Consider the following 56,679-nt stretch of genomic DNA (forward strand, 5'->3'; position numbering starts at 1 on the left):
GTTTCGGCCAGGGCGGCGCAGATCCGGGCCGCTGCCGCTGCATCCGTCAGCGGGCCGGCACCGAGCCGCAGCTGCATGCTGGGGCCGCCACGGCCCTCCTTCAGCATGATGATCGGCTTCAGCGCTGCGAGGTCGGCATTGTTCTTCGCCAATCCCCGCCACAGCGCTCGCAGGCCGCCGATGGAGTTGGCGCCGCCGAGATCGACCGCGAATTCGGTCCTCTGGACCGCCATCACCGCGGGCTCCGCCGTGTCGGCGCCCTTGGCGGCGGGGGGCTCGGTCGGATCGGCCTTGGCGAGCCGTTCCGCTTCAGCCGGCTTCGCGGCCGGTTCCACGGCCTGCGGTTTGGAACCGGCCGCGGCGGCGGTCGCCGGTGCCGGCGCGCCCGCAGGAGCGGGCGGTGTCGTCGCCACCGCGCCGGGGGGACTGGCTCCAAGCGATCCGCCAGGGATGGGCATGAACGGCGACAGGTTGCCGAAGGCGGGCAGCGGACCCGGCGGTGGGGAACTCGGCGCTGCCGCCTGCGGCGCCTGCGAATCGACCGCCGCGATCTGCGGCTGCGGCGTCGATTTGGTTCCGGCTGCCTGATTCGCCGTGGGCTGGGGGCTCTGCTTGGCCAGCGCACCGGTGACGGAGTCCAGTCCCTGCTCCAGCACGGTCACACGCGCATAGAGCCGATCCCGATCGGTGTTGAGCGTCTCGATCGCCGCCCCGAGCTGGCGGGCCTCGCTCTGGGTGTCCCGCGCGAGCGACTGCAGCAGCTGGGCCTGACGCGAGAGGTCAGCCGCGGAAATACGGTCCTTGCGCCATCCCTGCGCCGTCTGATTGGCGAAAATGGCAAGCCCGACGGCACCGACCGCACCCGCACCCCACCAGCCGAGCCGCCACATCGCGCGCCGATCGAGTTCGTTCTCATCGGCAAACAGTCCGGACAGCGTTCCGCCGGTCTTTTCAGCTCCATGCACGCCGGCTGATTTGTGGGAGTCCTTAGCCATGAACCTGCCTTAATCGAATCACGAAGCGAACATTAACAGGAAAACCCGTATGGGTTTCAGGGGGGGCAGGTTTGCTGCGCGGGCAAAACGATTTATGACAGCGGCCCGTGTGCCACTCAGCCATTTCCAGGGTGCTTGATGACCGCTCGATCCAGTCTGACCATCGTGCTTGCGGCAGGCGAGGGCACGCGGATGCGCACGAGCCTGCCCAAGGTGCTGCATCCGATCGCCGGCGAATCGTTGCTCGCCCACGTGCTGGCGGCCGCCCCTAAAGGCGACGGTGCCCGCATCGCGGTCGTGGTCGGGCCGGAGCACAGCGCCGTCGAGAAGGAAGCGAGGCGTCTGCGTTCCGACGCCGACATCTTCGTGCAGCGCGAGCGGCTCGGCACCGCGCATGCGGTGCTGGCCGCGCGTGAGGCGATCGCGCGCGGCGCGGACGACCTGCTGGTTGTGTTCGGCGATACGCCGTTGATCACGGCCGAGACCTTCGCGCGGCTGCGCGCGCCGCTGGCCAAGGGCGCCGCGCTCGCGGTGCTCGGCTTTCGCGCCGCTGATCCGACCGGCTATGGGCGCCTGCTGCTGGAGGGATCCAAGCTCGTGGCGATCCGCGAGCAGGCCGATGCGTCGGAGGCCGAGCGGGCGATCACGCTGTGCAATGCCGGCGTGATGGCGATGGACGGCCATCGCGCGCTCGCCATCCTGGACAGGATCGGCAACGCCAACAGCAAGGGCGAATATTACCTCGTCGACGCCGTGGCGATCGCGCGCGAGCAGGGCCTCGACGCCGTCGTCATCGAGACCTCCGAGGACGAGGTGCGCGGCATCAATACCAAGGCGCAGCTCGCGCAGGCCGAGGCGGTGATGCAGACCCGGCTGCGCCGCGCGGCGATGGAGGCCGGCGTGACGCTGATCGCGCCGGAGACGGTCTATCTCGCCGCCGACACCACCTTCGGCAGGGACGTCACGATCGAGCCGTTCGTGGTGATCGGACCCGGCGTCTCGATCGGCGACGGCGCGGTGGTGCATTCGTTCTCGCACATCGTGCAATCGAAGCTGGGCCGCAACAGCCTGCTGGGACCGTTCGCGCGGCTGCGACCCGGGACGTCATTGGGCGACGGCGCCAAGATCGGCAATTTCGTCGAGGCCAAGGCCGCCGTGCTCGAGCCGGGCGTAAAGGTCAATCACCTGTCCTACATCGGCGACGCGCATGTCGGCGCCAACGCCAACATCGGCGCCGGCACCATCACCTGCAACTATGACGGCTTCAACAAGCACAAGACGAACATCGGTGAGGGCGCCTTCATCGGCACCAACACCTCGCTCGTGGCGCCGATCAACGTCGGCGCGCGCGCCTATATCGGCTCGGGATCGGTGATCACCCGCGACGTGCCCGATGATGCGCTGGCGCTCGAGCGCAGCCCGCAGACGACGCGGGAGGGGGCGGCGGCGCGTTTCCGGACCGCGAAGCAGCGCCAGAAGAAGTGAACGCGGGGAAGGGAAGGCGAGCTTGGAGCTCGGTCAGCTGGTATTTGATCTGGCCAGAGAGGTGCCGATCGCGACCGCGCGGCTGGGAACGTTCTCCGGCCGCATGCTTTACGGCGCGATCGGCCTCGCTCCGGCACGGGAGATCATGCTCCTCACCGGCATCGGTCTCTGGGCGTTGACCGGTGCGATCGCCTGGGCTTGGCTGCTTTGATGCCCGCGCTGCGCGAAGCTAGTCCTTCTCGTCCAGGAACTCGGCGAACATCTCGCGGGTCAGGCGCCAGCCGCGGCGGGTGGCGTGCTTGACGGGCTCGGTGGTGTGATGCCTGACCGGCATTGGTTTCAGCTCATGGCCCATGGTCGGCGGCGGCCAGTTCGCGAGATGGCTGCCGGACCTGGGATGCGACAGGCTCAGCGAGCTGGTGCCTTTGGGATCAGTTGGGCGACGGGTATAGGTCATGGCGTCCTCTCCGACGCGACAGTTTCACCGGGTAAGCGTTGAGCGGGCGTTAAGGCCGCGGTGAGCCGGACCTCCGCATCGAACCGGAGTTGCGCGCCGGCCGCGCGGTTAAGCCTTCCACTTAACCCTGTCGCAATCCGCAATAATTATTGAATCCTGAAAGCGCGCGGTTTTCGTTAAGACAATGCCACGCATTTGAATCTCTCTCGACGATTTGGGGACTAGCGCTGATGTGCGGAATCATCGGGATCCTGGGACGCGGGCCGGTTGCCGAGCATCTCGTCGATTCCCTGAAGCGTCTGGAGTATCGCGGCTACGACTCCGCTGGTGTTGCAACGCTCGAGGGCGATCACCTCGATCGCCGGCGCGCCGAGGGTAAGCTGAAGAATCTCGAGAAGCGGCTCGAGCGGGAGCCGCTGAAAGGGCACGCCGGCATCGGCCACACCCGCTGGGCGACGCACGGCAAGCCGACCGAAGGCAATGCCCATCCGCACGCAACCGACAACGTCGCAGTCGTTCATAACGGCATCATCGAGAATTTTCGCGAGCTACGTGCCGAGCTCGAGAAGCAGGGCGCCAGGTTCTCCTCGGAGACCGACACCGAGACGGTCGTCCACCTCGTCAATTCCTATCTCTTGCAGGGTCACACGCCGCAGCAGGCCGTGGCGGCGTCGCTGCCGCAGCTGAAGGGCGCGTTCGCGCTGGCCTTCCTGTTCAAGGGCCACGGCAACCTGCTGATCGGCGCCCGCAAGGGCTCGCCGCTGGCGCTTGGCTATGGCGACGGCGAGATGTTCCTCGGCTCGGACGCGATCGCATTGGCGCCGTTCACCGATACGATCAGCTATCTCGACGATGGCGACTGGGTCGAGATCACCCGCGACTCCGGCATCATCCATGACGTCTCGGGCGCTGTTGTGAAGCGCGACGTGCTGAAGTCGGGCGCGTCGTCCTTCCTGGTCGACAAGGCCAACTACCGCCACTTCATGGCCAAGGAGATCCACGAGCAGCCGGAGGTCGTCGGCCATACGCTCGCGCGCTACGTCGACATGGGCACCGAGCGCGTGATGCTGCCGGCGCGGCTGCCGTTCGACTTCAAGGACATCCAGCGCATCTCGATCACCGCCTGCGGCACCGCGAGCTATGCCGGATTCGTCGCCAAATACTGGTTCGAGCGCTTCGCGCGCGTGCCCGTGGAGCTCGACGTCGCCTCCGAGTTCCGCTACCGCGAGGCGCCGCTGCGCAAGGGCGATCTCGCCATCTTCATCTCGCAATCCGGTGAGACCGCCGACACGCTGGCGGCCTTGCGCTATGCCAAGTCGCAGGGCGTGCACACGCTCTCGGTCGTGAACGTGCCGACCTCGACGATCGCGCGTGAGAGCGAGATCGTGATGCCGACGCTCGCCGGTCCCGAGATCGGCGTCGCCTCGACCAAGGCCTTCACCTGTCAGCTGATGGTGCTGGCGGCGCTGGCGATTGCCGCCGGCCGCGGCCGCGGCGAACTCTCCGAAGCCGATGAGACCAAGCTTGTGCATGGCCTCGTCGAGGTGCCGCGCCTGATCGCGGCGGCGCTGACCACTGAGCCGCAGATCGAGAAGCTGGCGCGCGAGATCGCCAAGTCGAAGGACGTGCTCTATCTCGGCCGCGGCACCTCCTATCCGCTGGCGCTCGAAGGCGCGCTGAAGCTGAAGGAGATCTCCTACATCCATGCCGAGGGCTATGCCGCCGGCGAGCTCAAGCACGGCCCGATCGCGCTGATCGACGAGACCATGCCGGTCGTCGTGATCGCGCCCTATGACAAGGTGTTCGAGAAGACGGTGTCGAACATGCAGGAGGTCGCCGCGCGCGGCGGCAACATCATCCTGATGACCGACGCCAAGGGGGCCGAGGAGGCGACCGTGGACTCGCTGGTGACGATCACCATGCCCGACATGGCCGCGACGTTCACGCCGATCGTGTACGCGATCCCGGTGCAGCTGCTGGCGTATCACACCGCCGTGGTGATGGGCACCGACGTCGACCAGCCGCGCAATCTCGCGAAGTCGGTGACGGTGGAGTAGCTAAGCCGCCGCTCCTACGAAGCGATGCTCTCGCATCGCCTTGAACCCGCAGGGCGTGAGGCGCGACGCCGCCTCCGCCCCTTCAGTGTCATCCCGGCGAACGCCGGGATCCAGAGCCACCGTGCTTTGTGGCTGGCACCTCTGGCAGATCCAGCCTGCCTCCAATCACCTTTTGGGAGTATGGTTCCCGGATCTGCGCCCGCCAACGCTGTCGCGTTGTCGGGCTTGTCCGGGACGACAGCGTTTTTTAATCGCGCTCACCCGTCATTCGGGCGCGAGCCTGCGATCGTTCTTCGAATGGCGCGGCAGTCGTGGCAAACTCGGTGGCGCTTGCCATCTGATCGGCAATCCGACATCAGCGTCGGACGATGCCGCGGCAGTGGTCGGCGTCTACTCCGTCACGGGACTCTCGATGGCTCTCGACACCTGGCTGCTGTTCCTGCTCACCAGCATCGGCATCTCGCTCACGCCGGGGCCGAATGGCCTATTGGCCCTGACGCACGGCGCGCTGCATGGCGGGCGCAAGACGCTGTTCACGATCGCCGGCGGCCTGATCGGCTTCGTCCTGATCATCGCGCTGTGCATGTTCGGCATCGGCGCGCTGGTGCAGTCGTCGATCACCTGGCTCGTGGTGCTGAAATGGATCGGCGGGCTCTATCTCGCCTGGCTCGGCATCAAGCTGTGGCGATCGCCACCGGTGGCGGTCGATATCGGCCATGCGACCGTCAAAGCCGGCGGGCATCAGCTCTTTCGTCAGGGCTTTCTGACCGCTGCGACCAATCCCAAATGCCTGCTGTTCTTCAGCGCCTTGTTGCCGCAGTTCATCGACCCCGATCGCAGCCTTCTCGGGCAGTTCGCGATCGTTGCCTTGACATACGCGGTCACGGAGTTCCTGACCGAGGTCGCGATCGCCAGCGCCGCCGCCCGGGTGCGTCCTTGGCTCGCCAGGGCCGGACGCCGCTTCAATCAGGTCTGCGGCGGCATCTTTGTGGCGGTCGGTCTGGCCCTGCCGCTGCGCAGCGCCTAGCGGGCTGATTTCCGACGTTTTTGGAGCCGGGGCAGGGGCGGCCAGCCCGCCACATGCGGGGGCAAAGCGTCCAGCTGTGTCTGAAAGAGGGCCTTGCCCTTCCAAAAATCTGCTAAGAGCCTAGCTGAGATCTGATCCGACCTGGAAGTTCGCATGAGTTCCCGCGACGACGTGCCGCCTGAGACCGATCCCTTGGCCGAAGCCCCGGCCGAGACGCCCCACCATGGGCTGATGTTTCGCTTTCGCAACTATTTCCTGACCGGCCTCGTGGTCGCCGGACCCGTCGCGATCACCCTCTATCTCACCTGGTGGTTCGTGACCTGGGTCGACGGCCTGGTGCGTCCGTTCGTGCCGCTGGCCTACCGCCCTGAGACCTATCTGCCGTTTGGCGTGCCTGGTTCGGGGCTGATCGTGGCCGTGATCGGCCTGACCCTGGTCGGCTTTCTCGCGGCCAACCTGATCGGTCGCACGCTGGTCGATCTGGGCGAGCGGCTGCTCGGCCGCATCCCGGCCGTACGGGCGATCTATCGCGGCCTGAAGCAGGTCTTCGAGACGCTGTTCTCCGGCAAGGGGTCGAGCCTGCGCCGCGTCGGCCTGGTCGAGTTTCCCTCGCCGGGCATGTGGTCGATCGTGCTGATCTCGCAGCCGCCGAGCCTGGAGATTGCGAACCGGTTGCCGGGCGAGGACGAGCAGATCTCGGTGTTCCTGCCATGCGCGCCGAACCCGACCACCGGCTTCTTCTTCTATCTGCCGAGGAGCAAGATCATCGAGGTCGACATGAGCGCCGAGGATGCAGCGACCTTGATCATGTCCTGCGGCGTGGTGCAGCCCGGCTCCGATCCGCAGAAGAAGGCCGCGGCGCTCGCCACCATGGCCAACGCCGCGCGCATCGCCAACAGCCCGGCCCAGCCATCGCCGCAGCTCGAGCCGGCCAAGGTCGACTGATCCTTCGCTCTCACCGTCTCCGGAGGATCGATGGAAGTCGAGCCCAGGGCCCGCTAGCCCGCATCCTGCGGAACGAATACGCGCAGCCGATGCCCATCCGGATCGAGCGCGACGAAGGTGGTGCCGAAATCCATCCGCGTCGGCGCCTGGATGATGGTCAGGCCGCGTGCCGCCCAATCATCGTGAAGGCGCTCGACCTCGCCGGAATCGGCGACCGTGAACGCGACCTCGCTGAATCCGGCCGCGCCGGTGGCGGCCGGCTCCACCGTGTGCCGCGACCACAAGCCGAGCATCACGCCCTCGCGCAGCGGCAGCATCGCGAAGGTCGGCGATTGCTCGATGACGGGCAGGCCGAGCAGGTCGGCGTAGAAGGCCGCGCTCGTCGCGGGGGCGTCGACATAGAGGAGCAGGAAGCTGAAGTCGGCGGGCATTGGCATTCTCCATGCGGCGCCGGCAGCGGCGCCTGCGCGAAGGCATTAGCCCAGCCTCCTGCCAGATCCTGTCAGCAGTCTTCGTCACCATGTTCAACGCCGTCTCGTGCGCCAGGCGCGCAGACGTCCGCATGACGGCGCCTTGCGCTGCATGATGATGCGCGAAAGGCACAGGCCCCGTTGACCTCGCCGCTACAACCGACAGGCGGTGGTGTTGCAATCCGTCGCCATGGAAACATCCGGCAAACAAAGATGTGGCGTTGGGGAGGCGCGTAATGAAGCCTGCAAGTCGGACGTCGTTGTGGTGCGTCGTTGCACTGTCGGGAGCGTGGTTGCAGCTCTCGGGGGCCGCATCGGCCCAGACAGCCTACACGCGAATCCAGGCCTTTGGCGACAGCTACGCCGACACGGGCAATCTCTGGACCTTCACCGGCGGGGCGGGCAAGCTGCCGCTCTATCCGACCGGGCGCTTCAGCGGCGGCACCAATTTCGTCGACACGACCTCGGCGCTGCTCGGCATCCCCCAGCTCAACTATGCCATCGGCGGCGCCATGGCCGGCAACACCAACGTGGTCGCGCCCGGCATTCCCGGCTTCTTCCAGGAGTGGAGCGGACTGACCGGATTCTCCGGCAAGATCTCGTCGACCGATCTGGTCGAGATTTCGATCGGCGGCAACGACGCGCGCGCCTACTACCGCGCGGGCGGATCGCTCGCCGGTGCGCCGGCTGCAGCAGCGGTCACGGCGCAGCAGGCCATGACCGGAATCAATGCTCTGGTCGGAGACGGCGCGCGCACCATCGTGTTCACGGTCGGCGACGTCAGCACCTTGCCGGAGGCCGTCGGCAACGCCAATGCGCCGGCCGGCAAGGCCTACAGCACGACCTATAACGGCCTGATGCAATCGTCGCTTGCGGCGGTGGCGCGCTCCGGCGTGCGTGTCGAATATGTCGATACCGGACTGGTCGGCACGCTGATCCAGGCCAATCCGCAGCGCTACGGCTTCAGCAATGTCGGCGCTTGTCCGGTGGCCTGCATCGGCAATCCGGCGCTGCAGAACCAGTATCTGTTCTATGTCGACGGCGTGCATCTGACCTCGCATGGTTTCGAGGTGCTCGGCCAGTACATCGTCAACCGCCTCAACGCACCGCTGACCTTCGCGCCGCAGGGCGAGGTGGCGTCGATCTCGGCGATGGGCTTCGCCTCGACTCTGTTCGGCAAGCTCGACATGTTCCGCGAGACGGCGGGCTTCGCGTCGTCGGCGATGAACTCCTATGCCGCATTGGGCCGGCCGGCTCACGTCAAGGCGCCGCCGCTCGCGCCGGTCAGCCCGTGGTCGTTCTACATGCAGGGCAATGGCAGTCTCAGCGACCGCCAGGGCAACGTCGCCTCGAACGGCTTCAATCTCGACAGCATCGGCGGCACCATCGGCGTCGAGTATCGGCTGTCGGCGAACGCCATGATCGGCACCGCGTTCGACTATTCCAATCCGCGGGCGCGGCTGTTCAACAACACCGGCACGACGGATGCCAATTCCTATCAGTTCGGCCTCTATGGCGCCTGGGCCAGCCGCAGCCTGTTTGCCGAAGGTCTCGCCACCATCGGCCACCAGGACTATCGCAACACCCGGCCGGGCGTGGTCGATACCATCACCTCCAATCCCGGCGGCACGACCTTCGTCGCGGCGGGCAAGATCGGCTATCTGTTCGATGCCGGCTCTGCGAAAATGGGACCGATCGGCGGGCTGACCTATGCCCGCGCCCGCGTCGACGGCTTCACCGAGGCAGGAGATCCCGCACTGACGCTCACGGTGGGCTCGCAGACCGCCGAGACCCTCATCGGCAGCGTCGGCGTGCAGCTGCGCACCCCGTTCCAGGTGCACGGTGCCACCATCCATCCCTATCTCAACCTGACGCTCGATGACGACATCGTCGGCAATGGTCGCCTGATCCAGTACAGCGCGACCTCGGCGCCCCTGATCGTCAACAACTGGACGGTCCCGAACGGCACCTCGCACAACGTCTATGGCCGGGTGAGCGCGGGCGTGGTGGCGCCGTTCTGGAGCAACGTGGCGCTGACCGCGAACGTCTCGCGCACCATCGGACGCACCGGCGGCGACGATTTCTACGGCAGCGGAGGCTTGAAGATCTCGTTCTGAAGGTCAGCCACGGCGGCCAGCGTTCTTTGGGGGCTCTGAGGGGGGCGGCGCTGACGTTGCGGCCAAGGCGAGGGCAGCCCGGAAGGGCTGCCCTTCGTTTTCGGGCCTTCAGTTCCGTCATGGGCTGCGGATATTCTTCGATGCGCATCGATCGACTCGGAGACCGCCATCATGCCCCCCAGCATTGCCGTCATCGCACCGGGCGCCATGGGCAGCGCCATCGCCGCCCGCCTGGTGGAGCACGGCTGCAAGGTGTTGACCTCGCTCGAAGGGCGCAGTCGCGCGACGCAGGCGAGGGCGGCCGCCTCCGGCATGAGCGCCGCGAACGATAGCGAGATCGTCAATGCCGACATCATCCTGTCGATCGTGCCGCCGGGCGAAGCCGTGGCGCTGGCCGAGCAGCTTGCGACGGCCATCAACCGCAATGCCAAGAAGCCCGTCGTCGTCGACTGCAATGCCGTCAACGTCGAGACCGTCAGGCGAATCCAGGATGTCGTGCTGTCGTCGGGCGCGCGCCTGGTCGACGCGGCCATCATCGGCCTGCCGCCGAAGCCCGGCACGAAGGGCCCGGCGTTCTATGTCAGCGGTGAGGCGGCCGCCGACATCGCCGTGCTGGGTGAGCTCGGGCTCGATGTGCGTGTGATCGACGGTCCGATCGGCGCCGCTTCGGCGCTGAAGATGTCCTATGCCGGCATCAACAAGGGCCTGACCGGGCTCGGTGCCGCGATGGTGCTGGCCGCAACGCGTGCCGGCGCCGCCGACGCATTGCGCGACGAGCTCGCGCTGAGCCTGCCCCACGTCCAGGCCCGGCTCGCCAACGCGCTGCCGGACATGCTGCCGAAAGCCTATCGCTGGGTCGCCGAAATGCGCGAGATCGCGGGCTTCCTGGGCGAGGATCATCCGGCGGCGCAGATCTACGAAGGTTTCGCACGGCTGTTCGAGCACATCGCGGCGGACGTGCAGGGCGAGGGGGCCGACGCGGCGCAATTGGTGGCGTTTGCCGAGAGCTGCAAGGCGAAGTGAGCCTTCATCTCAGCTCGTCGTCCCGGGCAAGCTGCGATGCGCAAAGCGCGTCGCGGCGCTGACCCGGGACCCATACTCCGCGGCGGCTGCGAGGCGCGAAAAAGCCAATGGCCCGCCTGCCTCAAACTGCTGCCTGGGGGTATGGGTCCCGGCTCGGAGGCCGGGACGACAGCGGAGTTCGTTGAGGCACCTTCGGCCAATCACCCCGCCGTCAGCAGCGGGATCGCCTCGTCGCGTTCGTAGAGGTACAGCAAACAGCGCAATGCCTCGCTGCGCGGGCCCTTCAGCTTCGGGTCTTCCTTGAGTATCCGCAGCGCTTCGTCGCGCGCCTGGGTGATCAGCTGCGCGTGCACCTCGGGGCGGGCGATGCGATAGCCGGGCAGGCCGCTCTGGCGGATGCCGAGCACGTCGCCTTCGCCGCGCAGCTTGAGGTCCTCCTCGGCGATGCGGAAGCCGTCGGTGGTCTCGCGGATGACGGCGAGCCGCGCCTTCGACATCGGCCCCAGCGGCTCGTGATAGAGCAGGATGCAGGTCGAGGCCTCCGCGCCGCGGCCGATGCGGCCGCGCAGCTGGTGCAGCTGGGCGAGGCCGAAGCGCTCGGCGTTCTCGATCACCATGATGCTCGCCGCGGGTACGTCGACGCCGACCTCGACGACCGTCGTGGCCACGAGCAGCCGCAGCTCATGGGCCGCGAAGCGGCCCATGACGTCGTCCTTCTCGCTGCCCTTCATCTTGCCGTGGACGAGGCCGACCTTGTCGCCGAAGCGCTCGCGCAGGCTCTCGAAGCGATCCGTCGCGTTGGTGAGATGATCGATGCCCTCGGCCTCGGATTCCTCGACCAGCGGGCAGATCCAGTACACCAGCTTGCCGGCGTCGAGCGCGCGGCCGACGGCGTCAATGACCTCGCCGAGCCTGACATCGGCGACGGCGCGGGTGTCGATCGGCTGGCGGCCGGCGGGCTTCTCGCGCAGCTCGGAAATGTCCATGTCGCCGAAATAGGTCAGCACCAGCGTCCGCGGGATCGGCGTTGCCGACAGCACCAGCACGTCGACGGCCTCGCCTTTCGACGTCAGCGCCAGCCGTTCGCGCACGCCGAAGCGGTGCTGCTCGTCGACGATGGCGAGCGCCAGCGACTTGAAGACGACGTCGTCCTGGATCAGCGCGTGGGTGCCGATCAGCAGGTCGATCTCGCCGGCTTCGAGCCGGGCGAGAATGTCGCGGCGTTCCTTGCCCTTCTCGCGCCCCGTGAGAATGGCGATCGTCATGCCGGCGCGCTCGGCCAGCGGCGTGATGGTCTTGGCATGCTGGCGCGCCAAAATCTCGGTCGGCGCCATCAGCGCCGCCTGCTTGCCGGCTTCGGCCACGGCGGCCGCCGCGAGCAGCGCCACCACCGTCTTGCCGGAGCCGACGTCGCCCTGCAGCAGCCTGAGCATGCGCACCGGCTTTTCGAGATCGGCCGCAATGGCGTCCATCGCCAGGCCTTGCGAGTTCGTCAACGCATAGGGCAGGGCGTCGATGATCCTGCGGCGCAGGTGGCCGTCGCCGGCATGGCGGTTGCCCGCGGGGCGGCGCAATTGCGCCCGCACCAGCGCCAGCGCCAATTGGCCGGCGAGCAGCTCGTCGAAGGCGAGGCGCGACCAGAACGGATTTTCAGGCAGGATGTCCGTCAGCTCCTGCGGCACGTGCACCCGATGCAGCGCGTCCTTCAGCGACGGGAAGCCGCAGCGCCGGAGCACCTCGGGGCTGATCCATTCCGGCAAATCGGGCAGCTTCGTCAGCGCCAATGCGATGGCGCGCCGCAGGGAGCCCAGGGCGAGGCCTTCGGTCAGCGGATAGACCGGGTCGATCCCTGACAGCTTGGCAAACCCCGCTTCATCGAGGATGCGGTCGGGATGCACGATCTGCGGAATGCCGTCATACATCTGCACCGTGCCGGAGACGTAGCGCTTGGCGCCGACCGGCAGCATCTTCTCGATGTAGTCGCCCTTGGGCCGGAAGAAGGTCAGCACGACGTCGCCGGTCTCGTCGCTGGCATAGACCAGATAGGGCGCGCGGGCGTTGCGCGACGGCCGATGGCGGTCGACCGTCACCTCCAGCGTCACCACGGTGCCGACCTCGGCGTCGCGCACCTTCGGCCGGTTGCGGCGGTCGATGACGCTGGCAGGCAGGTGCAGCAAGAGGTCGACGACGCGCGGCGTCTCGCTGCAGCTGAGCAGATAGCGCAGCAGCTTGTCCTGCTTCGGCCCGACTCCCGACAGGGTGGTGACCGGCGCGAACAGGGGATTGAGGACGCTAGGGCGCATGGACCGAACACTTAAAGCCGTTTGACGGTCGGAATAGCCGTGAATGCCGAGACATCCACCTCTTTTTTCGCCGGTTTCCGGCAAAAGCGGCATGCCGGTTCTGCGGCGGGGAGGGCTGACATAAGCCCCGCGCACCGCTATATCGAGCCGCGCCCGGCACAGTCCGGGCTTTCGGCGTTGTACTGCAGGGATACCGCGATGACAGGGACCACCCGATCAAGCCAAGGCCTCGACGACCGCCGCAAGCGGCTCTTGTTCCGTTGCTGGCATCGCGGCACCCGTGAGATGGATCTCATCCTCGGGCGCTTTGCGGACGCCGAGATCGGCACGCTCAGCGAGAGCGAGCTGGCCGAGCTCGAACAGCTTCTTGAAGTCTCCGATCCGGATTTCTACGCCGCGATCACCGGCGCCCGGCCGCTGCCGCCGGAGCAGACCCCGGCGCTGTTCGAACGCATCAAGGCATTTCGCGCGGTGGACGCCGACTGATGAAAAGCCCGGTCAAGTCGCCTGCCGAGCACCTCGCGCCGGGGCGCGCGCTCACGCTTGCCAATGTCGCCGAGGGCGCCGAGGGCCTCGTCGTCTCCGATCTGGCGCGCGCGATCGCCGCCCGGCCGAAACCGCCGGCGGTCAGCCTGGCCGTGGTCTGCCGCGACGGCAACCGGATGCAGCAGCTGGCGCGGGCGCTCGACTTCTTCGCGCCGGACCTGCCGGTGATGCAGTTCCCGGCCTGGGACTGCCAGCCCTATGACCGCGTCTCGCCGCATGGCGGCATCCTGGCCCAGCGGGTGACCACGCTCGCCCGGCTGTCGCGCCTCGCCGGCAGCGACAAGCCGCTGATCGTGCTGACCACGGTCAATGCCATCGTTCAGCGCGTGCCGTCGCGTGACACCATGGCGGGGCAGGCGCTGTCAGTCGCGCCGGGCCATGTCGTGCCGATGGATTCCGTCGTCGCGTGGCTGGAGCACAATGGCTATGTCCGGGCCTCCACCGTGCGCGAGAGCGGCGAATATGCCGTGCGCGGCGGCATCCTCGATCTGTTTCCCGCCGGGCTCGATCAGCCCGTCCGGTTCGACTATTTCGGCGACAGCCTGGAATCGATCCGCACCTTCGACGCCGAGACGCAACGCACGCTGCTCGACATGCGTTCGCTCGATCTCGTGCCGGTCTCGGAATTCCAGCTGATCACCGACACCATCCGCCGCTTCCGCATGGGCTATGTCGCCGAGTTCGGCGCGCCGGAGCGCGACGATGCGCTGTATGAAGCCGTGAGCGAAGGCCGCCGCTATCCGGGCATGGAGCACTGGCTGCCGCTGTTCCACGACAAGATGGAGACATTGTTCGACTATCTGCCGAACACGCCCATCGTGATCGAGCCGCAGGGCGAGGACGCCGCGCGCGAGCGCTTCAAGCAGATCATCGACTATTACGACGCGCGCCGCGAGGCGATGGAGCATCCCGGCGGCGGCGCGATCTACAAGCCGCTGACGGTCGACCGTCTCTATCTGACGTCGACGGAGTGGGCTGAGAAGCTCGCCGCCGTGCCACTGGCGCGGGTGACGCCGTTCGCTGTGCCCGAAGGCACAGGAGTCGTCGACATCGGCGCGCGGGCCGGCCGCAACTTCGCGCCCGAGCGCAACGACGCCGCGGTCAACGTGTTCGAGGCCGTGGTCGCACATGTGCAGGCGCTGCAGTCGGTGCGCAAGAAGGTGGTGATCGCGCTGTGGAGCGAAGGCTCGCGCGACCGTATGGCCTCGATGTTGAAGGATCACAAGCTGATCCACGTCACCAGCGTCAACACCTGGCGCGTCGTGCAGGCGACGCCGCGCAACGAGACCATGCTTGCGCTGCTCGGGCTGGAATCCGGCTTCGAGACCGACCAGATCGCCGTCATCTCCGAGCAGGACATTCTCGGCGACCGCCTGGTGCGGCCGCGCCGAGCGAGCCGCAAGCTCGACAATTTCATCTCGGAGGTGACGAGCCTCGCGATCGGCGACATCGTCGTCCACGTCGATCACGGCATCGGCCGTTTCGTGGGCCTGCAGACGCTGGAGGTCGCCGGCGCGCCGCATGACTGTCTCGAATTGCGCTATGCCGGCGAGACCAAGCTGTATCTGCCGGTCGAGAATATCGAGCTGTTGTCGCGCTACGGCTCCGACCAGACCAGCGTCGAACTCGACAAGCTCGGCGGCTCGGGCTGGCAGACCCGCAAGGCCAAGCTGAAGAACCGCATCCGCGAGATGGCCGGCGAGCTGATCAAGATCGCCGCCGAGCGCATGTTGCATGAGGCGCCGAAGCTGCCGGTGCAGGCCGGCCTGTACGACGAGTTCTGCGCGCGCTTCCCCTATGACGAGACCGAGGATCAGCTCGCCGCGATCCAGGCGACGCTCGCCGATCTCGAAGCGGGCCGCCCGATGGATCGCCTCGTCTGCGGCGATGTCGGCTTCGGCAAGACCGAGGTGGCGCTGCGCGCGGCGTTCGCGGTCGCGCTCGACGGCAAGCAGGTCGCAGTCGTCGTGCCGACCACGCTGCTCGCGAGGCAGCACGCCAAAACTTTCACCGAGCGCTTCAAGGGCTTTCCGGTCAACGTCGCGCAGGCCTCGCGACTGGTCAGCACCAAGGAGCTCAACCAGGTCAAGAAGGGGCTCACCGACGGTTCGGTCGACATCGTCGTCGGCACCCATGCGCTGCTCGGCAAGTCGATCAAGTTCCGCGACCTCGGCCTCGTCATCGTCGACGAGGAGCAGCACTTCGGCGTCAGCCACAAGGAGCGGCTGAAGCAGCTGCGCGCCGAAGTGCACGTGCTGACGCTGTCGGCGACGCCGATCCCGCGCACGCTACAACTTGCTTTGACCGGCGTGCGCGAGCTGTCGATCATCGCCTCGCCGCCGGTCGATCGTCTCGCCGTGCGCACCTTCGTCGCGCCGCATGATCCCGTGATGATCCGCGAGGCACTGCTGCGCGAGCGCTATCGCGGCGGTCAGGCCTTCTACGTCGTGCCGCGGATCGACGATCTCGCCGAGGTCAAGGAGTTTCTCGACAAGACCGTGCCGGAGATGAAGGTCGCGGTCGCCCACGGCCAGATGGCGCCGACCGTGATCGAGGACATCATCTCGGCGTTCTACGACGGCAAGTTCGACATTCTCTTGTCGACCACCATCGTCGAATCCGGTCTCGACATCCCGCGCGCCAACACGCTGATCGTGCACCGCGCCGACATGTTCGGCTTGGCCCAGCTCTATCAGCTGCGCGGCCGCGTCGGCCGCTCCAAGCTGCGCGCCTACGCGCTGTTCACCTTGCCGTCGACGCACAAGATCAGCGCGCAGGCCGAGAAGCGGCTCGGCGTGCTGCAGTCGCTGGAGACGCTCGGCGCCGGCTTCCAGCTCGCCAGCCACGACCTCGACATCCGCGGCGCCGGCAATCTGCTCGGCGACGAGCAGTCCGGCCACATCAAGGAGGTCGGTTTCGAGCTCTATCAATCGATGCTGGAGGAGGCGATCGAGAACCTCAAGGCGGGGATCACCGAGCCGACCGTCGACCGCTGGTCGCCGCAGATCACCATCGGCATGCCCGTGCTGATTCCCGAGGACTACGTCTCCGATCTCTCGGTGCGGCTGTCGCTGTACCGTAGGCTCGCCGATCTCGAGACCGACGAGGAGATCGAGAATTTCGCCGCCGAACTGCGCGACCGCTTCGGCAAGCTGCCGGACGAGACCCGCTATCTGTTCAAGGTCGCCGCGATCAAGAACTACTGCCGCCGCGCCAATGTCGAGAAGGTCGACGCCGGCCCGAAGGGCGCCGTGATCGCCTTCCGCGACAACAGTTTTGCTTATCCCGAACGCCTGGTGGCCTTCATCAAGCGTCACGGCCAGGCCGCCAAGGTGCGGCCCGACATGAAGGTGGTGTTCCTGCAGGTGTGGGAGACGCCGGAGGAGCGGCTGGCGGGGACCACGGATATCCTCAAGGAGCTGGCTGAGCTCGCGGAGAAGAAGAAGGCGGCATGAGGCGCCGCCGGGTGAGCATCATCGAAGTTGCCAGCCGACATGTAGCGCGAAGCTCGCGATGAGAAACACCGAGACGATTGCAACGACGCTGACCCAATCGGTCTCGTCGCGGGATTGCCGGTTGTGCATGATGCCTGCTCCGCCTCGTCAGATGCCCTGAGCGATTGGCGGATTTCAGCAGACGAGTGGGGCGAATGCGCGATCTCAAGATGTACGCGGTTGGCTGAGACCGTGATCAATTCAAACAACGTCATTGCGGGCGCAGCCATCAATGAGCTGCGGTACGGGGGGCAAAGCGGCAGCCGTCAGGCGGCAGCGTGCCCACCGTCGCGCGTCGCGTCGTGCCGTCAGATGGCGGGCACGGCGCCATCTGATGGCTCGCATGCGGCAAGACCTTGCATGCGCCTTTGCCCGCCCTACGCAGCACAACGGCTCGACAATTCGGATCAAGCTTGTCTATCGTGAACCTGGGTAATCCCTGCACAGCTTGAGCGATGAAATGCTGTCTCTCGTCAAAGAACTCATGGCGTTCCTTGTGAGCACGGTCGAACAGCAGGGCCTCGCGGTGAGAGGGACCGTCGTGGAAGGCAGAAGGACACGCCGCCTCATCATCGAACTTTGCCGTGGCCCCGAGATCAGGCTAGAGGCGGAGTTCGGCTTTCACATCCAAAAACGCGGCGCGCTGCTCGTGACGTGGACGACGTGGTTTCGCTGGCCGAAGCCTGAGGAGATGCTTCGCGACCTCCGGCCGCCGTCGCCCTATGATGGTCCCGACGTGCCCGAGATCCGCAAGGCGCGAACCCAGCTGTATCCGATCGCTGTGCTACGGGTCGTAAATGATCACAAATCCAATCATGTATATTTTTTTCCTCCGGAGGCTGACGCCATCCGTCGTCATCTCGTAGACGTCGTCGATACCCTGCTGCAAAAGGTCTTGCCGGACTTTCAGCCATACTGCGACGTCGACATATTCAGCCGGGCGGCAACGGAGCCCATGGCAAAATCCCGGCTTGAAATGAGGGAGATCGTTGTCGCAGCAATCCTGGCTGCAGCTGGCAAGCGCCGCGAGTTTGAAGCTTGGCGCGAGGCCTGCAGAAACGGCTTTGTCGGACCGGGTCGGCGAAACGCGACAGGAACCCAGGCCTCTGCCGTCGCATATCAGGAGAAATACGTGCTGGCGCTGGAAAGCCGTCTGCTTGACTCGGGCTAACGCGAGATCGCCGCCGGGAATTCACCCAGCGGCTGCCCCGCCTCACGACGCCGCGCGCTGCGCCTCGCCATAGACGCGGGCCAGCAGCGTGCGCGCCGTGTCATTGGGCTGCAATGCGGCGACGGTGACCGACGGCTCGCTTCGCGTATCGCGCTTGCCGTGGGAGGTGTGGCGCATCACGCTGGAGAGGCGGCGGGCGATCGCGTGGGCGGAACGCAGATCCGTCTCGGCAAACACGACGACGACGGAGCCGTTGTCCTCATGGGTGCCGAAATCCATCCGCCGCATCAGGCGGCTGATGATGCGGGCGCCGTCATATTGCGCGCGCGGATTCACCGGATCGAAGGCGAAGCGGGCGACGGCCAGGCTGCCGCCGCTCCTCTGGGTTTGGCTGACGGCCGTGGCAAAGTCGCGCGCGAAGGCATTGCGGGTGAGCAGGCCGGTCTGCGGATCGAGCATGCCGCCGGCTTCGATCGCGCGCAGCGTGCGGTTGAGCCGGGTCTCGAAGGCGTGCTGGCGGATCAAAGGCAGCGCGTGGGCCGCGATGTGGGCGGGAGCGCCGGCGATGATCTCGAGATTGGCGAGCTCCTGGAGCGGGGCCGGCTGGTTGGCGGTGACGACGACGGCAAGGTTGCGGAAGCGGGTGTCCTCGGCAAGCACCGCGAGGAACGCATCGACCACGCGCGGCGAAAAACCCTCGCCCAGCACGATGCCGTCGATGTCGCGGTTCGATAGATGCTTCGCTGCGGCTTCGATGCTGAGCGCGCCGACCACCGCCATGCGCTCGCCGAGCGCGACCGAGAGGCCGGGCAGAGAGGTGCCGCGGCCGAGCAGCAGCACGGTCGCATCATCGAGCGGATCGGTGTCCGGCAGCGTCGCGTCGGGTGCCCTCTTCTCGTCGAGACGGCGCAACACCATGGCGTGCAGCGTGCGGACGCGCAACGCTGCGCGCAGCCGCGCCAGCAGCCGCTCGTGATTGTCGCTGCCATGCAAGGGAATGGCGTGGTCGGGAAGGGCCGTACCACCGGGCGTGATTGCGATCAGCGGCACATAGGGTTTTCGCGCACCGACGTGACGCGAGAGCGCCGCAACCTCGTTGGCATCAGCGTCCTCGACGACGGCAACGACCGCCGCCGGCTGAACCTTGGCCATCGTGCTGATCGCATCAGCCCAGCTCGTCTCGACCGAGGGGAGAATTTGCGCCACCGCGAGAGCCGCACTCAGCGAAGGCCGCGTGGACGAGGAGACGATGAGAAGCGGGCCTTGTTGGGACATCCAGGAAACTCAGGATACGCTGACGATACGTCGCGATCCTAGGTCTCTCGCGTTAACGCAGCGTCAACACTGTTCCAAACACGCCGGTTCCCCGTAGCCGTCAGGACGGCAGGATCAGCCGCCTGAGCTGGCCCGGTCGCGGAAGGCTTCGACCATCAGCGGATTGAGCCCGAGCTCGGCGAGGGCTTCGCGCGCACGGGCATTGTCCATCGCACGGCCCGCGAGGCGATGGCCGCTCAGCCGGTCGGGCAGGGCGGTCAGCAGCGCGCCCTGGCCAAGCCGGCGCGACCATTCGTGCAGGTCCTGCGCAAGGAAGCGATAGCCGCCGACGGCCATCACGCCGGCCGGCGGCGCGGTGATGGAGATGGTGTCGTGAGCACGGTCGAGCCGCACGGCATATTCGGTGTCGACGAAATCGCGCGGCGGCGCCGGCATCAGCGAGTCGCTGGGCGGAGGCGGCGGCGCATAGGCCGCGACCACCACCATGGGACCGCGCAGGCCCAGCGTGCCCTTCGGCGTCACCAGGATCTCGCCGGCGATCGACGATCCCGGCTGCTCGCGCGGCGCGCCCTGGCGGCCCGGCTTGACGAGGCCCGGACTGCCGTCCGCCGCGGTGCGGCGAAGGGCGAACAGGCCGGCCTCGCCGAACAGATAGACATCGGTCATCTCGATGTCGCGCGTCTTCCAGGACGGGCTCGAGGCCACCTGCTCGGGCGCGCGCCACAACCCGAGAACGTAGCGCAGGTTCGGTAGCCGGGCCGTGATGTCGACCTCGTCGAGACGCAACGCGAGCTGCGCCGGAGCGATCAGCGTGTCGCAACCAAGCTGCGCGAGCTGCTGCTCGAGCGCCTCGGCATCGAACGGGTGATGCAGCGCGAGGCTGCCGCCGGACAGCAGCCAGGTCACGACCGACGCGGCGAGACCGGCGAAGGACGACGGCACGAACGCCGACATCATGTTCACGCCCTGCGGCAGGTCGCTCTCGAGCGAGATCGCGAGCCCCCCGGCGATCAGGCTGAGATGGGTGCGCGGCACGGCGCGGAAGCCGTCGGCGGTGACGTCGAACGAGACGATCGCGGCCTTGCGGCCGTCCGGCATCAGCCCGCGCGTCGAGCGCGACGGCTTCGCGATCGATTGATCGAGCGAATACATGCCCTCGGGCAGGTCGGAGCCGAAGCCGCAGACATGGCGGATCGAGAAGGCCTCGGCCGCGGCATTCATGGCGAGATCGGCGTGAATGACGCCGTCGATCTTCGACATCGTCACGATCGCCCGCGCGCTGGTGCGGTTCAGCGCCGCCACCAGCTCGGACTGCCGCCAGAGCAGCGGGAAGACGGCGACGACCAGGCCGGCGCGATGCGCCGCCAGCACCGTCAGCACGAACTCGATCGTGTTGGGCAGCTGCACCGCGATCACCGAATGCGCGGGCAGGCCGGCATCGATGAAATGCGCCGCCAGCGCCGAGATCACACGGTCGGCCTCGGCGTAGGTCAGGCGCATCGGCGCACGGCCGGTGATGCGTTGCTTGTTGATCGGATCGACCAGCGCAACCGCGTCCGGCTTGCGCGCCAGGATGCGTTGAAACAACGCGTCGAGCGTCGGCGACGTATTGGCCTGATTCACCTGTTGCCCCGTACTTTCACGGACCCGGTCACGACCAACTGCCCCGGTTGGTCATTTGGTTGCCGGCTCCGGCCGCTGCCACCAGCTCTCCGGGAGCGCTCCCGTCAAAGCTGTCCTCTTGGGCCGTTCTATACGATTCCACCGAGCGATCCATTCCTCGGCGGCATTGAGCACTGGAATAGCGTAGAACCCCGCCATCAGGGTACGGTCCAATGCGCGAACGGTCGAGATAAATTCGGTCCTGTCGCGGGCCCGCAACAGCGCGGCGATCATGGCATCGATGGCGGGATCCTTGGCGCCCATGTAGTTCCGGGTTCCGGTCCGGTCCGCCGCCTCGCTGCCCCAGTAGAAGGCCTGCTCGTTGCCCGGGGACAGCGACTGGTCCCAGCGGTTCTGGATCATGTCGAACTCGAAGCTCAGGCGACGCTGGTCGAACTGCACGGGATCGACCACCCGGATCGATGCGTCGATGCCGGCGCGCTTGAGACTGCCGGCATAGGCCAGTGCGATGCGCTCCTGATCGCGCGTCGTGACCAGGATTTCGAACGCGAGTGGGGCCTGCGTGGTCCGGTGCCGCAGCACCGTCCCGTCGAGATGGTAGCCGGCCTCGGCAAGCAGATCGAGCGCGGCCTTCAGCGCATTGCGATCGCGTCCCGAGCCGTCGGTGACGGGGAGGCGATAGCTGCCATCCATGATGTCGGCCGGGATCTGCGCCGCGTAGGGCCTCAGAAGCGCGCGCTCGGTGGCGTCGGCAGCGCGTCCATAGGCAGACAGCTCGGAGCCGGCGAAATAGCCGCCGCTGCGACGGTACAGGCCGAAGAAGTAGTTGCGGTTGATCCATTCGAAATCGAACAGCAAGGTCAGGGCACGGCGCACCCTGACGTCGGCGAACACCGCGCGCCTGGTGTTGAACACCAGGAACTGCGACGGCTGCGGCATGCCCGAGGTGAAGCTGTCGCGGATGACCTCGCCATTGCGCGCCGCCGGGAAGTCGTAGCCGTCGTGCCAGCGCAGCGGTTCGGTCTCGACGCGGAAGTCGTAGAGCCCGCGTTTGAAAGCTTCGAACTGGCCATTGGCCTCGCGATAATAATCGAGCCTGATCTCGTCGAAGTTCCACAATCCGCGGTTGACCGGCAGGTCGCGGCCCCAATAGTCGGGATTGCGGGTCAGGGTGACGCTCGCTCCCGGCCGCACCGTGGTGACACGGTAGGGTCCGGACCCCAGCGGCGGCGCCATCGTGGTGTCCTCGAAGGTCGCGACGTCGACGGCATGCTTCGGCAGGATCGGCATCAGCCCGAGGATCAGCGGCAGCTCGCGATCCTCCGTGCCGCCGAAATCGAACCGGATTGTCAGCGGATCGAGCACCTCGATCCTGGCGACCTTGCCGTAGAACTGCCGGTGGTTGGGACGGCCATGGTCACGCAACAGCGCGAAGGAGAAAGCCACGTCGTCGGCCAGCACCGGGCGGCCGTCCGAGAACCGCGCGCGGGAGTCGAGGTGGAACGTGACATAGGTCCGGCGGTCGTCGGTCTCGACACGACGGGCCAGCAGCCCATACAGCGTGAAAGCCTCGTCATTTCCGCGGGTGAGCAGGCTTTCCACCACATGGCCGCGGATTTGTTGCACCGCAACGCCGCGAACGATGAACGGATTCAGACTGTCGAACGTGCCGAGCAGGCCCCATACGAGGCGGCCGCCTTTGGGGGCGGCCGGGTTCACATAGGGCATATGGTCGAAATCGGCCGGCAAGGCCGGATCGCCGTGCATCGCGATTGCGGCGGTTTCGGCGGCGTTTGCGCGGCAAGTGTAGATCGGCTGCAACAGCGCCAGGATCACGCCGCTCCATCCCGCCGCCGCGCGCAACATCTGCTGCAGCATCAGCGTCGGGGTGCAAGCATTTGATTCGGAACGGGCCACGAAGGGCTTTTACCACAGGCTCGCCCGCGCTAGACCGCGGCTTCGACATGGTCTCGCGGCATTGATTCTTCCGCGCACCGCGTTATGAAAGCGGGCGATTAAGCATTGGCGGCAACGCCTGTCACTTAACCGCCTCATTTCCTGAGGAGACAGCCGCTTCAACGGCTTGGTGTGGCGCCTTTGGCGGTCTCGGGCGCTGCCGTTCAGAAAGGGTTTTCCGCAATGAATTTCCGTGACTTGGCCTCGTCGGTTGGGCCGCGTGGGCGGCTCGTCGCCCTGCTGGCGGTCACCGCGCTGGCCGTTTCCTTTGCTTCTGCTGCGCAAGCTCAGGCGCCTGCTGCACCGAAGGCAAAGGCTCCGGCTGCCGCTCCCAAAGCTCCCGCTCCGGCCGCCCAGGCCCCTGCCAGTCCGCCGGCCGGCGGCCAGCCGCAGCAGGCCCAGCAGGAGATGCCGCAGCTGATCTACGCGCCCTGGACCAAGTTCTGCCTCAAGGGGCAGGATGCCAACGCCAAGCAGGTCTGCTTCATCGGCAAGGACGGCCGCATCGAGTCCGGTCAACCCGTGGTGGCGGCCGTGATCATCGAGCCGGAAGGCGAGCCGAAGAAGATCCTGCGCGTGACCCTGCCGCTCGGCATGCAGCTGCAGCCCGGCACCCGCATCGTGGTCGACAACAACCAGCCGCTGCAGAGCGGCTACGTCATCTGCTTCCAGAACGGCTGCATGTCGGACTACGAGGCGACCCCGGATTTCGTGGCCAGCCTGAAGAAGGGCCAGAACCTGTTCGTCCAGGCCATCAACTCCAACGGCACCGCGCTGACGCTGCCCTTGCCGCTGCAGGAAGGCGGCAGCAGCTTCGCCAAGGCCTATGACGGTCCGCCGACCGATCCGAAGGAGTTCGAGAAGACCCAGCAGAAGCTGCAGGAAGAGCTGCAGAAGCGCGCCGAGGAACAGCGCAAGAAGCTGGAGCAGACCCAGGGCGGTCAGCCGCAGGCGAAGCAATAGCGCCGGCAACGCCCGAGACATTCACGAAGCAAAAGGCGCCCCGAAAGGAGCGCCTTTTTCGTCAGTCGCTGTGTTTGTCAGTCGCTATGTTTGTCAGCCGCTTTGTCTGTCAGTCGTTGTGTTGTTGGCGATCAGATCATGCCCGCCTCGGGTCCCGCTGGCGGCAAGCGCGAGACGGGCGGTAGCCGCCGTCAATTCAACAACGGGTTGCGCGGACGGTAGCCGCCGGACTTGTCCTTGATGAAGATCTCTGCAACCTGGGAGTGCCGGATCGGTTCACCCGTGTCGTCGGGAACGAGGTTCTGCTCGGAGACGTAGGCGACGTATTCGGACTCGGCGTTCTCGGCCAGCAGATGGTAGAACGGCTGGTCCTTGTGCGGCCGGACTTCCTCGGGGATCGAGAGCCACCATTCCTCGGTGTTGTTGAACTCGGGGTCGATGTCGAAGATCACGCCCCGGAACGAGAACACTCGATGCCGGACGATCTGGCCGATCTGAAACTTGGCAGTTCGCGCTTTGATCATTCTAGTCGAATAGACCAGGATTGAGGCCGATGCTAGTGCCCCGGCCGCGGATTTAATCTAGACATCGGCGATTCGCGCCGTGCCGCGACCTCCCGCGTCCCAGGCCCGCTTCGGGTCATCTGCAAAGACCGATGTTCGACATTCTCAACCTGGCCCTGCCATATTTCGGGGTCGTTTTCATAGGCTTCGCCTGCGGTAAATGGAAAGGGCTGCCCGAGGCCGGGCTGTCCTGGATGAACTTCTTTCTGCTCTACGTGTCGCTGCCGGCCCTGATGTTCAACCTCATCGCCCGCACGCCGTTTGCGGAGCTGAGCAACCCTCCCTTCCTGGTTGCAACGACGCTTGCGACGATGCTCACCTTCACCCTGGCGCTGCTGCTCGGCAAGGTGATCGGGCGCCTGTCGCTGCGCGAAGCGACCATGGCCGGGCTCGCGGGCGGCTATGGCAACATCGGCTACATGGGGCCGGGCCTTGCGCTGTCGGTGCTCGGGGCCAAGGCGGCGGCGCCGACGGCGCTGATCTTCTGCTGCGACAGCATCTTCCTGTTTTCGATCGTGCCGCTGCTGGTGGAACTCACCGAGCGCGATCATGCCTCGCTGGCGCATGCGCTGCGCACCGTGTTGCGTCAGATCGTGCTGAACCCGCTGCTCATGGCGACCGCGGCCGGCATCCTGGCGGCTGCGTTCCAGCTCCATCCCCCGACCGTCGTCGATCGCACCCTGCAGTTCCTGCAGAACGCCGCAGCGCCAACCGCTTTGTTCGCGCTCGGTGTCACCGTGGCGCTGCGGCCGTTCCAGCGGCTGCCCTGGGAGGTGCCGGTCCTGACCGTCGTGAAGCTCGTGATCCACCCGCTGATATCATTCGGACTGATGCTGCTGTTCGGCCCGTTCGCGCAGCCCTGGGCGGCGACGGCGGTGCTGATGGCGGCGCTGCCGCCGGCGCTCAACGTGTTCGTGATCGCGCGTCAGCACGACAGCTGGATCGAGCCGGCCTCATCAGCGGTGCTGATCGGCACCTTCGCGTCCGTGGTCACGCTCACCAGCGTGATGTGGCTGATCCAGAGTGGCCGGCTCGCGTTCCCGTGACATCCGGTCAGCCGGCCTTGCGGGTCATACGCCAGGAGGGCGCCAGGCCTTCACGCATCGCCAGCCGCCGCAGGGGTCCGAAGCCGCCGATCAGGTGCATGCCGACGGCGCGCAGCGATTGCATCGGCAGGAGGTCGCTGAGCAGCGAGCGGTTGGCCATGTCGATCGCGAAGGTGCGGCTGAGAATGTCGGCGCGACGGGCCGCGCCGTAGCGGGCGATGACCTGGGACGCGCCGAGATCCTCGCCGGCGGCCTTGGCCTTCTGCACGACGGCGGCAATGTCGATGCCATCGCGCAGGCCGAGATTCAGTCCCTGCGCGCCGATCGGCGGCACCACGTGCGCCGCCTCGCCGATCAGGGCGACGCGGTTCTGGGCGTAGCGCTGCGGCCGCTCGATCGCGAGCGGAAACACGTGGCGGCCGGGCTCGACACGGACGCGGCCGAAGATCGAATGCGATTGCCGCTCGGCGGCGGCGGACAGCGCGTCATCATCGAGAGCGAACAGCCGCTCGGCTTCCTTCGGCGCGGCGACCCAGACGACGCTGCAGCGGTCGCCGGGCAGCGGCACGAACACGCATGGTCCCTGCGGCGTATGGAATTCCGTCGACACGCCGTGATGGGGACGCGCGTGGGTGATGTTGAACGTCAGCGCCGATTGCTGCAGCGTCCTGCGGCTCACACCGATGCCGGCGGCCTCGCGGCACAACGAATGCCGGCCATCGGCGCCGACCACGAGCTGGGCGGTCAGCACCCGGCCGGATGCGCTGGTGACCGTGACGGCATCGGCGCCGCTGTGGACGCTCTCCGCATCCTCGGCAATCCGCGCCAATTCCCCGATCTCGCCGGCGCGCTGCTCCAGCGCCTCGACCAGCACGGCATTGGCGACGTTGTAGCCGAACAGTTCGAGCCCGATCTCGTCGGCGTCGAAGCGCACTTCGGGAGCCCGGATCAACCGGCCGGTGTCGTCGACCAGGCGCATCGTCTTCAGGCCGGCGGCGCGGTCGCGGCAGGCGGCCCAAACGCCGAGCTGATCGAGGAAGTCGACCGAGCCGCCGAGCAGGGCCGTGGTGCGATTATCGGCATACGGCGCCTTGCGTGCCACGAGCGCCGTCCGGGCGCCGGTCTGCGACAGGGCGATGGCGGCGGCGAGCCCCGCGGGGCCGCCGCCGACGACGATGACATCGAAGCTGGAGTCTGCGTGGGTCATGCCGGAACATTTGACGTTCCTTCCGACATTTTCAAGTGTGATCCGCACGCCTGCGCGGCGCATCGCCGCAATCGCCGATATGCAATTCGCTTCGATTCCTGATAGCACTGGACCGAAATGGATCAGCTCAGACCAGACAGCATCGTATCCGCCACGCCGCTGCGCCGCGCCGCTGCGTTCTCGGTGCACGTCTTTACGGCGCTCGGCGCCGGGGTCGCGCTGCTGGCGATGCTCGAGGCGGTACGCGAGCATTGGGCCGCGATGTTCTGGTGGCTCGGGGTGGCACTGGTCATCGACGGCGTCGACGGGCCGCTGGCGCGCTGGCTCGACGTCCTCAACGTGCAGCCGGACTGGTCCGGCGACGTGCTCGATCTCGTGGTGGACTTCACGACGTATGTGTTCGTGCCGGCCTATGCGATCACCGCGAGCGGCATGCTGCTGCCGCTGGCCGCGCCGGTGATCGGCATCGGCATCGCCGTGACCGGCGCGCTGTACTTCGCCGACCGCCGCATGAAGAGCGACGACAATCATTTCCGCGGCTTTCCCGGCCTGTGGAACATTGCCGCGTTCTATCTGTTCATGCTGCATCCGACGCCGCTGCTGGCGACGCTCGGCCTCGCGATCCTGATCGCGCTGACCTTCGTCCCGTTTCACGTCATCCATCCAGTCCGTGTCCAGCGGCTGCGCTGGCTGACGCTGCCACTCGTCGCGCTCTGGGGTGTGCTCGTCATCCACGTGCTCCGCCAGAATTTTGCAGTGGGCCCGATCGTCACAGCGCTGCTGTGCGCCATCGGCCTCTATATCGTCGCGAGCGACTCCGCGATCCGCCTGTTGAGATCCTTGAAATCATGATCGACCTTCTGACAAGTCCCGAAGCCTGGGCCGCGCTGCTGACCCTGACCGCGCTCGAAATCGTTCTCGGCATCGACAACGTCATCTTCCTGTCGGTGATCACGTCGCGCATCCCCGAGCCGCAGTCGACGCGCGCCCGGCAGATCGGGCTGGCGCTGGCGCTGATCTTCCGCATCATGCTGCTCAGCGTGCTGGTCTGGCTGATCGGGCTGACCCAGCCGGTGTTCTCGGTCGGCAAGCTCGGCTTCTCCTGGCGCGACATCATCCTGATCGCCGGCGGCCTGTTCCTGATCGCCAAGGCGACGCACGAGATTCACGCCGAGGTCGAGGCCCGCGAGGGGGATGGGCCGCAGGCCGGCGGCGGCGGCAGCAGCTTCTTCTGGGTGATCCTGCAGATCATCGTCATCGATCTCGTGTTCTCGCTGGACTCCATCATCACCGCGATCGGCATGGCGCAGGATCTGGAGATCATGATCGCCGCCGTGATCATTGCCGTGATCATCATGTACGTCTCATCCGGGCCGGTCGCGCGCTTCGTCGCCAACCATCCGACCACCAAGATGCTGGCGCTCGCCTTCCTGGTGCTGATCGGCGTCGCACTGGTGGCGGACGGCTTCGAGTTCCACATTCCGCGCGGCTACATCTACTTCGCGATCGTGTTTGCGCTGGCGGTCGAGGCCTTCAACGTGATGGCCTCGCGCAACCGCAGGAAGCGCGCGGGCTGAGTTGACAAGACCGTCGTGATCGCCTTGGCTTTTGCCAGGCCGCGCTTGCGGGAGTGATCCGCTGGTCCGGCGAAACCGGATGTCTGCCGAGAATCAGATAAGCGTCCGGATTGGATCGGATCGTCCGATCCGGTCACACAGGTTCTGCAGGGAGGGGGCCCCGATGGCCAAGGCGGTGCGCGTGCACAAGGTGGGAGGGCCGGAGGCGCTCGTCTACGAGCCGGTCGAAATCGTCGCGCCCGGACCCGGCGAGGTCCGTATCCGCCAGCACGCGATCGGCCTGAACTTCATCGACGTGTACTATCGCACCGGCCTGTACAAGGCGCCGGGGCTGCCGTTCATCGCCGGCAACGAGGCTGCCGGCGAGGTGATCGCCGTGGGGCCTGGCGTCACCCATTTTCATCCCGGCGACCGCGTGGCCTACTACGAGAATCTCGGTGGCTACGCCACCGAGCGCAACATCGGCTGGCAGCGCCTCGTCAAGCTGCCCGACCACATCACCTACGAGCAGGGCGCCGTGCTGATGCTCAAGGGACTGACGGTGTGGTACCTGCTGCACAAGACCTTCAAGGTCGAGCCGCATCACCGCGTGTTGATTCACGCGGCCGCCGGCGGCATCGGCCTGCTGGCCTGCCAGTGGGCGCGGGCGCTCGGGGCGCATGTCATCGGCACCGTCGGCTCGAAGGCCAAGGCCGACCTCGCGCTCGCCAATGGCTGCGACCACGTCATCATCTACAGCGAAGAGGACTTCGTCGCGCGTGTGAAGCAGATCAGTCGCGGCGAACTGTGCGACGTGGTTTATGACGGCGTCGGCAAGTCGACCTTCCCAGGCTCGCTGTCATGCCTGAAGCCGCGCGGCCTGTTCGTGAGCTTCGGCAACGCCTCGGGCCCGGTGCCGCCGTTCTCGATCGCCGAGTTGAACAGTCACGGCTCGCTGTTTGCGACCCGGCCGAAGCTCAACGACTATATCGGCAAGCGCTCGGAACTGCTCGAAGGCGCCGACACGCTGTTCTCGGCCGTGATCAGCGGCAAGCTGCACGTTCCGATCAATCACGCCTATGCGCTGAAGGATGCGGGCCGGGCGCACGCCGATCTCGAAAGTCGCGCCACCACCGGAGCCTCGATCCTCAAGCCGTGACGGTTCGCTAGCTTTGATCGTCGGCTGACGCCGTGCGATCGGCGGCGCGACTCCACAGCATCGCGTTGCTCTGGCCCGTCTTGGCTTGCTCGATCCTGGCAGGTGCCAGACTGTCCTGTCCCTCGAGCCAGGCGCGCTCGCGCTGCGGATCATCCAGCGCCAGCGCGAGCCCCTGGTTCAGCTCGTACAGGTCGGCGGCGAGACCGGACTCCGCGAGCGCCGACATCAGCGCGTCCTGGATCAATCCCCGCAGTGCGACATGAGGCCCAGAGATCGGGACCTCGACATCGCGTCCAGCCACCGCCTGGGTGCAGGCGCGCCGGTCGAAGGATGCGTGCCCGCGGCAGGCAAGGGGACGGGCAGGATGGATGATGCAGGCGCCGCGCACCACGAAGGGGCAGGGCTGGCGCAGCTTCATCCGCTCGGTCTCGCCCATGCCACGCGTCGCCCGGTTGGCGAGCTTGACCCGGCGCGACAGCAGGCCGAGCGCCGTCGACGGCATCCGCTGGTCGATCTGGCGGATATAGCGGGCGAGCAGAAATATCTCGGGTGCAGTTGCCGTGACACGGAGCGCGCAGCACGAGGGACAGCCCTTCTCGCAGGCGAGCGCCGGCAGATGCGCCGACTGGGCGCCGATATTGGCCTCGAACAAATCGAAGGCCTGTTCGGTGAGGCTCTCGACGGTCGCGCTTGATCGGGGCCAGTTGGCGAGCAGGGCGCGGAAACTCTGTTGCAACTCTCTGAACACCGATTGCGCCACTGCCGTTCTCCTGCGCGGCCCGTGAAATCACGATCGACCGCGGCGGACCCGGCCCACCGCGGTCGACGGGGATGAGGCAGAGAGGACGCTCACGGCCTCATCCAAACGGAGGCGAGATGTCAGGCTGCGACATCCTTCAGGATCGCGTCGAAGCAGGGGCGCGGGATGCGGAAGAAGCCACGGCCGCCCGCGAAGGTCTGGTAGTGCGGACGAGCCATATCGAGCAGCCGCTCGTACCATTGGTCGGCGGTCAGGCCGGCCGGCTTCTCGCCAATGGAGTTGATGGCCGAGTTCGGGAAGAAGCGGACATGGATCAACACCTCTTCCGTCGCGGCCGCGGCGGCGATGTGGCTCCTGGTGTCCTCCACGGGCAGCACCCGAGCCAGATTGTCTTTCGCCATTCGTGCGTCTCCTTGTGTCGTGCCGACCTCGTTGTCGGCGGAATGAACATCAGCTTGGTTCCGGCAAGCCTTGCCCCCTCCGAGCTGATCACATCCCGTGCAACGCTATATCCATACAAATATAACGTATGTCATCGGATCGCAGGCGTCTGGCCCCGACAGCATCGTTGCTCACGGGACGCGCTGTCTTTGATCCAGGTCAATCGACTGGAAAAGGCAGGACGATGCCGATAGATTTCGACATCATGACTACCCATCTCCGCGACGGCATCTTCTGCCCCTACGACAATCACGGTGACAGCCATCACGCGGCCATTCAGGCTGAAACCGACCTGGTGCTCAAAGCCGAGGCACTCGGCTTCGACGAGGCCTGGATCTCCGAGCATCATTTCGATGCCGGCAGTTCGAGCCCCTCGATCTTCGCGCTGCTCGGCTTTCTCGCGGCCCGCACGACGCGCATTCGTCTCGGCACTGCGGCCGTGCTGCTGCCGTTTCGCCCTCCGGTCGAAGTCGCCGAGGACATTGCCACCATCGACATCCTCAGCGGCGGCCGGCTCGATGTCGGCATCGCGCGGGGCGGGCCGTTCCCGGAGCAGAACCGGAATTTCGCTGTCTCGTCCGATGAAGCGCGGCCGCGGATGCTGGAGGCGCTGCATCTGATCCAGCGTCTCCTGACGGAGGATGAGGTGTCGCATCGGGGCAGTTACTACCACGTCGATCGCCTGCGGCTGACGCCACGGCCGCTGCAGCGGCCGATCCCGACCTGGATTGCATCGGCCAGCGCAGCCGCGCTCGACGACGCAGCCGCGCATGGCCATGGACTGATGGCCGGCCTGACCTCGACGCTCGACGACATCAAGCAGATGCTGCGGAGCTATTGGGAGCGCAACACGGAGGCAGACGCGCGGCTCGTGGTATCGCGGTTCTACTGCAGCGCGCCGACCCGGGAGGCGGCGATCGCCGAGGCGGCGCCATTCCTGCAGCAGTTCTTCGATCGCAGGCGGCAGCTGTCCGCGGGGCCTGATGCATGGGTGTCGCCGACCAATGTCGAGGGCTTCCTCGCACGGTCGCTGATCGGCAGCCATGACGAGGTCCGGTCCAAGCTGGCAGAGCTCGCGGAGGCCGGGCCGCGCAGCGTACTGCTGCTCCCGGCCAGCATCGACGCCGGCCGGCGCTGTGACCTGCTCGCAACGTTCCGGACGCACGTCTTGGCAGGCCGGCCCGGCGCATAGACACCGCGCCGGCCCTGGCGCGACCTCAGCCGCTACGCCACGCAGCGCGCGGCGCCGACCTTGGTGAGGAGACCATCCAGCACGTCGATCATCGCTGCGATCTCGTCCCGGGTCACGTTGAGTGCCGGCATGAAGCGCAGCGTGTCGGGCCGAGGCGCATTCAAGAGCAGGCCGAGCTCGAAGGCGTGCGCCACCAGCGCTGGTGCGATCGGTCTGACGACATCGAGTGCGAGCAGGAGCCCGCGTCCGCGCACATCGCCGAGCCCGTGCCGCGCCGAGATGCGTTGCAGCTCGCTCTCGAGATAGATCCCGTTGTCCACGACGGCCTTGAGAAACTCCGGCTTCTCGACGAGATCGAGCACGGCAAGCCCTGCCGCACACATCAGCGGATTGCCGTTGAACGTGCCGCCCTGATCGCCATGCTCGAAGCACGCAGCCTCGTCCGTTGCCAGCAGGGCCGCGAGCGGCACACCGCCGCCGATGCCCTTGCCGAGCGTCATGATGTCGGGGAGGACGTCGGCGTGCTCGTAGCCGAACAGCTTTCCAGTCCGTCCCATGCCGGTCTGGATCTCGTCGACGATCAGCAGCAGTCCGTGCCTGGTCGTCAGCGCCTGCAATTGCTGCAGGAAATTGTCCGTCGCGGGCCATACGCCAGCCTCGCCCTGGATCGGCTCCAGCATGATCGCAACCGTGTTGCCCGAGATCAGCGCCTCGACCGAGGCGATATCGTTCAGCCGCGCCTTGGGGAAACCCGTCACCTTCGGCTCGAACAGCGGCTCGAACGCCTTCTTGCCGGAGGCTGACATGGTCGCCAGCGTGCGGCCATGGAAGCCACCCTCGAAGGTGATGATCTCATGGGCGCCGTTCTTGCGCAGCGCGCCGTATTTGCGCGCCAGCTTGATCGCGCCTTCATTGGCCTCTGCGCCGGAGTTGGTGAAGAACACCTGGTCGAAGCAGGAGCGATCGACCAGCGCCTTGGCGAGTTTCAGGCTGGTGTCGTTGAAATAGGCCGGACTCGGCGTGATCAGCCGCGTGGCCTGGTCGGCGAGCGCTTTGGCCAGCTCAGGCGGCGCGTGGCCGAGCGAGTTCACGGCCCAGCCCTGGATGAAATCCAGATAGCGCTTGCCGCTGTCGTCCCATAGCCAGGAGCCCTTGCCCTGGACGAAGACCGTGCGCGGACGCGCCGTGATGTCCATCAGAGCCTCATAAGGATGGGGGGCGGTCAGCATGTTCAATCTCCTATGCTCAGGGGGAAACCACGGGCCGAAAAGCGAGAAGGCCGCTCCTTTGCGGGAGCGGCCTTCTCGAAAACCTGGTGCTGATGAGCTTAGCTGATCAGCAACGTCTTCGGACATGGCGCGCCCCGGCATCGTCACGGCGGTGACGACGGCAAACGGCGGCGCGGCGGTTGGTCCGGTTGTGGATCATGCGCGGGCCATACAGGCAATTCGCAACAGATGTCAAGACGTCAGTCGGCTCGCAGCGAGGAGGGGAGACCACCCCCTCCGGAGGGGGACTGCGTGCGATGAACGCACGGGCTGGCCGCAGCTGTGCCCGGTTAGTTCAAACTTTACCAAACATTTAGCGGCAGGATTTACCGTGCTGCCCAGCTTGAAACGCAAGCGCTCAGGACGAGCGATGTCGAATCCCCACAACACGATTGCCGAAGACGTCCAGGCGGCGATCGCCACCGGCTCGGCGGAACGCTGCTCCAGCGTGGCCGAGCGGGTCGCCTCGCTGTTCATTGCCTCGGCTGGCAATCTGGATATCGAGCAGCACGCGCTGTTCACCGACGTCTTCGAGCGTCTCGTCAACACGATCGAGCTACGGGCGCTGGCCGATGTCGGCGCTCGCATCGCGCTCGCCGAACTCAGCGCACAGCTCGCTCCCATCCCTCAGACACCGGTCACGGTGATCCGGCGGCTCGCCCATCATGACGACATCGCGGTGGCCGGACCGGTGCTGTCGGAGTCGCCGCGACTGACCGCCGAGGATCTGATCGAGATCGCCAACACCCGGAGTGAGAAGCACCTGGTTGCCGTCGCCGGTCGCTGGTGGCTGCAGGAGGTCGTCACCGACGCGCTTCTGATCCGGCGCTTTCCCAGCGTCAGTCGCAAGTTGATGAAGAATCCCGGTGCGCGGATCTCGGCGGCCGGTTTTTCGATCATTCTGGCGCAAGCGTTGGGCGACCCGGAGCTGGCCATTGCCACAGGCATTCGCGCCGACCTGCCGTCCGCGCTGCGCCGGACGTTGCTGCAGAATGCAACCGAAGCGGTGAAGGCGAGGCTGCTCGCGTCAGCGCCGCCGCATCTCTACGAGGAGATCCGCAGCGCGATCGCGGCCGCGACGACCGATGCCGAGCAGGGCATGTCGCGTTGCCGTGACTTCGGCGGCGCGAAGCTGACGGTCGGGCAGTTGAAGCAGGCGGGCAAGCTCAACGAAGCCGCGCTGCTCGATTTTGCGCGTCAGCGGCGCTACACCGAAACCATCGCGGCCATCGCGGAGCTGGCAAAATGCAGCATCGAGCTGGTGCGGCCGCTGATGCAGAGCCTGCGCAGCGACGGCATTCTCGTGCCGTGCAAGGCTGCGGGTCTGAGCTGGACCACGGTTGCGGCGATCCTCGACAGCCGGTTCGTGACAGGCGCGACCAAGCCTGATGAGCTCACTAAGCTGAAGAACAGGTATCTCGAGCTGACGCTGGATGAGGCACAGCGCTTGATCAAGCTCTGGAACGTGAGGGCTGGCGCATCAGCCAACTGAGCCGATGTCCGGCTCAGAACCCCGAGACGACGCCGTGCAGGTCGTATTCGTCGGCGCGCTCGATCTTGGCCGTGACGATCTCGCCGACCCGCAGCGGACGGCGGCTGGACACATACACGGCCCCGTCGATCTCCGGCGCATCCGCCTTGGAGCGGCCCTTGGCAACCGTCGGGCCGACCTCGTCGATGATGATCTGCTGGCGCGTCCCGACCTTGCGCTTCAGCCGACGCGCCGAGATCTTCTGCTGCCGCGCCATCAGCGCATTCCAGCGCTCCTGCTTGACCTCGTCCGGCACCTGGTCGGGCAGGGCGTTGGAGGTCGCGCCAGCCACCGGCTCGTATTTGAAGCAGCCGAGCCGGTCGATCTCGGCCTCGTCCAGCCAGTCGAGGAGATAAGCGAAGTCCTCGTCGGTTTCGCCGGGGAAACCGACGATGAAGGTCGAGCGCAGCGCCAGGTCGGGGCAGGTCGCCCGCCATGCCTTGATCCGGTCCAGCGTCCTGTCCTGCGCGGCCGGCCGCCGCATCGCCTTGAGCACGTTCGGGCTGGCATGCTGGAACGGGATGTCGAGGTAGGGCAGCACCTTGCCTTCAGCCATGAGGCCGATCACTTCGTCGACATGGGGGTAGGGGTAGACGTAATGCAGCCGGACCCAGGCGCCGAGATCGCCGAGCTCCCGGGCGAGGTCGAGGAACCGGGCCCTGACGCTGCGGTCCTTCCAAGAACTCTCGGCATATTTCAGGTCGAGCCCGTAGGCGGACGTATCCTGGGAGATGACCAGGAGCTCCTTGACGCCGGCCGCGACCAGCCGCTCGGCCTCGCGCAGCACGTCGGCCGCCGGCCGCGACACCAGATCGCCGCGGAGCTTCGGAATGATGCAGAAGCTGCACCTGTTATTGCAGCCCTCGGAGATCTTCAGATAGGCGTAGTGCCGGGGCGTCAACTTGATGCCCTGGGGAGGGACGAGATCCAGATGCGGGTTGTGCACCGGCGGCGACGCCCGATGGACGGCGTCCAGCACGCTTTCATATTGCTGGGGCCCCGTGATCGACAGCACGCCGGGATAGGCCTGCTCGATCTGCTCGGGCTCGGCGCCCATGCAGCCGGTCACGATCACCTTGCCGTTCTCGGCCATCGCCGAGCCGATCGCCGACAGCGATTCCTGCTTGGCGCTGTCCAGGAAGCCGCAGGTGTTGACGATGACGAGGTCGGCGCCGTCATGCTGGCGGGCGAGCTCATAGCCCTCGGCGCGCAGCCGCGTGATGATGCGCTCGGAATCGACCAGCGCCTTCGGACATCCGAGCGAAACAAAGCTGATCTTGGGCGCGGAACCCTGCTGCATCTTGGAACTGCCTGATGGGATAAGCGTCAGCTAGTCCGAATTACTCAGAAAGACAAGGCTTTAAGGCGGTCGCGTCCATGCTATGGATGACCGCCCGGACACCCTGGTGATCGATGAGCGCCGAGCAATCGCCCAAAATCGTGATCGTCGACGAAAGCCCGATCCGCGCGGCCATCCTGGAGGAAGGCCTGCGGGAGGCGGGTTTTACCGGCGTGGTGCATGTCAGCGAGATGCAGGGCCTGCTGGCGCGAATCTATGCCCTGGACCCCGACGTCATCGTCATTGACCTGGAGAACCCGAGTCGCGACGTGCTCGAGCAGATGTTCCAGGTCAGCCGCGCCGTCCGCCGGCCGATTGCCATGTTCGTCGACCAGAGCGATGCCGCCTCGATCCAGGCCTCGGTCGAAGCCGGCGTGTCGGCCTATATCGTCGACGGTCTGAAGAAAGAGCGGATCAAGCCGATCCTCGACCTCTGCATCTCCCGCTTCAATGCGTTCTCCAAGCTGCAGGACGAGCTCGAGCGCACCAAATCGGCGCTGGAGGATCGCAAGGTGATCGACCGCGCCAAGGGAATTCTGATGAAGATGAAGGGCTTCACCGAAGAAGAAGCCTACGTGCTGTTGCGATCCACGGCGATGCGCGAAAAGAAGAAGATCGGCGAGATCGCGCAGTCGATCCTGACCGCCTCGGAGATGCTGAAATGAGCGGGCCGCTTCGCATTGGCTTCATTCCGCTGGTCGATGCTGCGGCGCTGATCGTCGCGGTCGACAAGGGCTTCACCGCCGCGGAGGGGCTCGACGTCACGCTGGTCCGCGAGGTCTCCTGGTCGAATGTGCGCGACAAGCTCAACATCGGGCTGTTCGATGCCGCGCATCTGCTGGCGCCGGTCGCGATCGCCTCCAGTCTCGGCATCGGCCACGTGAAGGTCCCGATCGTCGCGCCGTTCAATCTCGGCGTGAACGGCAACGCCATCACGGTCACGCCGGCCCTGCATGCCGAGCTCATGGCGAATCTGGAGGGCGACCGGTTCGACCCGATGGCGACGGCGCTGGCCTTGTCGCGCGTCGTCGCCGCCCGACGCAAGGCTGGCGCCGAGCCGCTGACCTTCGGCATGACGTTTCCGTTCTCCACCCACAATTACCAGCTCCGATTCTGGATGGCCGCGGGCGGCGTCGATCCCGATGAGGACGTTCGTCTCGTGGTGCTGCCGCCGCCTTACATGGTCGAGAGCATCGCCAGCGGGCATGTCGACGCCTTCTGCGTCGGCGCTCCCTGGAACTCGATCGCGGTCGACCTGGGCATCGGCCACATCCTGCACTTCGTGTCGGACGTCCTGGTGCGGGCGGCCGAGAAAGTGCTCGCGGTCCGGCAGAGCTGGGCCGACAAGCATCCGGATGCGCTGGCGGCACTGGTCAGGGCCTGCGGCCGGGGCGCCGATTTCATCGAGCAGAACCATGCCGAGGCGTCGCTGATCCTGGCGCAGCCCGAGCGGATCGGCGTCGATGCCGAAGTGCTCCAGCGTACGCTTGATGGGCGGCTCAAGATCTCGCCCGACGGCACGTTCCGCGAAAGCCCGCGCTATTTATTGGTGGGGCGGGAAGGGGCGGCGCGTCCCGAGCCGATCCAGGCGGCCTGGCTTTATGCGCAGATGGTGCGCTGGGGTCAGACGGCGCTCAGCGACGAGGCGCTGCGCACCGCAATCGGCGTGTTCAGGCCGGATATCTACGACGCCGCGCTCGGTGTGCCCGGGCAGGTCCAGGACGCCGCCATCGGCGCGTTCGCTGGCCCGCCATTCGCAGCCGACGACGTCATGGGTCACCTCAAGGCCTTCAAGATCGGCCGCTGGACCGCCTGATCCACCTCTCCCGATCATGATCTGGGCATCTCGGCCACCCGACCATTTTTTGGGCGGAGTGCCCGCATTTCAGGGCTTGAGCCGGCGAACGCGCTTTCGCCGATTCGCACATCCCATTGTTTTATCCTGCATTTCCTCTCCCTCGAAGCTGGCACGCAACTTGAATATTGCAGTGCAGTCGGCCGCCGCAGATGCCGCTGACTGCAATCCGTGCCGGATTTCCGCAGCAACGAAGCTGGTCGGACCGCTCATCTGAAACCAAGCCAATGCCGGCCGTTTCGGACGACGCGATCCTCATCCCATCCCCGAACGCCAATCGCCGTGGCCGCTGGAGCTTCGTCCGCCATCATGAAAATCGAACCTTTGTCAGTCGACTTCAACGACGAGCAGAAGCGCTACCTGGAAGGGTTGGCTGCCGGCCTCAAGGTCAATCTGGGCGGCCGTGTCCAGGCCGCAGCCGTCACGGCCTCCGAGCCGACCGGGCCGGACGCCATCCATATCAAGGCGCAGGACAAAGTCATCGCGGCAGGCCGCAAACTCGCCGACCAGGAGAAGGTCAAGCGCGAGCTGCATCCGTTCGACGCCTACGAGCGGCTGAAGCAGCAGGCCCGCAGCAACGCGGCGCCCTCGGCAGCCGACAATTTCCGCTGGCGCTATTTCGGCCTGTTCCACGTTGCACCGGCGCAGGACTCCTACATGTGCCGGCTGCGCATTCCCAACGGCATCATGAAGCATTGGCAGCTGAGCGGCCTGGCCGATCTCGCCGATCAACTCTGCGGTCCCTACAGCCACGTCACCACGCGCGCCAATCTGCAGCTGCGCGAGATCCCGCCCAAGCATGCCGTGCTGCTGCTGGAGGGACTTTCGGATCTCGGCCTGACCGCGCGCGGCTCCGGCGCCGACAACATCCGCAACGTGACGGGCACGCCGACCGCCGGCATCGATCCGCAGGAGCTCTTGGATACGCGGCCCTATGCGCGCGAATGGCACTTCCACATCCTCAACGACCGCTCGCTGTATGGCCTGCCGCGCAAGTTCAACGTCGCCTTCGACGGCGCCGGCCGGATCGCGGCGCTGGAGGACACCAATGACATCGCTTTCTCGGCGGTCGAGGTGAAGGACGGCTTCGGCGTGACGCCGGGCGTGTGGTTCAGACTCGGCCTCGGCGGCATCACCGGCCACAAGGATTTCGCAAAGCCGACGGGAATCATCGTCGAGCCGGAGCGCGCCACCGAAGTGGCGGACGCCATCGTGCGGCTGTTCATCGAGACCGGCGATCGCACCAATCGGCTGAAGTCGCGGCTCAAATACGTGCTCGACAGCATGGGCCATGACAAGTTCATGGAAGCGGTCGAGGCAAGGCTCGGCCGCAAGCTCGCGCGCGTGCCGGACGAGGCGCTTGCGCCGCGGCCGGAGTCCGATCGCATGGCGCATGTCGGGGTGCACCCGCAGAAGCAGCCGGGGCTGAACTGGATCGGCGTGGTGCTGCCGCTGGGCAAGCTGACGACCGATCAGATGCGGGCGCTCGCCAAGATCGCGGCCGATCTCGGCGACGGCGAGATCCGGCTGACCGTGTGGCAGAACTTGTTGTTGTCGGGTGTGAGCGACGACAAGGTCGCATTGGCCTGCGCGGCGATCGAGCAGATCGGGCTCTCGACGAAGGCTTCGCACATCCGCGCGGGCTTGATCGCGTGCACCGGCAATGCCGGGTGCAAGTTCGCGGCAGCGAACACCAAGAAGCATGCGGCGGAGATCGGCGATTGGTGCGAGAGCAGGGTCGACATCGACACGCCCCTCAACATCCATCTCACCGGCTGCCATCACTCCTGCGCCCAGCACTACATCAGCGACATCGGCATGATCGCGGCGAAGGTGCCCGTCGGCGAGGGCGACGACACTGTCGAGGGCTATCATCTGTTCGCCGGCGGCGGCTTCGGCCCGCAGGCCGATATCGGCCGCGAGGTCTATCGCGACCTCAAGGCGGCGGACGCGCCGCGCTTCGTCGAGAAACTGCTCAAGGCCTATCTCGCCCACCGCGCTTCGCCCGAAGAGACCTTCCTGTCCTTCGCCCGCCGCCACGATGGCGACGCGCTGCGCCAGCTCGCCGAAGCCCACACGACGTCCGAGGTGTCAGCATGAACCAGATCACCCCCATGTCGAAGATCGAGCCGAAGATCGAGATCATTCCCGCGACGGCGCCGTTCTCCGAGGCCCAGCGTTCCTGGCTCAACGGCTTCCTCGCCGGTGCACTCGGTCTTGATGGATCGACGGCATTGCCGCCTGCGCAGAACGGCGCGGTGCTGGCGCCCGCAGGCGATGCCGATGACGGCGAGGCGCCATGGCACGACCAGACCCTGCCGATCGCCGAGCGGATGAAGCTCGCCGAGGGGCGTCCGTTGCGCCGGCGCCTGATGGCGGCCATGGCACAGCAGGACTGCGGCCAGTGCGGCTACAATTGCAGCGACTATTCGGATGCGATCGCCGATCGCAGCGAGGCGCGGCTGAACCTGTGCGTGCCCGGCGGCAAGGAAACCGCGCGGATGGTGAAGGCGCTGTATGAGGAGATCGACAAGGCGCCTGCGGCCAAGCCCGCTGCCGTTGCCACGACCCCCACAGCCGTCTCCCTGGTCGTCAGCGCGCCCGGCCGATCGCGCGACAATCCGGTCGAGGCGACGTTCCTGTCGCGGCGTCTGCTCAACAAGTCGGGCTCCGAGAAGGAGACCTGGCACATCGAGTTCGATCTCGCCGAGGCGGGGCTCGATTATGTGGTCGGCGATTCCTTCGGCATCTTCGCCAAGAACGATCTTGGCCTCGTCGATCAGATCATCGCGCTGCTGGGCGCCTCGCACATGACCGAGGTCAACGGCAAGTCGCTGCGGCAATGCCTGCTCGAGGACGTCTCGCTGTCGCCCGCGCCGGATTCGCTGTTCGAGCTGATCTCCTTCATCACGGGCGGCGCGACGCGCGAGAAGGCGCGACGGCTGGCGCAGGGCGAGGATCCCGATGGCGATGCCGCGACGCTCGACGTCATGGCGGTGCTGCAGAAGTTCTCCGGCGTGCGGCCGCATCCTGAGGCCTTCGTCGAGGCGCTGGAGCCGCTGCAGCCGCGGCTGTACTCGATCTCCTCGTCGCACAACGCGACGCCCGGAAAACTGTCGCTGACCGTCGACTGCGTCCGCTACGTCATCGGCAAGCGCAAGCGTCTCGGCCTCGCATCGACGTTCCTGGCCGAGCGGATCAATCCCGGCGATAAGCTCCGCGTCTACGTCCAGAAGGCGCATGGCTTCGCGCTGCCGGCCGATCCGAAGACGCCGATCATCATGGTCGGCCCGGGCACCGGCATCGCGCCGTTCCGCGCCTTCCTGCACGACCGCAGGGCGACCGGGGCGCCGGGCAAGAACTGGCTGTTCTTCGGCCATCAGCGCAGCGACTGCGACTTCTTCTACGCCGACGAGCTCAACGCGATGAAGACCGCCGGCCTGCTGACGCGGTTGTCCCTGGCGTGGTCGCGCGACGGCGACAAGAAGTTCTACGTCCAGGACCGCATGCGCGAGGTCGGCCGCGAGGTGTGGACCTGGCTCGCCGATGGCGCGCATCTCTACATCTGTGGCGACGCCAAGCGCATGGCCAAGGACGTGGAGCGTGCCCTGGTGGACATCGTCGCCCAGTTCGGCGCGCGATCGACCGACGAGGCCGTCAGCTTCGTCGCCGACCTCAAGAAGAAGGGCCGGTTCCAGCTCGACGTTTATTGACGCGTTCACCGTGCATGGAACCCCGCGGATAAAATTCTCGGCCGGGACAGCGGCCGAGAATTTTTTGGTTCCAAGCGGACCCGAAACGCGGGGCTTGTCGTTATTTGCGCGGTTGCCTTGCATCGGCCCGTGAGAGCGCTTTTCTCATGGCCGGAACTTCAGGAGACCAGCCATGCGGACGCTTTCGACGCCCCTGCGACAGATGCCCCAGGCTCGCGCCATTCGCGAGCGCGGCGCCACGGCGGCACTGGTCGCCCTCTACGGCGCACTCGCGCTGATCGGGGCCATCACGCTGGGCATGCCCTTCACCCATCCGTTCTGATCAGGTTCCTTCGATCACGGCGCCGTCTTGAACGGCGCCACCCTGATGCCGGCCGCGTCGAGCGCCCTGCGCACCTCGCGGGCGATCTCGACGGCGCCGGCGGTGTCGCCGTGGATGCAGACGGTGTCGGTGCGCATCTTCATCACCTTGCCCGTCACTGAGACGACCGCTCCGTCCTGGACCATGCGCACGACGCGATCGGCAATCAGCTTGGGATCGTGCAGCACCGCGCCCGGCTTGCTGCGCGACACCAGGAGGCCGTTGTCGTCATAGGCGCGGTCGGCGAACACCTCGTGCGCCATCGACAGATTGGCTTTTTCTCCAGCGGTCACCAGCTTCGAGTTCGCGAGCACCACGAAGATCAGGCTGGGATCGACGGCCTTGATCGCGTTGGCGATCGCGTTGGCCGTCATGTCGTCCTCGCAGGCGACGTTGGACAGCGCGCCATGCGCCTTGACATGCGTGACCTTGTGGCCGGCCACGGTGGCGATCGCCTGCAACGCACCGATCTGATAGGCGACGAGGTTCTCGACCTCCGATGATGTCAGCCCCGGCACCGGGCGTCGGCCAAAGCCGTGGAGGTCGCGATAACCGGGATGCGCGCCGACGCTGACGCCTTTCGCTTTCGCCATCTCCACCGTCCGGCGCATGATGTCGGCATCGCCGGCGTGAAAGCCGCAGGCGACGTTGACGGAGGTCGCCAGATCGATCATCGCGGCGTCGTTGCCCATCTCCCAAGGGCCAAAGCTTTCTCCGAGGTCGCAGTTCAGATCGACGGTGCTGGTCATGTGATGGTCCGCTCGTTGATGAGATACGATCGTTAGTCGGGCGCCGCTCCGAGCCAGGTCGTGACGTCGGTCGCACTGACGGCATGCCCGGCCACATTGGCCGTGAACAGCGCATCGATGTTGAAATCACTGCTCACAAGCTCGGTGACGCGGCCGGGCAGGCTGCGCATCAGGTCCTTGTAGCGGCGCAGCTCGGCCTGTGCCTCGGCCATGCCGACCGCCTGGAAGCGGAACGGCGTGCCGGCCGGCGTCTGCGCCAGGCGACCGAAATCGGCCGTGATGACGGTCGCAATCTTCGGATAGCCGCCGCTGGTGCCGCGATCCGACATCAGCACGATCGGCGAACCGTTGCCGGGCACCTGGATGCTGCCCTCGACGGTGCCGTCCGAGACGATGTTGTGGCCGTGCAGATGGCTGATGACGGGGCCCTCGAGCCGATAACCCATGCGGTCGCTGGTCGCCGAGACCATCCAGTTGCTGCGGAGGAACAGCGCCTTCATCTCGTCGCTGAACTCGTCGTCCTGTGGACCCATCACCACCCTGATCGGGCCGCTCAGCTTCGGCACATCGATCTGCATCTCCGGCGTCTGGCCGGCTGGCGCGACGTCGAACACGTCGCCGGCCTGCAGCGGCCGCGGGTAGGGGCTGCCGAGGCCGGCACGGGCATTGACCGAGAGGCTGTTGAACATCGGCTCGCCCGGTAGGCCGCCTTCGATCGCGAGATAGCTGAACGAGCCGCCGCGCGCAAAACCGAGCGCGAGCTTCTCGCCCTCGTTCAGCGTCACCGACGTGTTCATGTCGACCTGGCGCTTGGCGACCTCAACCGGCCGCGGCGCGCCGCACAACGCGACGCGCACCGCGCCGCCCTTCGCCGTGAACGTCGCGCCGAACGGCCCGATCTCGATCGCAGCCGCCATCAGCGCATTGCCGACCAGGCTGTTCGCCGCGGCCAGCGACAGCTTGTCCATCGCGCCCGACGGCGTCAGCCCATAGCGTTGCGCACCGAAGCGTCCGCCATCCTGGACGGAACTTGCCGGGCCGATCTGCGAGACGATGAGCGTGCTCATGCGGCGATCCGCTCGGCGATCAGCTCGCCGTGTTCCGCCGCACGCTCCTGCTCGGCAAACGTCTTCTCATCCACGGCGTAGAAGCTGACCTCGTCGCCGGGCTCGAGCAGAAAAGTCGGCTCGCGATGCAGCTGGAAGGTTCGCATCGCGGTGCGGCCGAGCAGGTGCCAGCCGCAGGGACCGGCGAGGCACTGGATGCCGGTCTGGATGCCGCCGATCGCGACGATGCCCGCCGGGGTCGCCAGACGCGGGTTTTGCCGGCGCGACATCTGTAGCGACGGATCGAGGCCGGAGAGATAGGACCAGCCCGGCGTGAAGCCGATCATCGCGACGCGATAGGTGCCGGCGACGTGGCGCGCGACGACATCGTCCGGCGTGATGCCGAGCGCCTTGGCGACGTCCTCGAGGTCGATGCCATTCTCGCCGCCATAGCAGACCGGAACCCGCCAGCGCCTGACCTCGGTGTCCGGTGCGAGCGACCCGGCCGACAGCGCAAGCAGCCTTGCGCTGAGCGCCTCGTAGTCGATGACGCCGGGATCGTAATGCACCAGCAGCGAGCGATAGGTCGGCACGGTCTCGGTGATGCCGTCGATCGCAGCCGCCGCCAGTGCGTGATCGAGCGCGAGGACGCGCCGGTTCGCGGTCTCGTCGATGGTCCGGCTGAACTCGACGGTCAGAGCGCTGTCGCCGCTGGGCAGCAGGCGAGGAGGGAGAAAAGGGTCGGCCATTGGTCCGAAGTGATCCGCGTTGCTGGTCCCTGATCTAGCCGTTTTCAGTTGCGAGTGGAATTGGGTGAAAGGCAAAAAGTCTCGAAAATTCAATAAATTAATCGGATGTTCTGCGATAAGAGAACTTTATCGGGCCGCGCAACCCCGCATGCAGCGGGCGCACGCCGCGAGGCCTTGACGCGGCGACCGCCGCTCGCAAGATGCGCCTGCCGTTTTAGCCAGCCTGTTGGAGCGCCAGTCTCAAGATGTCCCTCACTCCCGAAGCCATCGCCACCCTCTCTCAAGTCACCACTGCGACCATCACGACGGTCCTGCTGAAGAAGGGGTTGCGCAATGTCTGGCTGCGCGGCGCCAAGCCGCTGCGCCCGGGACAGAAGCGGCTGGTCGGTCCCGCCTTCACCTTGCGCTTCGTGCCGGCGCGCGAGGATCTGGCGACGCCGGAATCCTGGTCGTCGCCGATCTCCACCCGCACCGCGATCGAGGCCATGCCCGAGGGCTGCATCGCGGTGGTCGATGCGATGGGCGTCAAGGACGCCGGCATCTTCGGCGACATCCTCTGCGCCCGCATGGTCAAGCGCGGCGTGACCGCGCTGATCACCGACGGCGTGGTGCGTGACCTCGAAGGCGTGATGGGCACCGGGCTTCCGGTGTGGTGCGACGGCTATGCCGCGCCGCCGTCGGTCGCGGGCCTGACCTTCGTCGGCTGGGGCGAGGCGATCGGCTGCGGCGGCGTCGCCGTGTTCCCGAACGACGTCATCGTGGCCGACCAGGACGGCGCCGTGCTGATCCCGCAAGCGATGCTCGATCACGTGCTGGCCGAAGGTCCCGAGCAGGAGCGCATGGAGGCCTGGATCGTCGACGAGGTGAACAAGGGAGCCGTGCTGCCGGGCCTCTATCCGATGAATGCCGAGACCAAGGCGCGCTACGCGGCGTCGAAGAAGTAAGCTCACACGCGAGCGACAGCTCCAGAAAGGCACATCATGGACTTCCATCCCGCCGGCTCGCGCGCCACGCGCAAGGCCCCCGCCGAGTACTTCACCGGCAACGTGCTGCAGGACCCGCTGATCATGGCGCCGGCGCCTGCGCGCCTCAACGCCTCGCGCGTCTCGTTCGCGCCGGGCGCGCGCACGGCTTGGCACACCCATCCGCTCGGACAGACGCTCTATGTGGTCTCCGGCATCGGCCGCATCCAGGCCAAGGGTGGTCCGGTGCGCGAGATCCGGCCGGGCGACGTCATCTTCATCCCGCCGGGCGAGAAGCACTGGCACGGCGCTTCGCCTGACAACGAGATGACCCACATCGCCATGCAGGAGGCGCTCGACGGCGTCTACTCGAACTGGATGGAGCACGTCACCGACGAGGAATACGCGACGCCGGTCGGCTGATCCTCGACTGATGAAACGTGCAGCGCGCGGTCGAGAGGCCGCGCGCTTTTGTCTTGAAGCCGCAACGCTCAGTTCACCCGCGTCCAGGTCTGGCCGCCGCAGAACATGCCGCCGAAGGCGCAGCCCTGCACGCGCAAACTGTCCGATCCCTTCAGTGCGATGGTCGAGTCGTAGGTGCTGCCGCTGTTCGGATCGAAGATGCGGCCGCTCCACTTCTTCTCCTGCGTCTTGTCGCTCGGACGCATGTTGATCAGGATCTGCTCGCCGTTCTGGTTGGTCTTGGCGTCGACCGCGTAGCCGCACAGATTGGTCCCGCACGGCTCGATGCGGATCTTGCCTTCCTTCTCCTCGGTCAGCCAGATCCCGACGGGAGAGTTCGGATCGCGCGCAGCGGGCGGTGGTGCCGTCGGCGGCGCTGCTGCGGTCGTCACGGCGGGCGGGGCCTGGGCCGGTCGCGGTGAGGCCGCGACGGGTGCTGGAGCCGCGGCAGGAGCGGCCGCGGCCGATGCAGCGGCGGGAGGCGCAGCGGGGGCTGCCGTCTTGGCAGCTGGTTCGGCTGGTGCGACGGGGGCCGCTGCAGGTGGCGGCGTCGGCGGCGCAGCCGCCTGGACGGGAGCAGGCGCAACCGGAGCAGGAGCAGGCGGCGGGCTCGTGGGGGCGACGGCCGTCGGGGCCGGGGCCATCGGCGCCGGAGCCACCACTGCCGGAGCCTGCGCTGGCGGAGCCGGCGTGACGGCCGCCTCGGCTGGCGCCTGCTTGTCCGAACCGGGCTGCGGCTTGGCCGCGCTGTCCTGATCGCGCTTGGTGCGCTTGGTCTTCTTCTGCTCGGTATTGTCGTAGACGCCCGGGATCTGCACGGTGCCGCGGTCGGGATCGATGCGGATCGTCTTGCCGCCGTACTCGATGACGTATTGCGCATGGGCGGCACTGCTGGCCAGAACCACGGCAGCAACGGCCAACAGCCTCTTCATCAGGATCTCCGCAATGTCGGTTGCTGATGTGAGCGAGCTCACGCGCAGTTAAGTCGCTGATGCAGCGAGGTCGGTTCAATGGACGGCCTGCTCAGAAATCGAGCGGCGCATTGTCGACAACCTCCTTCATCACGAAGAAGGTGCGCGTTTGTCGCACGCCGGGCAGCGAGATCAACTGGTCGCCATGCATGCGGTTGAAGTCCTGCATGTCTCTGACGCGGATCTTGAGGAAGAAGTCGAAATCGCCCGCGACCAGATGGCAATCGAGCACGAATTTCAGCTTGCGGATCGCGGCCTCGAAGGTGCGGAAGCTCTCAGGCGTGGAGCGATCGAGTACGACGCCGACCAGCACCAGCGCGCTGCGCTCGACCTTCTCGGGCGCGATCTGCGCGCGCACGCTCTTGATGTAGCCCGCCTCGAACAGCCGCTGGGTGCGGCGATGGCAGGTCGCAGGGCTGACATGGACGGCTGCGGCCAGCTCGGCATTGCTCATGCGGCCGTCCTTCTGCAGCAGCTGCAGAATGCGACGGTCGACGCGGTCGAGATCGGCTTCGGAAGTTTCTTTCATCGATTGCTGATCCAGTGATGGAATATACCGCCATATCGGCTCGTCCTCGACGTAAGCACGAAAGAACGGACCAATAAAGAGAGCACCTTTCGTCGGCTTTCTCGTATGTTTCGCTTGATCCATTTCACCACCCACGGAGAGATCCCGTGCTTCGGCTCGACAAGTTCAAGAAGTATCCGCTGACCTTCGGTGCCACGCCCATCGAGCATCTGCCGCGCCTGACCGCAGCGCTCGGCGGCAAGGTGCAGATCTATGCCAAGCGCGACGATTGCAATTCCGGCCTCGCTATGGGCGGCAACAAGCTGCGCAAGCTCGAATACATCGTGCCCGACGCGATCGAATCCAATGCCGACACGCTGGTCTCGATCGGCGGCGTGCAGTCCAACCACACCCGCATGGTGGCGGCGACCGCGGCCAAGATCGGCATGAAGTGCGTCGTGGTGCAGGAGAGCTGGGTGCCGCACGAGGACGCCGTCTATGACCGCGTCGGCAACATCCTGATGACCCGCCTGATGGGCGCCGACAGCCGCATCGTCGAGGACGGCTTCGACATCGGCATCCGCAAGAGCTGGGAGAACGCGATCCAGTCGGTGAAGGATGCCGGCGGCAAGCCCTACGGCATTCCGGCCGGCGCCTCCGTGCACAAGTTCGGCGGTCTCGGCTATGTCGGCTTCGCCGAGGAGGTGAGGGCGCAGGAAGCCGAGATGGGCATCAAGTTCGACTACATCATCGTCTGCGTCGTCACCGGCTCGACCCAGGCCGGCATGATCGTCGGCTTCGCCGCCGACGGCCGCGCCGACCGCGTCATCGGCATCGACGCCTCCGGCACGCCGGAGCAGACCCGCAGCCAGGTGCGGCAGATCGTCGACAACACCGCGGAACTGGTCGAGCTCGGCCGCAAGGTGCGCGACGACGAGATCGTCATCCTCAACGACTACGCCTATCCGGCCTATGGCGTGCCGAGCGCCGAAACCAACGAGGCCATCCGCTTGGCCGCCCGCACCGAGGCGATGATCACCGACCCGGTCTACGAGGGCAAGTCGATGCAGGGCATGATCGACCTCGTCAAGAAGGGCTACTTCCCGGAGGGCTCGAAGGTGCTCTACGCCCATCTCGGCGGCGCTCCCGCGATCAACGGCTACAGCTACACCTATCGCAACGGCTGAGGGCGGCCCAGGCTGCCGCTGCCTCGTCGCGATGAGCCGAGGTGCAGCAACACACGCGACTGTCGTCCCGGCCTCCGAGCCGGGACCCATAACCACCGGCTGTGGTGTTGTCGTCCACTGCCTCTCCGCGCCTGCTACAAACTTCGGCCTGTGAGTCTGGGTCCCGGCTCGGAGGCCGGGACGACACCATTTGTGTGGCACGAGCGATCCAAACATGACGGCGAGTGTGTTGAGAGAGCGTCCAAAACGAGACACCGCGTTCTCGCGACGCATGACGTCCGAGTGATCCATCAGTCGGCTCCCTCTGTAGAAGAAGAGGGCGCAGGGAATGCCGGGTGAGGGCCTCACCCATGGCCCGCCTGCGTAAAAAATGCAGGCGGCAGGTACCACAGGTGCTGCCGATCAACCGGCATTCCCTGCGCGACGGTCTTAACGCTTATACGCAGTCTCCCTGGTGCGCCGGGCTTGTTGGCCACCATGCCGCGACAATGCTTGCGCATTGCGCGGGTGATACCAGCGTCGGGGTATCAGGACCCTGCGACTTCACGTCCGCAAGCTGCCGTCCGTCCGCGTGCAAGCACGCTTTCGGCATCTCGCGGCCATCGCCTCCCCACCTCGCGTGTCGTGACGATCGCGCGCAACGCCCCTCTCGATGAGGCGGGATGCGCGCAGTGAACCATGGATTTCGGAAAAACGCAAGAGAAAATTTCTTGCATCTCACCTGACAACGATCTCCTTGTTGGAATTGCTGACGTAACTGCCCAGATGTGTCGACCGCGACGAAGGCGCGGGTCGTCCAGCTTCGGGGCGGGACGGCAAATGGCTCCCGTGAAGGGTTGCAACGGCTTTTGATCAGCTGCTGACCGCGAGCGGCGGCCGATGATGACGTCCGAAAACGGCACCTTCGCCCGCGGCCCTCGCCTCAGTCGAACCAGGCCTTGTAGATCGCCTGATAGCTGCCATTCTCGGTCGAGATGTGCAGCCACTGGTCGACGAACGCCTTGAGCGCCACGTCGCGCTGCAGCCAATAGGCTTTCTCGGAGAAGTCGAACGGCTTGTCGGGATGGACGGCGCAGAGCACGCCGGGGTGCAGCTTCTGCTGGTAGCGCGTCTCGGAGGCGTCGGTCATCATCAGGTCGGCGTCGCCCTTGGCGATCTCCTCGAAGATCGTGGTGTTGTCGTTGTGGACGCGGATGTCGGCGGCCTTGATGTGGGCGCGAGCGAAACGCTCGTTGGTGCCGCCGGGATTGACGACCACGCGCGTGCCCGGCTTGTCGATGTCGGACAGCGTCTGATACTTGGAGGTGTCGGTGCAGCGGGCAATCGGGGTCTTGCCCTCGCGCATGATCGGCGTCGAGAAGTAGCCCTTCTTCTGGCGGTCGAGCGTGATCGACACACCGCCCATGGCGACGTCGAACTTGTCGGCCTCGAAATCCTTCATCAGCTGCGGCCAGCTGGTCGGCACGAACTCGACCTTGACGCCAAGCGCCTTGCCGAGCGACTCGGCCATGTCGACGTCGAAGCCGGAGAACTTGGCCGTGGCCTTGTCGAGATAGGTGAAGGGCTTGTAGTCGCCGGTCATGCCGACCCGCAGGCTGCCGCGCTGCACGATCTCGTCGAGGCGCGAGGCCTGGTCCGCGGCCGCGGGAGCGGCGAGGCTGCAGACGAGAACGAGCCCGGTCAGGACGGAGAGCGGACGATCGAAGAACCCCATGATGCGACACCTCGGCTTGGATTGGACGAGGCTATTCTTATACGAGGCGATATCGCCGGACGAGGGGAGAGAGCGTCGACCGCCGCCGGCCCACATGGCGCGATCGCCATGGTCCAAAGCTGCGCGTGTGGAGCGATGGAGACGCCTGGGTTTCCACCGCACCGAGGCAGCTTCGGCCGCGGGGGCTGAAACCAGCCGTGACGACAAAGGGGCCGGCGATCACCGGGCCGGTCTATATCTGGGGAGCCGCGGCTAGCTCCCGCCGGAGCCCGTCGGCGCGGTCGGGCCTTTGCCGGTCATCTCGTTCTTCAGCGCCTCGAAACGCTCGATCGCCTCACGCGCGCGGGTATCGACGGTCTTGACGGCGGCCTCGGCGCTCATCGGACCACTGCTCACAGCGATCGAGGTGGGCCCTACCGTCTCATCGACGTAGTAGCCGTCTTCGCCGCGCCGCGCCGTCCAGCGGAAACGGATCGCCGAGATCGGGCCCGGTCCAATCTTGGTATAGCCATCGGCCTGATCGAAGGACACGACCGTCGCGGCCGCCTTCTTCGAAGGCGAGCCCGCTCTGTCTGCCGGCCTCGCGGCTTCAGGCTGATCCAGAATGCTCGCTATCGTTGCGAGCGCGTGCTCGGTCGCAACACTCATGGCCGCCCCTGTTCCTACCGGCGCGCGCAAACATCCGCACCGATAGTCACAGTTGTAGCGGGATTTGGCCGGGTTGCAAGATTGCGTTGAAAATTGGGCAACAAAGCGGTGGAGAAAGATCCTGACATTCACGTGATGCAGCCCGGCACCTGCCTCATTGCCGATGAGGCAGGGCCATGGCCTGAACCGGACGACTACAGCACGTCCTGGTTGATCACGTTCTGCCGAATCGGCGTGCCGTCCAGCACGCTGAGAATGTTGCGCGCGGTCTGCTCGCTCATCCGGTCCACGGCCTCGCGGGTCACGCCGGCGACGTGCGGCGCCATGATCACATTGGGCAGCGCATGCAGCGCATGGCCGACCGGTGGCGGTTCCTGCTCGAACACGTCGAGGCCGGCGCCGGCCAGCCGGCCTGATACCAGTGCATCATAGAGCGCAGCCTCGTCGATCAGGCCACCGCGGGCGGTGTTGATCAGATACGCGGTCGGCTTCATCAGCCGCAGACGCGCGGCGTTGAACAGGCCGATGGTCTCGGGCGTCTTCGGGCAGTGGATGCTGACGAAGTCGGCGCGCGGCAGCGCGGCATCGAGGTCGGCGACCGGCTCGCAGCCGGCGGCGGTGATCTCGGCGGCGGGCTTGTAGGGGTCATGGACCAGCACCTGCATTTCCATCGCGAGGCAGCGCTTGGCGGTGCGGGTGCCGATGCGGCCGAAGCCGATGATCAGCACGGTCTTGCCGTAGAGATCGAACGGCAGCACGCCGAGGCGCGAGCCCCAGGTGCCGTCCCTGACCATCGCATGCATCTCGTTGGCGCGCTTGGCGAGCGTCAGCATCATGAACAGCGCCTGCTCGGCAACCGACGGCGAGTTCGCGGTGCCCGCGACCATCAGCGGCACCTTGTGCTTGCTCAGCGCAGGCACATCGACGGCGTCGAAGCCGACGCCGATCCGGGTCACCACCTTCATGTCGCCGGCGGCGACGAGCTCCGGCTCGCCGAAACGGGTGGCGCCGAGAGCCACGCCATGCACGGGCGCGTGGGAGGTGAGCAGCGCAGAAAAGTCGGCCGCCGAGATCATGTTGGGGAACTCGATCATCTCGACGTCGTCGCGCGCCGCGAGCAGCGCGCGTCCCTTGGCCGAGAACGATTCCGTGACGAGGATCTTGTTCTTGTTGGTTGCCGTCCTGGTGCTCATGTCCTGCCCTTGAACCACGTTTCTTGGTGGCCTCGTCAGATGACGAGGCCCGTGGTCTCGTTTAGCAGGTGCATGTTGTTGAGGTCCATTGCCATGCGCAGGGGGCTGCCATCCCGCGCGCCCGCATTGGGACTGACCCGACCGCAGACCGGCGTCTCGTTGAGGGTGAAGTAGACCAGGGTCTCCATCCCCATCGGTTCGGTGACCTCGAGCAGCGCTTCGAACGGCTCGATTCCGGGCTCGGCATGCGGCTTGGTTTCGGTGATGTGCTCCGGCCTGATGCCCAGCTGCAGCGGTTCATTCCGCGACACGGATTGATAGCGCGCCGCCCGCGCCGGCGGCAACGGAAACGAGATCCGGTCCGTGAGACGCAGATGGAGTCGGCCCTCGGCCTCCTCGAGACGGCACGGCACGAAGTTCATCGCGGGTGAGCCGATGAAGCCGGCGACGAAGCGCGTCGCAGGATTATGATACAGCTCGTTCGGCGTGCCGATCTGCTCGATGCGGCCCTTGTTCATGACCACGACGCGGTCGGCCAGGGTCATGGCCTCGACCTGATCGTGGGTGACGTACACCGTCGTGGTGCGGACCTTCTGATGCACCTTCTTGATCTCGATGCGCATCTGCACGCGCAGCTTGGCGTCGAGGTTGGACAGCGGCTCGTCGAACAGGAACACCTTGGGATTGCGCACGATGGCGCGGCCCATCGCCACGCGCTGGCGCTGGCCGCCGGACAGCTGCTTCGGCTTGCGGTCGACGAGGTCGGCGATGTCCAGCATGCGCGCGGCCTCGGCCACCCGGCTCCTGATCTCGGCCTTCGGATAGTGCTTCAGGCGCAGCCCGAACGACATGTTCTCCGCCACCGTCATGTGCGGATACAGGGCGTAGTTCTGGAACACCATCGCGATGTCGCGGTCCTTCGGCGGCACGTCGTTGACGACGTCGCCGCCGATCGAGATGTCGCCGTCGGAGATGTCCTCGAGCCCCGCGATCATCCGCAAGGTCGTCGACTTGCCGCAGCCGGAGGGGCCGACCAGCACGACGAACTCGTGGTCGGCGATGTCGAGGTCGATCCCCCGGACGGCCTCGACGTCGTCGTAACGCTTCACGACCTTGCGTAAGCTCACTTCAGCCATGTCAGATCAACCCCCGTCTCAGCCTTTGGTCGCGCCGGCGGTCAATCCGGCGATGTAATAGTCCATCAGGAATGCGTAGATGATCAGCGGTGGTGCCGCGCCGAGCAGCGCGCCGGTCATGATCTGTCCCCAGTTGAAGACGTCGCCCTTGATCAGGGTGGTGACGATGCCGACCGGCAGCACCAACTGGTCGGCCGAGGTCGTGAACACCAGCGGATACAGGAACTGCGCCCAGGAGACGGTGAAGGCGAAGATCGTCGCGGCGATCAGGCCGGGCAGGGCGACGGGAATGAAGATGCGCGTGAGCGTCTGCAGCCAGGACGCGCCGTCGATGATGGCGGCCTCGTCGAGCTCCTTTGGGATCGAGGCGAAATAGCCGATCATGATCCAGGTGCAGAACGGCACCGTCAGCGTCGGATAGATGAACAGCAGCACATACCAGCGGTTGATCAGCTGGATTCCCGTGACGTCGCCGATCAGGGCGAACATCTTGAACAGCGGGATGAACAGCAGGCTGTCCGGAATGAGGTAGGTGAGAAACACGCCGGTGGCGAGCGTCGCCGAGCCCCAGAACTTCATCCGCGACAGCGCGAAGGCGGCGGGAATGCTGATCAGCATGGTGATGATCACGACCACGATCGAGACCATGGCGGAGTTGAAGAAGAAGCGCTGGAACTGGTTCGAGGTCAGCAACCCGATGTAGTTCTCCAGCGTCGGGTGGAACACCCACCACGGATTGGTCGCCGCCGAGATTTCCGCGCTGCCCTTCAGCGAGGTGATCAGCATGTAGAGCGGCGGCACCAGCGAGAAGATCGCGAACAGGGTCAGGAAGAAGTACGACCAGCGCAGCGCCCAGGCGCGGTCGCGGCTCATCGAGCCGTATTTGACGTTGCGGGACGGGCCGGCCTTGTCGACGGTGAGCGTGCTCATCAGGATTCGTTCCCCCGCTTGTTGACGTCGCGCAGGATGAAGATCGCGGCGACCGCCAGGATCGGCACCATGAACAGCGAGACGCTGGCGCCGAGCGGGATGTCGCTGCCCTCGATGCCGACGCGGAACGCCCAGGTCGCGAAGATGTGCGTCTTGTCGAGCGGGCCGCCGGCGGTGAGGATGCGGACGATGTCGAAATTGGCGAAGGTGACGATCAGCGAGAACAGCGTCGTGATCGCGATGATGTTGCGCATCATCGGCAAGGTCACGTACCAGATCCGCTGCCACCAATTGGCGCCGTCGATGGCGGCCGCCTCGTAGAGCTGGTCGGGCACCGATTTCAGCGACGCCAGATACATGATCATGAAGAACGGCGCGCCGTACCAGATGTTGACCAGGATCACGGAGAAACGCGCCCAGCCCGCATCGCCGGTCCACGGGATCGGCCCGATGCCGAAGAATGCGAGCGTGTAGTTGAAGGCGCTGTAGGACGGATCGAACAGCCACAGCCAGGCGAGCGTGCTCATCGCCGGCGGGATGACCCAGGGCACGAGCAGCATGCCGCGCCATTTGCGCTGGCCCTTGGCCGGGATGTTGTGGACGAAATGCGCGACGATGAAGCCGATCAGCGCCTTGAACACGACGGCCGTGATCGCGAAGATGCAGGACTGCTTGACGACCAGCCAGAACGTGTCGCGCTTGAACAGGAACTCGAAATTGCCGAAGCCGACGAAGCGCTGCATCGACTTGTTCAGCGTCGCCAGATGCACCGAATAGATGGCGGGATAGACCACCAGCAGCGCGATCAGCAGGATCAGCGGCAGGGTCAGAAGAAAAGCGACGGTCGACTTGCGCTTCAGCGCATGACGCAGGCCCTTGCGGCCGGCGGCCCTGCGCGGGCGGACGACGGAATCTTCGCCGATGGCGGCATCAACCATGAGAAAGGGCTCCTCGTGATGGTCCCGGCTGCGGCCGGGTTTCACTGGGCGGGCACGGAGACGGCGCCAAGGAGACGGCGCAGAGAGGACGGCCCGCGGGATGCGGACCGTCCATGTTCGAACGAAGCCGGCTCAACTGCGCATGAAGCCTTCGCACTCGCCCTCGGCCCAGGCCAGGGTTGCGTCCATCTTCTCGCCCTGGGCGTAGCGCAGGCACATCTTGGTCATGGTCGCCTGCGCGTAGATCTGCTGCGCGATCTTCGGCGGAGCAGGGGATGCCGCGATCGACAGCGTCTGGTGATTATAGGGATTGGGATAGTGATAGAGCGTGCCCTTGGGCGGTCCCTGCTCCTGCCAGACCTTGAGCGTGGTCAGCTTTTCGTAGGCGGGCAGGTCGTAGCCGCCGCTCGCCACCACCATCTTCTCGATCGAGGCCGGCTTCGACAGATGCACGATCAGGCTCTTGGCCGCCTCCTTGTTCTTGGAGAACGACCAGATGCTCCAGAAATAGGGCAGGAACGGTGCGAAGCGGCCCTTCGGCCCGGCCGGGAAGCCGTGGGTCCAGCACTGCTCGGCGATCTGCGGCGCGTCGCGCTTGGCCACCGCCCAGGCGCTCGGCGGATTCATGATCATCGCGCCCTTGCCGGACACCAGCCATTTGTTGTTCGAGGCGTCGTCCCACGAGGCGACATCCGGCGGCAGCGCCGCGATCAGCCGCTTGTAGAACTCCAGCGCCTGGCGCACCGCGTCGGTCTTCACAGTGACGTCGCCCTTGGCATTCACGAGCTCGGCGCCGAACGCCTGGAAGAAGGCGCCGGCGGAGTCGACGCTGTCGGTGGTCTCACCGAGTCCGATACCGAAGGGAACGCCGGCCTTCTGGCAGGCTTCCGCCGCCTTCAGGAACGTCTCCGTCGTCCAGCTGTCGGCCTTCGGCGGGCCGCCGGCGGGATACAGTTCCTGCACGTCGATGCCGGCATGCTTCTTCATCAGGTCGATGCGCGTGCAGGGGCCCTTGATCTGGCTGCCCACGCAGGCAGGCACCGCGAGCCATTTGCCTCCCGATTGTCCGAGATATTTGACGGTGCCGTTGACCTCGCCGTTCTCCTTGATGATCGGCTCCATGATGTCGTTGACCGGCTCCAGCAGCTCGGCATTCGCATGCGGCCACCAGGTCGGCATCGCCATCAGGTCGTGTCCGGATTTGGCGGCCCCTTCGGCGGCGATCGTCAGCTCGATCTTCTTGCCCTGGCTGGTGATGTAGTCGATCTGGACTTCGACCTTCTCCTTGGCGGCCCATTCGTTGACGAGATCGGTCGAAGCCTGATTGGCGCCGGGAACCCAATGGTCCCAGAACCCCATCGAGAGCTTGCCGGCGGCATAGGCACCGCGCACATAGGGCGCGGCGATCATGACCGCCGAAGTGGCAGCGGTCGCAGCAACAAATTGTCGGCGGTTCAGCTTCCTCCGTGACATGGCGTTCCCTCCCTGGTGGGCCAAGCATTCTGTTGATGCGAATCCAGCTTGTTAGTTATTGCGTCGCGTCATGCGACGCATGGATTTCGCTTGAGTGCAATCAGAGCAGAATTGC

50 protein-coding genes (1 of these 50 only partly in view) are annotated in these 56,679 nt (G+C 66.1%); 25 read left to right on the top strand and 25 right to left on the bottom strand.

All coding sequences use genetic code 11. From position 1 onward, the window contains the following. Positions 1–995 carry the 5' portion of a hypothetical protein gene (locus tag QXZ94_RS08605; protein WP_315720050.1) on the bottom strand. It extends 277 nt beyond the left edge of the window, so 995 of the gene's 1,272 nt are visible here — the first part of the coding sequence; its start codon is at positions 993–995; its stop codon lies off the left edge, out of view. 138 nt (positions 996–1,133) lie between these two features. Between QXZ94_RS08605 and glmU the strand changes: the two genes are divergently transcribed. Both glmU and QXZ94_RS08615 read left to right on the top strand, forming a co-directional pair. Continuing rightward, on the top strand, positions 1,134–2,480 hold the full coding sequence (gene glmU, locus QXZ94_RS08610) for a bifunctional UDP-N-acetylglucosamine diphosphorylase/glucosamine-1-phosphate N-acetyltransferase GlmU (protein ID WP_315720051.1): 1,347 nt from the start codon (positions 1,134–1,136) through the stop codon (positions 2,478–2,480). Between the two features lie 22 nt (positions 2,481–2,502). Continuing rightward, the gene (locus QXZ94_RS08615) at positions 2,503–2,691 is read left to right on the top strand and encodes a hypothetical protein (RefSeq protein ID WP_315720052.1); all 189 of its coding nucleotides are present in this window, start codon (positions 2,503–2,505) and stop codon (positions 2,689–2,691) included. Positions 2,692–2,709: 18 nt separating this feature from the next. On the opposite strand, the gene QXZ94_RS08620 is transcribed toward QXZ94_RS08615, so the two are convergent. Then, positions 2,710–2,937 carry a hypothetical protein gene (locus QXZ94_RS08620; protein WP_315720053.1) on the bottom strand — a complete coding sequence of 76 codons (228 nt, stop codon included), beginning with the start codon at positions 2,935–2,937 and terminating at the stop codon, positions 2,710–2,712. Between the two features lie 230 nt (positions 2,938–3,167). Between QXZ94_RS08620 and glmS the strand changes: the two genes are divergently transcribed. From glmS to QXZ94_RS08635, 3 genes are all read left to right on the top strand, one after another. After that, complete coding sequence (gene glmS, locus QXZ94_RS08625; RefSeq protein WP_315720054.1) at positions 3,168–4,994, top strand: glutamine--fructose-6-phosphate transaminase (isomerizing); 1,827 nt, start codon at positions 3,168–3,170, stop codon at positions 4,992–4,994. Positions 4,995–5,115: 121 nt separating this feature from the next. Next, on the top strand, positions 5,116–6,021 hold the full coding sequence (locus QXZ94_RS08630) for a LysE family translocator (protein WP_315720055.1): 906 nt from the start codon (positions 5,116–5,118) through the stop codon (positions 6,019–6,021). Positions 6,022–6,174: 153 nt separating this feature from the next. Continuing rightward, positions 6,175–6,966, top strand: coding sequence for a DUF502 domain-containing protein (locus QXZ94_RS08635; RefSeq protein ID WP_315720056.1), 792 nt, complete (start codon positions 6,175–6,177; stop codon positions 6,964–6,966). Positions 6,967–7,019: 53 nt separating this feature from the next. Here QXZ94_RS08635 and QXZ94_RS08640 read toward each other — a convergent pair whose 3' ends face one another. Continuing rightward, on the bottom strand, positions 7,020–7,397 hold the full coding sequence (locus tag QXZ94_RS08640) for a VOC family protein (RefSeq protein WP_315720057.1): 378 nt from the start codon (positions 7,395–7,397) through the stop codon (positions 7,020–7,022). 275 nt (positions 7,398–7,672) lie between these two features. Between QXZ94_RS08640 and QXZ94_RS08645 the strand changes: the two genes are divergently transcribed. Both QXZ94_RS08645 and QXZ94_RS08650 read left to right on the top strand, forming a co-directional pair. Then, complete coding sequence (locus QXZ94_RS08645) at positions 7,673–9,553, top strand: autotransporter domain-containing protein (protein WP_315720058.1); 1,881 nt, start codon at positions 7,673–7,675, stop codon at positions 9,551–9,553. A gap of 171 nt (positions 9,554–9,724) precedes the next feature. Then, positions 9,725–10,576 (top strand): NAD(P)-dependent oxidoreductase, encoded by an 852-nt coding sequence (locus tag QXZ94_RS08650; RefSeq protein WP_315720059.1) that lies wholly within the window; start codon positions 9,725–9,727, stop codon positions 10,574–10,576. A 200-nt stretch (positions 10,577–10,776) separates the two neighbouring features. Here QXZ94_RS08650 and recG read toward each other — a convergent pair whose 3' ends face one another. Continuing rightward, positions 10,777–12,879 carry an ATP-dependent DNA helicase RecG gene (gene recG / locus QXZ94_RS08655; protein WP_315720060.1) on the bottom strand — a complete coding sequence of 701 codons (2,103 nt, stop codon included), beginning with the start codon at positions 12,877–12,879 and terminating at the stop codon, positions 10,777–10,779. Between the two features lie 198 nt (positions 12,880–13,077). On the opposite strand from recG, the gene QXZ94_RS08660 reads away from it, so the two are divergent. From QXZ94_RS08660 to QXZ94_RS08670, 3 genes are all read left to right on the top strand, one after another. Next, entirely contained in the window at positions 13,078–13,365 is a 288-nt protein-coding gene (locus QXZ94_RS08660) for a succinate dehydrogenase assembly factor 2 (protein WP_315726155.1), read from the top strand. Then, positions 13,365–16,880, top strand: coding sequence for a transcription-repair coupling factor (gene mfd / locus QXZ94_RS08665; protein ID WP_315720061.1), 3,516 nt, complete (start codon positions 13,365–13,367; stop codon positions 16,878–16,880). The genes QXZ94_RS08660 and mfd overlap by 1 nt, the downstream gene beginning before the upstream one ends. Positions 16,881–17,379: 499 nt before the next feature. After that, the gene (locus QXZ94_RS08670; RefSeq protein WP_315720062.1) at positions 17,380–18,090 is read left to right on the top strand and encodes a hypothetical protein; all 711 of its coding nucleotides are present in this window, start codon (positions 17,380–17,382) and stop codon (positions 18,088–18,090) included. Positions 18,091–18,132: 42 nt separating this feature from the next. On the opposite strand, the gene QXZ94_RS08675 is transcribed toward QXZ94_RS08670, so the two are convergent. The 3 genes from QXZ94_RS08675 to QXZ94_RS08685 all read right to left on the bottom strand — a co-directional run bounded on the left by QXZ94_RS08675 (position 18,133) and on the right by QXZ94_RS08685 (position 22,866). Next, positions 18,133–19,365, bottom strand: a complete 1,233-nt coding sequence (locus tag QXZ94_RS08675; RefSeq protein WP_315720063.1) for a GGDEF domain-containing protein — start codon at positions 19,363–19,365, stop codon at positions 18,133–18,135. Between the two features lie 114 nt (positions 19,366–19,479). Beyond that, the gene (locus QXZ94_RS08680; RefSeq protein WP_315720064.1) at positions 19,480–20,988 is read right to left on the bottom strand and encodes a class I adenylate-forming enzyme family protein; all 1,509 of its coding nucleotides are present in this window, start codon (positions 20,986–20,988) and stop codon (positions 19,480–19,482) included. Positions 20,989–21,039: 51 nt separating this feature from the next. After that, positions 21,040–22,866, bottom strand: a complete 1,827-nt coding sequence (locus QXZ94_RS08685) for an extracellular solute-binding protein (RefSeq protein ID WP_315726158.1) — start codon at positions 22,864–22,866, stop codon at positions 21,040–21,042. A gap of 261 nt (positions 22,867–23,127) precedes the next feature. Between QXZ94_RS08685 and QXZ94_RS08690 the strand changes: the two genes are divergently transcribed. Further along, positions 23,128–23,907, top strand: a complete 780-nt coding sequence (locus QXZ94_RS08690) for an invasion associated locus B family protein (protein WP_172108972.1) — start codon at positions 23,128–23,130, stop codon at positions 23,905–23,907. Positions 23,908–24,098: 191 nt separating this feature from the next. Here QXZ94_RS08690 and hspQ read toward each other — a convergent pair whose 3' ends face one another. Further along, complete coding sequence (gene hspQ, locus QXZ94_RS08695; RefSeq protein ID WP_172108970.1) at positions 24,099–24,431, bottom strand: heat shock protein HspQ; 333 nt, start codon at positions 24,429–24,431, stop codon at positions 24,099–24,101. Positions 24,432–24,562: 131 nt separating this feature from the next. On the opposite strand from hspQ, the gene QXZ94_RS08700 reads away from it, so the two are divergent. Continuing rightward, entirely contained in the window at positions 24,563–25,516 is a 954-nt protein-coding gene (locus QXZ94_RS08700) for an AEC family transporter (protein ID WP_315720065.1), read from the top strand. Between the two features lie 7 nt (positions 25,517–25,523). Here the strand turns inward: QXZ94_RS08700 and QXZ94_RS08705 are convergent, their stop codons facing one another. After that, entirely contained in the window at positions 25,524–26,723 is a 1,200-nt protein-coding gene (locus QXZ94_RS08705; RefSeq protein ID WP_315720066.1) for a UbiH/UbiF family hydroxylase, read from the bottom strand. A gap of 117 nt (positions 26,724–26,840) precedes the next feature. On the opposite strand from QXZ94_RS08705, the gene pcsA reads away from it, so the two are divergent. The 3 genes from pcsA (at position 26,841) to QXZ94_RS08720 (ending at position 29,438) form a co-directional block, all read left to right on the top strand. Beyond that, on the top strand, positions 26,841–27,575 hold the full coding sequence (gene pcsA / locus QXZ94_RS08710; RefSeq protein WP_315720067.1) for a phosphatidylcholine synthase: 735 nt from the start codon (positions 26,841–26,843) through the stop codon (positions 27,573–27,575). After that, entirely contained in the window at positions 27,572–28,300 is a 729-nt protein-coding gene (locus tag QXZ94_RS08715) for a TerC family protein (protein WP_315720068.1), read from the top strand. The genes pcsA and QXZ94_RS08715 overlap by 4 nt, the downstream gene beginning before the upstream one ends. Before the next feature lie 163 nt (positions 28,301–28,463). Next, entirely contained in the window at positions 28,464–29,438 is a 975-nt protein-coding gene (locus QXZ94_RS08720) for a quinone oxidoreductase (protein ID WP_315720069.1), read from the top strand. A gap of 7 nt (positions 29,439–29,445) precedes the next feature. Here the strand turns inward: QXZ94_RS08720 and QXZ94_RS08725 are convergent, their stop codons facing one another. Next, positions 29,446–30,198: a hypothetical protein gene (locus tag QXZ94_RS08725; RefSeq protein WP_315720070.1), complete on the bottom strand. Its 753-nt coding sequence runs from the start codon at positions 30,196–30,198 to the stop codon at positions 29,446–29,448. Between the two features lie 119 nt (positions 30,199–30,317). Next, on the bottom strand, positions 30,318–30,599 hold the full coding sequence (locus QXZ94_RS08730) for a hypothetical protein (protein WP_172182851.1): 282 nt from the start codon (positions 30,597–30,599) through the stop codon (positions 30,318–30,320). A 245-nt stretch (positions 30,600–30,844) separates the two neighbouring features. Here QXZ94_RS08730 and QXZ94_RS08735 point away from each other — a divergent pair, with 245 nt between their 5' ends. Next, on the top strand, positions 30,845–31,831 hold the full coding sequence (locus tag QXZ94_RS08735; protein ID WP_315720071.1) for an LLM class flavin-dependent oxidoreductase: 987 nt from the start codon (positions 30,845–30,847) through the stop codon (positions 31,829–31,831). A gap of 32 nt (positions 31,832–31,863) precedes the next feature. On the opposite strand, the gene QXZ94_RS08740 is transcribed toward QXZ94_RS08735, so the two are convergent. Next, a complete protein-coding gene (locus tag QXZ94_RS08740; protein WP_315720072.1) occupies positions 31,864–33,060 on the bottom strand; it encodes an acetylornithine transaminase in 1,197 nt (398 codons plus the stop codon). Positions 33,061–33,469: 409 nt separating this feature from the next. Here QXZ94_RS08740 and QXZ94_RS08745 point away from each other — a divergent pair, with 409 nt between their 5' ends. After that, entirely contained in the window at positions 33,470–34,591 is a 1,122-nt protein-coding gene (locus QXZ94_RS08745; RefSeq protein WP_315726160.1) for a DUF2336 domain-containing protein, read from the top strand. Positions 34,592–34,604: 13 nt separating this feature from the next. On the opposite strand, the gene rimO is transcribed toward QXZ94_RS08745, so the two are convergent. Further along, on the bottom strand, positions 34,605–35,930 hold the full coding sequence (gene rimO / locus QXZ94_RS08750) for a 30S ribosomal protein S12 methylthiotransferase RimO (RefSeq protein ID WP_315720073.1): 1,326 nt from the start codon (positions 35,928–35,930) through the stop codon (positions 34,605–34,607). Positions 35,931–36,043: 113 nt separating this feature from the next. Here rimO and QXZ94_RS08755 point away from each other — a divergent pair, with 113 nt between their 5' ends. The 5 genes from QXZ94_RS08755 to QXZ94_RS08775 all read left to right on the top strand — a co-directional run bounded on the left by QXZ94_RS08755 (position 36,044) and on the right by QXZ94_RS08775 (position 41,859). Continuing rightward, a complete protein-coding gene (locus QXZ94_RS08755) occupies positions 36,044–36,634 on the top strand; it encodes an ANTAR domain-containing response regulator (protein WP_008965342.1) in 591 nt (196 codons plus the stop codon). Next, positions 36,631–37,785, top strand: coding sequence for a CmpA/NrtA family ABC transporter substrate-binding protein (locus QXZ94_RS08760; RefSeq protein WP_315720074.1), 1,155 nt, complete (start codon positions 36,631–36,633; stop codon positions 37,783–37,785). The genes QXZ94_RS08755 and QXZ94_RS08760 overlap by 4 nt, the downstream gene beginning before the upstream one ends. Before the next feature lie 348 nt (positions 37,786–38,133). Beyond that, on the top strand, positions 38,134–39,924 hold the full coding sequence (locus tag QXZ94_RS08765; RefSeq protein WP_315720075.1) for a NirA family protein: 1,791 nt from the start codon (positions 38,134–38,136) through the stop codon (positions 39,922–39,924). Continuing rightward, the gene (locus QXZ94_RS08770) at positions 39,921–41,537 is read left to right on the top strand and encodes a sulfite reductase subunit alpha (protein WP_315720076.1); all 1,617 of its coding nucleotides are present in this window, start codon (positions 39,921–39,923) and stop codon (positions 41,535–41,537) included. The genes QXZ94_RS08765 and QXZ94_RS08770 overlap by 4 nt, the downstream gene beginning before the upstream one ends. Before the next feature lie 172 nt (positions 41,538–41,709). Further along, positions 41,710–41,859: a hypothetical protein gene (locus tag QXZ94_RS08775; RefSeq protein WP_315720077.1), complete on the top strand. Its 150-nt coding sequence runs from the start codon at positions 41,710–41,712 to the stop codon at positions 41,857–41,859. 14 nt (positions 41,860–41,873) lie between these two features. On the opposite strand, the gene QXZ94_RS08780 is transcribed toward QXZ94_RS08775, so the two are convergent. The 3 genes from QXZ94_RS08780 to pxpB are packed head-to-tail and all read right to left on the bottom strand — an operon-like array spanning position 41,874 to position 44,442. Further along, the gene (locus QXZ94_RS08780; protein ID WP_315720078.1) at positions 41,874–42,647 is read right to left on the bottom strand and encodes a 5-oxoprolinase subunit PxpA; all 774 of its coding nucleotides are present in this window, start codon (positions 42,645–42,647) and stop codon (positions 41,874–41,876) included. A gap of 32 nt (positions 42,648–42,679) precedes the next feature. Next, positions 42,680–43,714, bottom strand: coding sequence for a biotin-dependent carboxyltransferase family protein (locus QXZ94_RS08785; RefSeq protein ID WP_315720079.1), 1,035 nt, complete (start codon positions 43,712–43,714; stop codon positions 42,680–42,682). Continuing rightward, positions 43,711–44,442: a 5-oxoprolinase subunit PxpB gene (gene pxpB, locus QXZ94_RS08790; RefSeq protein WP_315720080.1), complete on the bottom strand. Its 732-nt coding sequence runs from the start codon at positions 44,440–44,442 to the stop codon at positions 43,711–43,713. The genes QXZ94_RS08785 and pxpB overlap by 4 nt, the downstream gene beginning before the upstream one ends. 245 nt (positions 44,443–44,687) lie before the next feature. Between pxpB and QXZ94_RS08795 the strand changes: the two genes are divergently transcribed. Next, entirely contained in the window at positions 44,688–45,386 is a 699-nt protein-coding gene (locus tag QXZ94_RS08795) for a ribonuclease activity regulator RraA (RefSeq protein ID WP_006613956.1), read from the top strand. 36 nt (positions 45,387–45,422) lie between these two features. Further along, entirely contained in the window at positions 45,423–45,827 is a 405-nt protein-coding gene (locus tag QXZ94_RS08800; protein ID WP_172131836.1) for a cupin domain-containing protein, read from the top strand. A gap of 68 nt (positions 45,828–45,895) precedes the next feature. On the opposite strand, the gene QXZ94_RS08805 is transcribed toward QXZ94_RS08800, so the two are convergent. Both QXZ94_RS08805 and QXZ94_RS08810 read right to left on the bottom strand, forming a co-directional pair. Beyond that, a complete protein-coding gene (locus QXZ94_RS08805; RefSeq protein ID WP_315720081.1) occupies positions 45,896–46,798 on the bottom strand; it encodes a DUF2147 domain-containing protein in 903 nt (300 codons plus the stop codon). 91 nt (positions 46,799–46,889) lie between these two features. Then, positions 46,890–47,366 carry an Lrp/AsnC family transcriptional regulator gene (locus QXZ94_RS08810; RefSeq protein WP_172131834.1) on the bottom strand — a complete coding sequence of 159 codons (477 nt, stop codon included), beginning with the start codon at positions 47,364–47,366 and terminating at the stop codon, positions 46,890–46,892. Between the two features lie 146 nt (positions 47,367–47,512). Here QXZ94_RS08810 and QXZ94_RS08815 point away from each other — a divergent pair, with 146 nt between their 5' ends. Continuing rightward, positions 47,513–48,532 carry a 1-aminocyclopropane-1-carboxylate deaminase gene (locus tag QXZ94_RS08815; protein ID WP_172108925.1) on the top strand — a complete coding sequence of 340 codons (1,020 nt, stop codon included), beginning with the start codon at positions 47,513–47,515 and terminating at the stop codon, positions 48,530–48,532. Positions 48,533–49,454: 922 nt separating this feature from the next. On the opposite strand, the gene QXZ94_RS08820 is transcribed toward QXZ94_RS08815, so the two are convergent. The 7 genes from QXZ94_RS08820 to QXZ94_RS08850 form a co-directional block, all read right to left on the bottom strand. Beyond that, positions 49,455–50,246 carry a transporter substrate-binding domain-containing protein gene (locus QXZ94_RS08820; protein ID WP_315720082.1) on the bottom strand — a complete coding sequence of 264 codons (792 nt, stop codon included), beginning with the start codon at positions 50,244–50,246 and terminating at the stop codon, positions 49,455–49,457. Positions 50,247–50,498: 252 nt separating this feature from the next. Next, entirely contained in the window at positions 50,499–50,894 is a 396-nt protein-coding gene (locus tag QXZ94_RS08825) for a hypothetical protein (RefSeq protein WP_315720083.1), read from the bottom strand. A gap of 194 nt (positions 50,895–51,088) precedes the next feature. After that, positions 51,089–52,087, bottom strand: coding sequence for a hydroxyacid dehydrogenase (locus QXZ94_RS08830; RefSeq protein ID WP_315720084.1), 999 nt, complete (start codon positions 52,085–52,087; stop codon positions 51,089–51,091). Between the two features lie 35 nt (positions 52,088–52,122). After that, positions 52,123–53,223 carry a sn-glycerol-3-phosphate ABC transporter ATP-binding protein UgpC gene (locus tag QXZ94_RS08835; protein ID WP_315720085.1) on the bottom strand — a complete coding sequence of 367 codons (1,101 nt, stop codon included), beginning with the start codon at positions 53,221–53,223 and terminating at the stop codon, positions 52,123–52,125. A gap of 18 nt (positions 53,224–53,241) precedes the next feature. Beyond that, complete coding sequence (locus QXZ94_RS08840; RefSeq protein ID WP_315720086.1) at positions 53,242–54,153, bottom strand: carbohydrate ABC transporter permease; 912 nt, start codon at positions 54,151–54,153, stop codon at positions 53,242–53,244. Further along, on the bottom strand, positions 54,153–55,091 hold the full coding sequence (locus QXZ94_RS08845) for a sugar ABC transporter permease (RefSeq protein WP_315720087.1): 939 nt from the start codon (positions 55,089–55,091) through the stop codon (positions 54,153–54,155). Before QXZ94_RS08845 ends, QXZ94_RS08840 begins: the two co-directional genes overlap by 1 nt. Before the next feature lie 132 nt (positions 55,092–55,223). After that, the gene (locus QXZ94_RS08850) at positions 55,224–56,564 is read right to left on the bottom strand and encodes an ABC transporter substrate-binding protein (protein ID WP_315720088.1); all 1,341 of its coding nucleotides are present in this window, start codon (positions 56,562–56,564) and stop codon (positions 55,224–55,226) included. Positions 56,565–56,679: the final 115 nt, after the last annotated feature.

The organism is Bradyrhizobium sp. SZCCHNS2022 (assembly GCF_032377575.1).
Taxonomy (GTDB): Bacteria; Pseudomonadota; Alphaproteobacteria; order Rhizobiales; family Xanthobacteraceae; genus Bradyrhizobium; species Bradyrhizobium aeschynomenes.

Coding starts and splice junctions, on each gene's coding strand:
- QXZ94_RS08795 (WP_006613956.1), top strand. CDS start 44,688: ATGTCCCTCACTCCCGAAGCCATCGCCACCCTCTCTCAAGTCACCACT.
- QXZ94_RS08845 (WP_315720087.1), bottom strand. CDS start 55,091: ATGGTTGATGCCGCCATCGGCGAAGATTCCGTCGTCCGCCCGCGCAGG.
- QXZ94_RS08785 (WP_315720079.1), bottom strand. CDS start 43,714: ATGAGCACGCTCATCGTCTCGCAGATCGGCCCGGCAAGTTCCGTCCAG.
- QXZ94_RS08645 (WP_315720058.1), top strand. CDS start 7,673: ATGAAGCCTGCAAGTCGGACGTCGTTGTGGTGCGTCGTTGCACTGTCG.
- QXZ94_RS08730 (WP_172182851.1), bottom strand. CDS start 30,599: ATGGCGAAAGACAATCTGGCTCGGGTGCTGCCCGTGGAGGACACCAGG.
- QXZ94_RS08770 (WP_315720076.1), top strand. CDS start 39,921: ATGAACCAGATCACCCCCATGTCGAAGATCGAGCCGAAGATCGAGATC.
- rimO (WP_315720073.1), bottom strand. CDS start 35,930: ATGCAGCAGGGTTCCGCGCCCAAGATCAGCTTTGTTTCGCTCGGATGT.
- QXZ94_RS08675 (WP_315720063.1), bottom strand. CDS start 19,365: ATGTCCCAACAAGGCCCGCTTCTCATCGTCTCCTCGTCCACGCGGCCT.
- QXZ94_RS08620 (WP_315720053.1), bottom strand. CDS start 2,937: ATGACCTATACCCGTCGCCCAACTGATCCCAAAGGCACCAGCTCGCTG.
- QXZ94_RS08640 (WP_315720057.1), bottom strand. CDS start 7,397: ATGCCCGCCGACTTCAGCTTCCTGCTCCTCTATGTCGACGCCCCCGCG.
- QXZ94_RS08840 (WP_315720086.1), bottom strand. CDS start 54,153: ATGAGCACGCTCACCGTCGACAAGGCCGGCCCGTCCCGCAACGTCAAA.
- glmU (WP_315720051.1), top strand. CDS start 1,134: ATGACCGCTCGATCCAGTCTGACCATCGTGCTTGCGGCAGGCGAGGGC.
- QXZ94_RS08690 (WP_172108972.1), top strand. CDS start 23,128: ATGAATTTCCGTGACTTGGCCTCGTCGGTTGGGCCGCGTGGGCGGCTC.
- QXZ94_RS08760 (WP_315720074.1), top strand. CDS start 36,631: ATGAGCGGGCCGCTTCGCATTGGCTTCATTCCGCTGGTCGATGCTGCG.
- QXZ94_RS08835 (WP_315720085.1), bottom strand. CDS start 53,223: ATGGCTGAAGTGAGCTTACGCAAGGTCGTGAAGCGTTACGACGACGTC.
- QXZ94_RS08735 (WP_315720071.1), top strand. CDS start 30,845: ATGACTACCCATCTCCGCGACGGCATCTTCTGCCCCTACGACAATCAC.
- QXZ94_RS08820 (WP_315720082.1), bottom strand. CDS start 50,246: ATGGGGTTCTTCGATCGTCCGCTCTCCGTCCTGACCGGGCTCGTTCTC.
- hspQ (WP_172108970.1), bottom strand. CDS start 24,431: ATGATCAAAGCGCGAACTGCCAAGTTTCAGATCGGCCAGATCGTCCGG.
- QXZ94_RS08805 (WP_315720081.1), bottom strand. CDS start 46,798: ATGAAGAGGCTGTTGGCCGTTGCTGCCGTGGTTCTGGCCAGCAGTGCC.
- QXZ94_RS08705 (WP_315720066.1), bottom strand. CDS start 26,723: ATGACCCACGCAGACTCCAGCTTCGATGTCATCGTCGTCGGCGGCGGC.
- QXZ94_RS08800 (WP_172131836.1), top strand. CDS start 45,423: ATGGACTTCCATCCCGCCGGCTCGCGCGCCACGCGCAAGGCCCCCGCC.
- QXZ94_RS08700 (WP_315720065.1), top strand. CDS start 24,563: ATGTTCGACATTCTCAACCTGGCCCTGCCATATTTCGGGGTCGTTTTC.
- pxpB (WP_315720080.1), bottom strand. CDS start 44,442: ATGGCCGACCCTTTTCTCCCTCCTCGCCTGCTGCCCAGCGGCGACAGC.
- QXZ94_RS08825 (WP_315720083.1), bottom strand. CDS start 50,894: ATGAGTGTTGCGACCGAGCACGCGCTCGCAACGATAGCGAGCATTCTG.
- pcsA (WP_315720067.1), top strand. CDS start 26,841: ATGGATCAGCTCAGACCAGACAGCATCGTATCCGCCACGCCGCTGCGC.
- QXZ94_RS08635 (WP_315720056.1), top strand. CDS start 6,175: ATGAGTTCCCGCGACGACGTGCCGCCTGAGACCGATCCCTTGGCCGAA.
- QXZ94_RS08765 (WP_315720075.1), top strand. CDS start 38,134: ATGAAAATCGAACCTTTGTCAGTCGACTTCAACGACGAGCAGAAGCGC.
- QXZ94_RS08650 (WP_315720059.1), top strand. CDS start 9,725: ATGCCCCCCAGCATTGCCGTCATCGCACCGGGCGCCATGGGCAGCGCC.
- QXZ94_RS08660 (WP_315726155.1), top strand. CDS start 13,078: ATGACAGGGACCACCCGATCAAGCCAAGGCCTCGACGACCGCCGCAAG.
- recG (WP_315720060.1), bottom strand. CDS start 12,879: ATGCGCCCTAGCGTCCTCAATCCCCTGTTCGCGCCGGTCACCACCCTG.
- QXZ94_RS08685 (WP_315726158.1), bottom strand. CDS start 22,866: ATGCTGCAGCAGATGTTGCGCGCGGCGGCGGGATGGAGCGGCGTGATC.
- QXZ94_RS08830 (WP_315720084.1), bottom strand. CDS start 52,087: ATGAGCACCAGGACGGCAACCAACAAGAACAAGATCCTCGTCACGGAA.
- QXZ94_RS08755 (WP_008965342.1), top strand. CDS start 36,044: ATGAGCGCCGAGCAATCGCCCAAAATCGTGATCGTCGACGAAAGCCCG.
- QXZ94_RS08720 (WP_315720069.1), top strand. CDS start 28,464: ATGGCCAAGGCGGTGCGCGTGCACAAGGTGGGAGGGCCGGAGGCGCTC.
- QXZ94_RS08810 (WP_172131834.1), bottom strand. CDS start 47,366: ATGAAAGAAACTTCCGAAGCCGATCTCGACCGCGTCGACCGTCGCATT.
- QXZ94_RS08775 (WP_315720077.1), top strand. CDS start 41,710: ATGCGGACGCTTTCGACGCCCCTGCGACAGATGCCCCAGGCTCGCGCC.
- QXZ94_RS08670 (WP_315720062.1), top strand. CDS start 17,380: ATGCTGTCTCTCGTCAAAGAACTCATGGCGTTCCTTGTGAGCACGGTC.
- mfd (WP_315720061.1), top strand. CDS start 13,365: ATGAAAAGCCCGGTCAAGTCGCCTGCCGAGCACCTCGCGCCGGGGCGC.
- glmS (WP_315720054.1), top strand. CDS start 3,168: ATGTGCGGAATCATCGGGATCCTGGGACGCGGGCCGGTTGCCGAGCAT.
- QXZ94_RS08780 (WP_315720078.1), bottom strand. CDS start 42,647: ATGACCAGCACCGTCGATCTGAACTGCGACCTCGGAGAAAGCTTTGGC.
- QXZ94_RS08715 (WP_315720068.1), top strand. CDS start 27,572: ATGATCGACCTTCTGACAAGTCCCGAAGCCTGGGCCGCGCTGCTGACC.
- QXZ94_RS08740 (WP_315720072.1), bottom strand. CDS start 33,060: ATGCTGACCGCCCCCCATCCTTATGAGGCTCTGATGGACATCACGGCG.
- QXZ94_RS08850 (WP_315720088.1), bottom strand. CDS start 56,564: ATGTCACGGAGGAAGCTGAACCGCCGACAATTTGTTGCTGCGACCGCT.
- QXZ94_RS08745 (WP_315726160.1), top strand. CDS start 33,470: ATGTCGAATCCCCACAACACGATTGCCGAAGACGTCCAGGCGGCGATC.